Below are 53,071 nucleotides of genomic sequence, written 5' to 3'. Positions count from 1 at the left end.
GAACGGGGAGTAGATGCTGATGTTGGGCGACAACATCAGCATCTACTCCCCGTTCGGCAGGCGGGGCGGGGCGGGACGTGGGGTGCAGGCTACTTGTGCAGGCCCTCGAACGCCATGGAGATGACGTCGTCGGCCAGCTTCTTCGCCGTCAGGGGACCCCCGGGCTTGTACCACTCCACGATGGAATTGATGGTGCCAAAAAGAAGCCGGGTGATGGTGCCGGGGTCAATGTCGCTGCGCACCGAGCCATCCCTTTGGGCGGCGGAGACCAAGCCGGTGATGGTCTTGTCGAAGGTGCGGCGGCGGGACAGTGCCAGGCGCTCCATCTCCGTGTTGCCGCGCAGGCGCAGCAGCAGGGTCACGAACGGCAGCCTGTCCACGAGCACGGAAACGGTGCCCCGGAGCACGAACTCAAGGCGGGCCTGGGCGCTTCCGGAGGTGGCGCGCTCGAGCGTCAGGATCTCCTCCAGCCCACCCAGGGCCTCATCCAGGGCCAGCCGGAGCAGATCCTCCTTGGATGGGACGTGGTGGTAGATGGCCGACTTGGAAATGCCCAAATTTTCCGCCAGGATGCCCATGGACGTGGCCTCGTAGCCGTGCTTGTTGAAGACGTCCACGGCAATGCGCAGCACCGATTGCTGGTCGTATCCGGGGCGTCCGCGTTTGCTGGCGGGAGGCTGGGCGGCTGCGGTGGGGAGGATGGCGGGCATGGTTCCTAGTTTCTCACGGGGTTTTGACGGCGTCGGCCGCCGGAATGGCTCAGGCCTTGGGCCGGTTGTCGTAGATCCGCCTGAGCTTTCCGTTCGAGCGCTCCAAGGTGCCCGGGGTGACAATGTCGACGGTGCAGGAGGAGCCGATGTGGATCTTGATCTGGGACTTCAGCAGCAGCCCCGCAGCGGCGCGTTCGGAGGCCGTGGTGTTTTCCCGCGGCTCGATGTGGATTGTCATCTCATCCATCCTGCCCGCGCGGGTTAGCTCCAGTTGGAAGTGTGGGCTCAGGGCCGGGATGCGCAGGGCAATTTCCTCGACCTGTGACGGGAACAGGTTCACCCCGCGCAAAATGATCATGTCGTCGCTGCGGCCGGTGATCCGCGCCATCCTACGCATGGCGGGGCGGGCCGTGCCGGGCAGCAGCTTGGACAGGTCCTTGGTGCGGTACCGGATGATCGGCAAGGCTTCCTTGCTCAGCGAGGTAAAGACCAACTCACCCTCCTCGCCGTCGGGCAGCACGGTTGAGTGGTCAAAGGGGTCGATGATTTCCGGACGAAAGTGGTCCTCCCAGATGTGGTTGCCGTCCTTGGTTTCCACGCATTCACCGGCCACTCCCGGACCCATGACTTCGGAGAGTCCATAGATGTCGCAGGCCTGCAGGTCAAGTCCCGTTTCCAGTTCGCGGCGCATCTCCTCGGTCCACGGTTCGGCGCCGCAGACAGCAATTTTTAGCGAGGTACTGCGCGGGTCGATGCCGCGGTGGAGCATGGCGTCCATGATGGTCAGCAGGTAGGTGGGGGTGCACATGATGGCGTCCGGCTCAAAGTCGGTGATGAGCTGGATCTGCTTTTCCGTCTGCCCGCCGGACATGGGGATGACGGTGGTGCCCAGCGCCTCGGCGCCGTAGTGTGCGCCCAGCCCGCCGGTGAACAGGCCGTAGCCGTAGGCGTTATGGACCAACATGCCCGGCCTGACTCCGGAGGCGCGCAGGGAGCGGGCCACCAGCGAAGCCCACACCCTGATGTCGTTGGCCGTATAGCCCACCACCGTGGGCCGGCCTGTGGTCCCGGAACTGGCATGGATGCGCACCACCTCGCTTTGCGGCACGGCGAACATGCCGAAGGGGTATTCCTGGCGCAGGTCCTCCTTGGTGGTGTACGGAAACTTGGCAAGATCGGCCAGCTCCAACAAATCGGACGGGTGCACCCCTGCCTCATCGAATTTCCGCTTGTAGAGGGGCACGCGGGCGTAGGCGTAGGCAAGGGTGTGTTTCAGCCGGGCCAGCTGCAGTGCCTCCAACTCGTCCCGGCCCAGGAGCTCGGCCGCGTCCAATTGGGAAGGATCGCCCTGGGTGGTGTCAGTCATCATTGGCCGGCTTCTCCTTCGGGGGTTTGTTCGGGATGGTCCGGCTGCGGCCGCGGAATTCTGCAACCACCGTGGTGCCGTCGCTGTCCAGGACCTGGACGTCGTACAGGCCGCTGCGGCCCTGCTGCTGGCGCCGGTTGGCAACGGCAAGGATCCGCTGCCCTGCGTGCGTGGGGGCCAGGAAATTGACGTCGACGCCGGATGCCACAGTCACGGTGTCCGCGTCACCATCGGCCGGGTTGCAGGCCAGGGCGAAGGCAGAATCCGCAAAGGCGAAGATCATGCCGCCGTGCGTGATACCGAAACCGTTCATCATTTCTGCACGCAGGGTCATGGCGATCGTGGCATGTCCATCATCTATGCGCAGCACCTCGATCCCCAGCCAGGCGGAGGCGGCGTCGTCCTTTAACAACGGATGGCCAACTCGCGACTCGATTGCCGCCATACATGCTCCCTGTTTTTTCTTACTGAATGTTCATTAGGTAATACCCTTCGCGAGTGCCTTGTCAATGCCTCCGGCCCGCTGCCCGGAATGGTTGACGCACTCAAGGCGGGGATATATTCTGAACGAACGGTCGGTAATTAATTCTTGGGTGATTCGAGGAGCAGTCGTGGCACACAGTGAGCATTCCGGCAGTCGGCCCGCCCAGGTTGCAGCGGAGTGGGACGCCGCCGGGCAGGAAAACTTTGATGCGATCATCGCCAAGGACTCCCGGATAGAACCGCGCGACTGGATGCCCGAGGCCTACCGCCGCACACTGGTGCGGCAAATCTCCCAGCACGCGCATTCGGAGATCATTGGTATGCAGCCCGAGGCCAACTGGATTACGCGGGCGCCCAGCCTCAAACGCAAATCCATCCTCATGGCCAAGGTCCAGGACGAGGCCGGACACGGCCTGTACCTGTACTCGGCCGCCGAAACCCTGGGGACCACGCGCGACGAGATGATGGACGCGCTGGTTGCCGGCAAGGCCCGCTATTCCTCCATCTTCAACTACCCCGCCGTCACCTGGGCGGACATGGGAGCCATCGGCTGGATGGTGGACGGCGCCGCGATCTGCAACCAGGTGCCGCTGTGCCGGGCATCGTATGGGCCCTACGGCCGGGCCATGGTGCGCGTCTGCAAGGAGGAATCCTTCCACCAGCGGCAGGGCTTTGAGATCCTCTTGGAGCTGGCCAACGGCACACCCGCACAACGCAGCATGGCCCAGGACGCGGTGAACCGCTGGTACGCCCCGTCGTTGATGATGTTTGGGCCGCCGGATGACGATTCGCCCAATTCCCGGCAGTCCATGGCCTGGAACATCAAGCGCTTCAGCAATGACGAGCTCCGCTCACGCTTTGTGGGCATGCTGGTGGAACAAGTCAAGGTGTTGGGCCTGGGCCTGCCGGATGAGAACATCCGCTTCGACGCGGAAACCAACAAGTGGGAGCATGGTCCGCTGGACTGGGAGGAATTCAAGGAAGTCCTGGCCGGCCGCGGCCCCTGCAACGCCCAACGCCTGGAGCGCCGCCGTTCCGCGCACGACGACGGCGCCTGGGTTCGTGAAGCCGCAGCGGTCTATGCCGAAAAGCAGGCCGCCAAGCACGCGCAGAAAGCAGCAGCCTGAGCATGAGCGCCCAAGAATCCACTGAAAGTTCCGCGCCGGCGCCCGGAGTGGGTGCCCACCGTTGGCCCCTGTGGGAAGTGTTTGTCCGTTCCAGCCGTGGCCTCAGCCACGTCCACGCCGGTTCGCTCCATGCACCCGACGCGGCCATGGCCCTGCGCAACGCCCGCGACCTGTACACCCGCCGCAACGAGGGTGTGTCCATCTGGGTGGTTCCGGCCGACGCCATTGCCGCCTCCGACCCCGATGCCAAGGGTTCCTTCTTCGAATCGCCGCAGGGCAAGGACTACCGGCATGCCACGTACTACACGAAGAGCGAAGGGGTGAAGCATTTATGAAACAGTCACTGGGCGACGCGTCCGCGTCCGCCACCCGCATAACCCCCAACAGCTCCCCTCGCTCGCAAGCTCGCGACGGGGCCCTCGCTGGCGGGGCCCCACCCGGCCACGCCCTGCGCCCCGAAGATATTGCCCTCGGAGCCCGGCAGGGCGCCGAGAAGCCCGGCGAGGAGGTGGCAGAGTATGCGCTGCGTCTGGGCGACGACGCCCTAGTGTTGGCGCAAAGGCTGGGCCACTGGATTTCCCGCGCCCCGGAACTGGAGGAAGACGTGGCGCTGGGCAACATTGCCCTGGACCAACTGGGCCACGCCCGCTCCTTCCTGACGTACGCAGGAAGCGCGTGGGGCAAGTCCGAGGATGACCTGGCCTACTTCCGCCGTGAAGCGGAATTCCGGTCGGCTCACTTGTTCGAGCAGCCCAACGGAGATTTTGCCGCCACCATCGCCCGGCAATTCATTGCGGCCAACTATCAGTTCCCGCTCTACCGGGAGCTGAGCCACTCAAGTGATCCCATGCTGGCAGCAATTGCCGCCAAGGCCGTCAAGGAAGTTGACTACCACCTGGACCACAGCACGCAGTGGGTGCTGCGCCTGGCCGGCGGCACTGACGAATCCCGCCGCCGCATGATCAATGGACTGGATTCGATGTGGCCCTTTGTGGGGGAACTGTTCCACGACGATGCGCTGACGGTGCTGCTGGGCGATGCCGGCGTGGTGCCCTCAAGTCTGCGCTCGGAGTTTGACCGCGCCACCGGAGAAGTCCTGGCCGAAGCGGAACTGGAGGTCCCTGCGCAACCCATGGCCACCGGAGGAGGCCGGCAGGGACGCCACTCCGAACATCTGGGCTACCTGCTGGCCGAGATGCAGGTGCTGGCGCGCGAGTACCCCGGGGCAAGCTGGTGAGCGCCGTGGACACGCTTCACAAGACCTCCCGGCAGCTGGCCTGGGGCATCGCCGCCAGCGTCTGCGACCCCGAGATCCCTGTCCTCACCATCGAGGACCTGGGCATCCTGCGCGCCGTCGAGGTGGACGACGGCGGCCGGCGGGGTGCCGCGTCCGCCAAGCCAGCCGTGCGCATCACCATCACGCCCACCTATTCGGGCTGCCCCGCCATGGATGCCATCCGCGAGGACCTTCTGAGCGTGTTTGCCGCCGAAGGCTACCCACAGGTGGACATAGTGACGGTGCTGGCACCGGCATGGACCACCGACTGGATGACGGACGCAGGCAAGGCGAAACTGCAGGAATACGGGATCGCCGCCCCCAGCGGGCAGGCCAGCGCCGGCGGGCACAGCGGCCGAGTCCGGCTGTTGCTGGCGGTCAAATGCCCGCAATGCCAGTCACTGAACACCAAGGAAATCACCCGCTTCGGTTCCACCTCCTGCAAGGCACTGTACGTCTGCCAGGACTGCAAGGAACCCTTTGACTACTTCAAGGTGCTCTGATGAGCGTCCCCGCCAACGCCGCCGCCCGGCGTCGTGCGGCCTTCCACACGCTGACAGTGGCACAGGTTCGGCGCCTCACCGAGGACGCCATCGAGGTCACCTTCGCCGTCCCGCCCGGGCTGTCCGGCTACTACGACTACCTCCCCGGCCAGTACGTTGCTCTGCGCCTGCAGATGCCGGACGATTCCGGCGTACCCCGGGAAGTGCGGCGCAGCTACTCCATCTGCGCCGCCCCGGTCCAGTTCGGCGACGGCAGCTCCGAGATCAAGGTTGCCATCAAGCGCGACCTTGGTGGACAGTTCTCCACCTGGGCAAACGCCGAGCTGAGTGTCGGAGCCACCCTGGACGTCATGAGCCCCATGGGCGCGTTCATCTCCAAACACGGCGATATCTCCAACGTGCTCACCGGTATGAACCACCCCGAGGACCTGATCCGCGGCGCGGGCACGTTTGTGGCCATCGCCGCGGGCTCCGGCATCACCCCCGTCATCGCCATTGCCCGGACACTGCTGGCCGCCAATGCCGAAACCCGCTTCGACCTGGTGTACGCCAACAAGGCCTCCATGGACGTCATGTTCCTTGAGGAGCTCGCGGATCTCAAGGACAGGTACCCGGCCCGGCTGGCCCTGCACCATGTGCTCTCCCGGGAACAGCGCATTGCGCCCCTGATGAGCGGCCGGCTCGACGCCGACAAGCTCGAGGCGCTGCTGGGCACGGCCATCCACAGTGACGACGTGGACGAATGGTTCCTGTGCGGCCCCTTTGAACTCGTCCAGCTGTGCCGCGACGTGCTCGCCGCCCGGGGTGTGCCCAAGGACAGGATCCGCTTTGAGCTGTTCACCACCGGCACGCCCAGCCGCCCCGAAGGCCAGGCCGGCCGCCGCGTCATCGTGGACGAATCGGAGGAGAACTACAAGATCACCTTCACCCTCGACGGGCTCAAGACCGACATCCTGAGCCCCACCCACGCCCGCGAATCCATCCTCAACGCCGCCCTGCGCGTGCGCCCCGACGTCCCCTTCGCCTGTGCCGGCGGCGTGTGCGGGACCTGCCGGGCCAAGCTCGTGTCCGGGCACGTGGACATGGAGGAGAATTACGCCCTGGAGCCGGACGAGCTCGCCAACGGTTACGTCCTCACGTGCCAGTCCCGGCCCACCACGCCGGAGGTCACAGTTGACTACGACGTCTAGTTTCGCGCCGGCCGTCGCTGCACGAATTTGGCGGCTGGTGCCCGGCTCCGCCGCCTTGGTTCTCGTCTCACCAGTCCTTGAGGAGTCACCATGATTGAGCTTTCCATTGCTGACGGCGTGGCAGAGGTTGTGCTTAATGCCCCGCACAAGCTCAACGCACTCAACGAGGATGGTCTGCGCGAGCTCAGCGCCGTCTATGACGAGGCGGGTGATGCCGTGGCTGCGGGCCATGTTCGGGCCTTGCTGCTGCGCGGGGAGGGTCGGGCGTTTTGTTCCGGCCGGGACATTGCCGGGGTGGACGGGGCCAACGACGATGCCCGGGGCTATCTCGAGGACTTGCTAGCCCCGCTGCTGCAGAAGATGGCCGCATTCCCCGCACCCACGTTTGCCGCGGCCCAAGGCGCCTGCCTCGGCGTGGGCTTGGGGCTGCTCATCGCCACGGACGTGGTCTATCTGGCCAACAATGCCAAGATCGGTTCTCCCTTCGGCAACCTCGGGGCCACACTGGACTCCGGCGGCCATTGGCTGTTTGCCGAACGTCTAGGCATGCACCGCACGCTCGATTTGATTTACACCTCCGAACTCATGAGCGGGGAGGAAGCCGTCAAGGGCGGCTTGTTCAGCAGGGCCCTGCCGGCTGAGGAGCTGCTCGACTTCACCCGGGCCGCCGTTGCAAAAACGGCAACAGGCCCCACCAGGGCCTTCAACGCCAGCAAGGAACTCGTGGCAGCGATCCGGGACCGGCGGCTGGGACTGTGGGACGCCGTCGTACTGGAAAACTCGGCGCAAGTGGAACTTTCCCGCACCGCCGACTACGCCGAAGGGTTTGCCGCCTTCACCGCCAAACGGAAAGCAAAATTCACGGGGCACTAGTTTCTCGCCCGGCCCACGCCCCAGGGTCCCCTCGCCGAGTGCGCAGGAGGACCCCACACCGCTACCGGGTGTCCAAATCCTCGAAGATCAGGAACGTTTGGGTGTCCAGGACTCCCGGCATGGACTGGAGCCGGTCAAAGATGACCTTGCGGAGGCCCTGGTTGTCTTCCGCACGGACCAACAGGATGACATCGAAATCGCCGCCCACCAAGGCAATGTGTGCCACCTCGGGGATGGCCCGCAATTCCTCCCGCAGTTCCCGCCAGGAATGCTGACTCACCTTCAGAGTGACGTAGGCGGAGGACTTCAAGCCCGCCTTAATGGGGTCCACTAGGGCGGTGAACTTGGTCAGGACGCCGTCGGCAGTCAGGCGGGAAATGCGCGAATACGCGTGGGCGCGGGAGATGTGGACGTTCTCCGCCACGGTGCTGACGGACATGCGGCCATCCCGGGTGAGCTCAGCCAGAATCTTTTTGTCCACGGCGTCGAGCGGGGTTGGGGAATTCTCGGTCACGGCACTCCTGGATCGGCTGGGACGGGACAAGGACACTCCACAAAAAGGTGGAACTGTGGTGCCGCTCACATGTCATTCTGTCTTTCAGACTACGGCTGTTGATCGGCAAATTCCAGAGAATTACAAAACTATGGATACAAAACGGGGTCAATTACATACTGAAGGGGACAGAACATCTTCACCCGTGCACCCCGGCTGTCCTGCGGGCGAGCCGACCACCCAAAGGAGGGCGGAGTTCAATGACGACCCACCCGGAATTCCTCGAGAGCCAGAGTTACCTGCTGCCCTCGGCCGAACCCGTCCAGCTCATCACCGCCGATGGCACCGCGGCGCCAACCAGGCAGTACAAGGAGCCTTACGAACTCCCCGACATGTCCACGCTGCTCGAGGGCTACGAACGCCTGGTGGTGGGCCGGCGCGTCAATGATCAGGCGGGTGCCCTGGTGCGGCAGGGGCGCATGGCGGTGTATCCGTCGTCGCACGGGCAGGAGGCCTGTCAGGTGGCAGCTGTCATGTCCCTGCGGCGCAGTGATTGGCTCTTCCCCACCTACCGCGACACCGTGGCCGTGCTGGGCCGCGGGGTGTCTCCCGCTGAAGCCTTCGAGGGTTTGCGCGGTGACTGGCACTCCGGTTTCAACCCCCACGACTACAACACGGGAAACCCCACCACACCGTTGGCCACCCAGCTGCTGCATGCGGTGGGGGTGGCGCACGCGGCCAAGCTGCGCGGCGAGGACACAGTGGCCCTGGCCCTGTGCGGGGACGGCGCCAGCAGCGAGGGCGACTTTCATGAGGCGCTGAACTTTGCCGCCGTCTTCCACGTCCCGGTGGTTTTCCTCATCCAAAACAATCAATACGCCATCTCCGTCCCGCTCATCCGGCAGAGCGTTGCCCCATCCTTGGCCCACAAAGCCGTGGGCTATGGGATGCCCGGCGAGCGCGTGGACGGCAATGACCTGGCCGCCCTGCTCGCCGTCCTGGGCCACGCGGTGCACCGGGCCCGCAACGGTGGCGGGCCCGCCCTGGTCGAAGCACACACGTACCGGATGCAGGCGCACACCAACGCCGACGATTCCACCCGCTACCGCAGCGACGCCGAGGTAGCCCAGTGGGTGCCGAAGGATCCGCTGCTCCGGGTGGAGAAATACTTGCACGACGCCGGGGCGCTGGCTGACGCCGAGAGCGAACGCATCGCAGTGGCCGCGGAAGCGACGGCCAAGACGCTGCGGGACGGGCTCAACGCGGAGACCGCTGTGGACCCCTTGGATCTCTTCCGGTTCGTCTACAGCGCGCCAACACCCCAATTGCGTGAACAAAGCACCCTGCTTGCGGCGGAACTTGCCGCCTCATCAGCCACCGTGGGAGCCTCATCATGACCACCATTGCCCAGACGCCCCAGACGCCCCAGACGCCCCAGCCCTCCGGGCCAGCCGCCCAGCCAGGGGAACTCCTGTCAGGTGTCCAAACCATCACCTTTGCCAAGGCCCTCACCTTGGCCATGGCCGACGCCATGGCCGCAGATCCCGCCGTCGTGGTGTTTGGGGAAGACGTGGGCACCCTGGGAGGGGTGTTCCGGGTGACCGACGGGCTCACCAAACAATTTGGTGAGGAACGGTGCTTTGACACGCCGCTGGCCGAATCCGGCATCATCGGCATGGCCACCGGGATGGCCATCAATGGGATGAAGCCCGTGGTGGAGATGCAGTTCGACGCTTTCGCCTACCCCGCCTTTGAGCAGATCACCAGCCACGTTGCCAAACTGGGCAACCGCACCCGGGGGCAGGTGCGCCTGCCGCTGGTCATCAGGATCCCCTACGCCGGCGGGATTGGCGGGGTGGAACACCACTGCGACTCCTCCGAGGCCTATTACGTCCACACGCCGGGGCTGACTGTGCTCACACCCTCCACCGTGGCCGACGCCTACATCATGCTGCGCGACGCAATCGCCTCCCCGGACCCTGTGGTGTTCCTGGAACCCAAAAAGTTGTACTTCAGCAAGGACACGGTTGACCTGGATGCCCTGCGCGCCCGGTATGCAGACAGCGACGCACGCGGGGGTGCTGCCACGCCGTCCACCATTGGCCACGCCGCCATTGCCCGGCACGGCACCGACGCCACCTTGATCGCCTACGGCCCATCCGTGGCGGTGGCGCTCGCCGCCGCCGAGACGGCTGCTGCCGAGGGCCGTTCCCTGCAAGTCATTGATGTGCGCTCGCTGGTGCCGTTCGACGACGAAACCGTCACCGCCGCCGTCAAATCCACTGGACGGGCAGTCGTCATCGCAGAAGCACCTGGCTTTGCGTCCATGGCATCGGAGATTGTGGCCCGCATCCAGGAACGCTGCTTCCACTCGCTGGCCGCACCCGTCCTGCGTGTCACCGGCTTCGACACCCCCTACCCGGCGCCCAAGCTCGAAAAGTATTACCTTCCCGGCGTGGACCGCATCCTCGACGCCGTCGACAACCTTCAGTGGGAGATCTCATGAGCATGCAAGTATTCCTTCTTCCCGACCTAGGCGAGGGCCTGGTTGAAGCCGAGCTGGTCACGTGGTTGGTCAATGTGGGCGACCCCGTCCATGTGGACCAACCCATCGCCGAGGTGGAAACCGCCAAGTCCGTCGTGGAAGTTCCCTCGCCCTTTGAAGGCGTGGTGGAAACCCTGCACGGTGCCGAAGGCGACACCCTGACGGTTGGCGAGCCGCTGATCTCGGTTGCTTCTACGGTGCAGGCGGCTCCCACTTCCGTTCTGGACGCCGCCGCGGTGCCCACGGAAGTGGGGGCACACACCCCCTCCGGCTCCGGGAACGTACTCATTGGCTACGGGACGTCGGGCCACGGCGCTGCGGGGCGGACCAGGCCGGCGCTGCGCCAACATCTTCATGCCACCGCCACGGGAGCAGCCACCGGAACCACGGCGGCTCCGCACCGATCCCATCTGGTGGTTTCGCCCCTAGTGCGGAAATTGGCACACGACCACGGATTGGCGCTCGCTGACATTGACGGCTCCGGCAGTGACGGACTCATCCTGCGCCAAGATGTTGAACAGGCCATGGCAGCCTCGGCCGGGCCAGCCGCCGTCGTCGATCAACGGACCGGCCTTGAAGTAGCCAGCAGGACCCCGCTCGCTGGCGTGAAGAAGGCAGCTGCCGTGGCGCTGACCCGCAGCCGGGCTGAAATTCCTGACGCCACGGTGTGGGTTGACGTTGACGCCACGGCGCTCATGGAGTTGCGGCGGGAGTTGAAGGTCAAAGACGGTGGCGCGCCCAGCGTGCTGGCATTTGTGGCGCGCTTTGTTGCCGCGGCTCTGGGCCGTTTCCCGGCCCTGAACATGCAGGTGGGTCACAACGGGCAGGAACAGGAGCTCGTGGAGTTTGCCGGCATCAACCTTGGCATCGCGGCTCAGACGGATCGTGGACTCATGGTGCCCGTGGTCCGCAACGTTCAGGGCCTCAGCGCCCGCGCGCTGGATGGGCGTATTCGTGCCGTCACAGAGCAGGTGCGCGGCGGCAAGGCAGGACCGGAGACCTTGCGCGGGGGCACGTTCACCATCAACAACTACGGTGTGTTCGGGGTGGATGGTTCGGCCGCCATCATCAACCACCCGGAGGTGGCCATGCTGGGGATTGGACGCATCATGGACAAGCCGTGGGTGGTCAACGGGGAGTTGTGCGTGCGCCAGCTGACCGAGTTGACCCTGGCGTTCGACCACCGGGTGTGCGACGGCGCCGTGGCAGCCGGCTTCCTGCGCTTCGTGGCGGATGCCATGGAGAGCCCTGGCTCCGTGGTGGCTGATCTCTAGCGCCACTAGGGTGGTGACATGACGGCTTCATGGCAGCAACTCGGCAGCGGAATCTACCTGATGCCCAGTTCCCCAGAAAGGGCCCTGGTTAACATTGGGCTGGTTGTTGGCACCGACCGCGCACTGTTGATCGACACCGGTTGCGGTCCGCGGCACGCGCGTGAAATCCTGCTCGCCGTCCGGACACTGACTGGGCTGCCGCTGCTTGTGGCCGTCACCCATGCCCATTGGGACCACTTCTTTGGAAACGCCGTCTTTATGCGCGACGGCGCCACGGAGTTTTGGGCGCACGCCAACGCTGCGCGGAGCATCGCCGGGACGGGGGAGGCACAACGGGCCGCCGTGGCCGCTACGGAACCGGAAATGGCTGCCGGAAAGGGGCCGGATACTGAAATGGTGGTTCCCACTCACTTGGTTTGCCATGCACCAGTCACCCTGGATCTGGGTGGGATCAGCGTTGACTTGTTCACGCTGGGCCGTGGGCACACGGACGGCGACTTGATGGTGGGGGCGCGCAGTGTCCTGTTCACCGGTGACGTGGTGGAGGAGGGTGCGCAGCCACAATATGAGGATGCGTTTGTGCGCGAATGGGTGCACGTTCTGCGCAAACTGGCAGACATGGGGCACAGGTATCCCATCATGGTGCCGGGCCACGGCCGGCCCGTGACCGCCGGTTTCGCCGCCTGGATGGCTGGTCGGCTGGAAGCTGACGCTCCGCCAAACTAATCCCGCCACTCAAAACCAGGCAGGGGGCCGTTGCAGACATTCGCTTGAGGGCCGACCACGGGCGAATGTCTGCAACGGCCCCCGAACCTCGCCGTGTGTCCACAGCGGCCCCCGGGCTGGCGGAGATGCGGGGCGGGTCTACAGTGGGGATAGTGAACAAGAGCGCAAACCCCGGTGACTTTAGCCTGTGGTCCATCGCCGTCCCGGCGTTTGGGCCATCATTGCTGTTTGGCATTGGCGAAGGCGCCATCCTGCCCATCATTCCGCTCAGCGCCCGCGACCTGGGCTCCTCCCTGGCAGGGGCGGCCTTGGTGGTGGCCCTGATCGGGCTTGGGTCGCTGGTGAGCAACATTCCGGCCTCGCTCTTGACAGCTAGGTTCGGGGAGCGCCTGAGCATGATGGGGGCCGCGGGGCTCAGCCTGATCGCCCTGATGCTGTGCGGTTTTTCACCCAACCTGGTGGTGTTTGGGGCCGGCGTGTTCCTCATCGGTGCCGCGGCCGCCGTCTTCAATCTGGCCCGGCAAAGCTACCTCACCGAGGCCGTGCCGCCGCTCATGCGGGCACGTGCCATGTCCACCTTGGGCGGCGTGGGGCGCATCGGCCTGTTTGCCGGACCGTTCATTGGTGCGCTGGTCATCCACCTTGTGGGCCTGCAGGGCGCCTACTGGGTTGCCGCGGTGGCCATCGGTGCCGCCGGCGTCCTGGCTTGGTGGTTGCCGGACTTGGTCAGTGGCAACGGTCCTGCACCCAAGGGGCCCATGCCTACCGTCCGCTCCTTGATCATCGCCAACCGCAGGCTGTTTCTCACCATCGGCATCGGCGTCATTCTGGTCAGCGCGGTGAGGTCGGCCCGCCAGGTGGTGGTGCCGCTGTGGGCAGACAACCTTGGCCTGGAACCGGCTGCCACATCGCTGATTTATGGGCTGTCTGGCGCCATCGACATGCTGGTCTTCTATCCCGCCGGGAAGGTCATGGATAAAAAGGGGCGCAACTGGGTTGCCGTGCCGTCCATGACCTTGATGGGCGTCTCCTTGCTGCTCATGCCGTTCACCACAGGGGCTGGATCCCTGCTGCTGGTAGCGCTCCTGATTGGTTTTGGCAACGGGATCGGCTCCGGAATGATCATGACGCTGGGGGCCGACTACTCACCCCGCCACGGCCGGGCCCAATTCCTGGGCATCTGGCGATTCCTTTCCGACTGTGGCGGCTCCAGCGGCCCCGCCATTCTCGCCGGCCTCACGGCCGTGGTGTCCCTGTCCTTTGGCATTGCCGCCACCGGCATGTTGGGCCTGGCTGCGGCAGCGGTGCTCGGCTACTGGGTGCCGCGCAGCAGGCCCGCCACACCGGGACACTAGGGACTAAGGCTGGGAACGGCGTCGAACGGGCAACGTGAGCAGCAACGTGGCGGCAAAGGTCAGCCCAAAGCCCACGGCCACAATTTGGCCCACTCCGGCAAAGAAATAGTTGATGCTGCTAACGGTGCCGGCAGCATAGGCGGCACGCAAGTTCAGGAGCGTGAGCGTCACGGCAATGGCTGCAAAGACCGCCGTGCAGGCCGTCCACTTGCGCGAGGAGGCCCAGTGCATCCCCGAGCCCAGCCACACATTCCATTGGGTACCGCCCCGCATGACAAAAAGGGCCGCCAAGGCAGTCCAAAACGCCACCACAAAGAACGCCGCGAGCACGTCGGCGGGTCGGTGCCACTGGTTGATGAGGGTGGAAATCCCGGCCAGAATGGCGTAGCCGCCGCCCACAAAGGCCACCGCGGGTCGCCACCGAGGCGAGACCACCAGGAACACGGCGGCCGCAGCGCTGGCGGCCAAGGTGCTGTGCCCGGACGGCAGCGAATTTAGCGCCAAGGTGGACACCCCAACATCGGGACGGTCAGGCAATCCGGCCTTGATCAACTGTGTGGAGAGGTTCGCCGCGGCCATGGCGGCAATGGCAATGCCTGCAGCCTTCCAGCGGCGCCGGGCAATGGTGACAAACAGGACCACCACGGCAGCAATGACCACAGAAGTGGCCGGAAGGAGGTCCAGCAGCTGTGCTGTTTGGTCGCCGATGCGGTCCCGGACCAGTGCCGCCTCCACCAAAGCGGACTCGTCAATGAACTGGCCCGTGGTGGTGATGACGAAGAATCTGTACGTCAGAATCAACCCGGCCAAACTAATTAACGCTGCCAGAAGAAAAGGCCACGCAAAAATTTTGGGCGCGCGTGCTCCGCGAGGGCCTGTGCGTCGAGATGCGGCGTGGGTGTTCATCGCCTCTAGGTTCCCACAGTTTCATGGGAACACCCTGACGTTGGCGCTACAGTGGGGGGCATGTTCTCGCTCCCATCGCTGGATGAAGTCCTGGCCAGCGCCCACGTCGTTTCGCTCCCCATGCGCGTGAAGTTCAGGGGTGTCCAGACCCGCGAAGTGATGGTTTTCAAGGGACCTGCCGGGTGGGGCGAGTTTGGCCCGTTTTTGGAGTACGACGACGAGGAGTCGGCCCGCTGGTTGGCGTCGGCCTTGGAGGCTGCTTGGCTTGGGCAGCCTGAGCGAGTGCGCGACTGGGTGCCCGTCAACGCCACTGTCCCGGCTGTTGCCCCGGAACAGGTACCCTCCGTTTTGGCGGCCTTTGACGCCGTTCACACCGTAAAAATCAAGGTAGCCGAGGCAGGGCAGTCCCTGTCCGAGGACGCCGCACGTGTGGCAGCCGTGCGGCACTTACTGCCTGAGGCCAAGATCAGGGTGGATGCCAACGGCGGTTGGGACGTTGAGCAGGCCGTGCGGGCGCTGCGGATGCTCTCCGTCTTTGGGCTGGAGTATGCCGAGCAGCCGGTTGCTTCCATTGCGGAGCTGGCAGCAGTACGAAAGGCAATGCGCGGAACGGTGCTGATTGCCGCCGACGAGAGTGTCCGCAAGGCCTCGGATCCCCTTGCCGTGGCCCGCGCAGGGGCAGCAGATCTCCTCGTGGTGAAGGCGGCGCCGCTGGGCGGTGTGCGGCGTGCCTTGGAGATTGTGGCTGAAGCCGGGCTGCCGGCGGTGGTGAGCTCGGCCCTAGATTCGTCCGTGGGAATCAGCTCCGGATTGGCGCTGGCGGCCGCGCTCCCGGAACTGCCTTACGCCTGCGGTCTGGGCACCGTGTCCCTCATGGCGGCTGACATTGCCGCACCCAGCCTGGTGGCGGTTGCCGGCGGCATGGAGGTGCGTGAGGTGGTCGCAGACCCGGTGCTGTTGGAGCAATGCGCCGCACCGGCGGAACGCCGCGATTGGTGGCTGGAACGGCTGCGCCGCTGCTACGCACTGCTCTGACAGCTCCCTGTGAACCCAAGCTGGGCTCATGATGATTAGATGGGGCTGTGACTTTTCTTAGCTCAATGGACTCCGCCCGCTATGTAGTAGACGCGCTGGAGCGCGCAGGGGTGGCGCATGTTGTGCTGGCGCCGGGATCGCGCAGCGCACCCCTGGTGTATGCCCTGGCCGAGGCGGAAGCCGACGGCAGGCTGAGCACCTATGTGCGCATTGACGAGCGTGTGGCCGGATTTACCGCGCTGGGGCTTGCCTTGGGAGCTGACGCCGCCGTGGCCGTGGTGACAACCTCCGGAACCGCCGTGGGCAATCTGCTGCCCGCCGTGATGGAGGCAAACCATGCCGGGCTTCCGTTGGTGGTGCTGTCCGCCGACAGGCCCGATGAACTGCGCGGCACGGGGGCCAACCAGACAACCAACCAGCTGGATCTCTTTGGCGAACACGTGCGCTTCGCCACTGACGTTGCGGCCGGCATTGACCCCACCTCCGCGATCTCCACGGCCCTCAGTGCCGCCCGCGGACGGCTCGAGGGCATCCCTGGCGGGCCTGTTCAGGTTAATTTGGCGTTCCGGGACCCGCTGACGCCCGCTCTGGACGGCTCCGAATGGGAACGGCTGCTGCCGGTTGTTGATGCGCCGGGTGCGGATGGTGTCTTAGTGGGGGCCGTCGAAGCGCCCGAACTCGCCATGGTGTTGCCTTCCACCAGCCACCGGACGGTTGTGGTGGCCGGGCACGGCGCCGGCCCCGAGGCCGAGTACTTTGCCCGCATGCTGGGGTTGCCGCTGCTGGCGGAACCATCCTCCAATGCCCGCTTTGGGCCCAACGCCATTGGCCCCTACCGCCTCCTGCTTGAGCGGTTTGGGCCCGAAAGTGCCAATCCGATCCAGCGGGTGGTGCTCTTTGGCCGCCCCACACTATCCCGGGAAATCAGCCAATTGATGGCCACTGCGGGACTGGAACGGGCACTGTACCTGCCAAGCCCCGTGACGTGGTTTGAGCCCGGCCGGCGGCCTGAGCTGGTCCTGACCCAGTGGGACCAGCTGATTGGCTTTGCCGGGTGCGGACCCGAAGGCTGGCAACAGGCCTGGCAGGATGCAGCCGCAAAAGCTGAAGCTGCACTCGACGCTGTGTTGGCAAAAACGCCGGAGCCCGGCACGCTGGCTGGCCAGCTGGTGGCCCGCAAGGTGTGGGCCAGGGCCCAGCAGGATCCGGGCAGCAACCTGGTACTGGGTTCCTCCAATCCCGTGCGCGACGTCGACCTGGCCGGAAAGCCCACTGAAGGAAGTAACGCTAGGGTCTTCGCCAACCGCGGCCTGGCGGGCATCGACGGCACTGTGGCCACGGCCACGGGGGTGGCTCTGGCCACCCACAAACCAACCCGTGTCCTGGTCGGAGATTTGACCTTTTTGCATGACTCCGGTGCGCTGAACATCGGTTCCAGTGAGCAGGCGCCCCCGTTGGAGATCATCGTCCTGAATGATTCCGGAGGCGGCATCTTCTCGGTCTTGGAACACGGTGAGCTCGCTGCGGCACCCGACTACGCGGCCGCCGTCGAACGTTTCTTTGGCACGCCGCACACGGTGAATATCGCGGCTCTTGCCGCTGCCTACGGGTTCAGCCACACCTTGGTCAGTTCCGCCGCTGAACTGGATGCCGCGCTGGCCGGGCCGGTGGACGGACGGCGCATCATCGAGGTTGCGGCCACGCGGGCGGGCCTGCGCGAACTCCACGCCCGCATCGCCGCCGCCCTCAAAACCAACTAGCCCGCAGAAAACGCCGAAAAAACACGTCAAACCTTGAATTTTCGCCGTTTTCTGCGGGCCAGTTGGGAAGGCGGCGTTTGCGCCGGGGGCTGGTTGCAAGCTTCCAAGCTCAGTACAGTGGAATCACAGTTGATGCATAGCAAGCCTTGATGGAGTGGATGCCATGAACAACTCACCGCACCCCGACCACGACAGGGGCCTGGAATTTGATCTGGGCACCATGTTCACCCGCCGCCGCACCTTGGGCCTCATGCTCGGTGCCGGCGCCATAGCGGGCCTGGCGGCCTGCACGCCAGCTCCCGGTGGCACCGCCTCAACGTCGGGTGCCACGTCGGCCACTGCGTCTGCAACTGCTGCCACCTCCAGCACTGCGCCCGTTGCCACTGCGCAAGTCACCCGTGCCCTGGCCGAATGCACCGCCAACAGCCCGGACACCCCTGAAGAAACTGGTGGCCCGTACCCGGCCGACGGCTCCAACGGACCAGACGTCCTCACGGCATCCGGGGTGGTCCGCCGGGACATTGTGGCCAGTTTTGGCACCTCCACTACCAAGGCCCAGGGCGTGCCGCTGACAGTCACCTTGACGCTTCTGGACAATGCGCAAGGCTGCAAACCGCTCGCCGGTGCTGCCGTGTACCTGTGGCACGCCACCCGGGAAGGCCAATATTCCCTGTATGACCAGGGGCTGGAGGATGAGAACTTCCTGCGCGGTGTCCAGGAGGCCGACGCCAACGGCCAGCTCACGTTCACAACGATCTTCCCGGGCGCCTACAACGGCCGCTGGCCGCACATCCACTTTGAGGTGTTTGAGAGCATGTCCAACGCCACCTCGGCGGGGCAGATCCTGCGCACCTCCCAAGTCGCCATGACGGAAGCCTCCTGCAATGAGGTGTACGCGTCAGCCGGCTACGAAACCAGCCAGCAGAATTTCCCCAATACTCCGCTTGCGCGCGACATGGTTTTTGGGGACGACGGCGGCATCCACCAATTGGCGTCAACCACCGGTTCCGTCGCGGCCGGGTACGCGGCCGCCCTGAACGTCATCATCTAGCAAAAAACCAACTGGCCCGCAGAAAACGCCGAAAATCACGGTAAAACCGTGTATTTTCGGCGTTTTCTGCGGGCCAGTTGCGGGGGTTAGAGGACCCGGCTGAGGAACTCCTTGGTCCTGTGATGTTGGGGGTTGGCGATGATGTCGCGCGGGTTTCCGCTCTCCACCACCACGCCGCCGTCCATGAACGTCAGGGTGTCGCCCACTTCGCGGGCAAAACCGATCTCGTGGGTCACCACAATCATGGTCATGCCCGACTTTGCCAGCTTCTTCATCACTTCAAGGACATCGCCCACCAGCTCGGGGTCCAGGGCTGACGTGGGCTCATCAAAGAGCATCAACTCCGGTTCCATGGCAAGCGCACGGGCGATGGCAACACGCTGCTGCTGACCGCCTGAGAGCTGTGACGGATAGAAGTTGGCGCGGTCGGAAAGTCCCACCATCTCCAACAGTTCATGCGCCTTCAATTTGGCGGCTGCCTTGGATTGTCGCTTCACCTGGGTGGGCGCCTCAATCACGTTTTGCAGGGCTGTCTTGTGCGGGAACAGGTTGAAGCGCTGGAACACCATGCCGATCTCTCGCCGTTGCGCGGCGATTTGCTTGGTGTTGAGGTCGTGCAACTTGCCGCCGACGTCCTTGAAACCAATCAGATCGTCGTGGACATAGATCCGGCCGGCACTGATTGTTTCCAAGAGGTTGATGCAGCGCAGGAGCGTGGATTTTCCCGAACCTGACGGGCCGATGATCACAGAGACCTCGCCGGGCTTAACCGTCATGTCGATGCCCTTGAGCACATGGTGCTCGCCGAAGAATTTGTGCACTCCCTGGATTTCCACCAGCGGCTTGACCCCGGCAGGTGCCGGTGCGGGCGTTGAAGTCGAGTGGGTCATAGCTTTCCACCTTCTGTGGTTCCATCGGCGGGATCCGCCGGCTTCGCATGGGCGGAAGCAACAGCTTCAGTGGCCTTGACAGGGGCCTTCATGACGTTGTCCACGCCCTTGCCAAAGTGCCGCTCAATGTAGAACTGGCCCACCATGAACACTGACGTGATCACCAGGTACCAGAACGCGGCGACCATCAACAAGGGGATGGGCAGGAACGTGCGGCTGGCCAAGGCATTCGTCACGAAGGTCAGGTCCAGGGTGAAAGGCACGGCCAACACCAAGGAGGTGGTCTTGAGCATGCCGATCGTTTCATTTCCCGTGGGGGGAATGATCACGCGCATGGCCTGGGGCAGGATGATCCGCCACATGACCTTTGACCTGCGCATGCCCAGCGCCTCGGCGGCTTCCATCTGGCCGTTGTCCACGGACTTCAGTCCGGCGCGGAAGATCTCAGCCAGGTATGCGGATTCGTTCAGGCCAAGGCCCACGATGGCCGCGACGGTGGCGTTGATGACAGTGGCCGTGTCCCAGGAAAACAGTTCGGGGCCGAACGGGACACCCACAATGATCTTGGGGTACAAAGCACCAATGGATCCCCAGAACAGCAGCTGCGTGTACACAGGGGTGCCACGGAAGAACCAGACCCACACCCAGGAAACGTACCGGAACAGTGGGTTGTCCGACTGGCGCATGAACGCCAGCAGGATGGCCAGCACAATGGCGATGACCATGGAGCTGGCGGTCAGGATCAGCGTCCAGCCCACGCCCTGGATGACGAGAACGTCAAAGACATAGGTCCGGAAGGTTCCCCAATAGAACTTGGGGTTGGTGGTCATTGATTGGATGACCAGGATCAGTGCCAGGAGGATGGCAGCGGCGCCCACCCACCGCCACGGGTGGCGGACTGGAACCGCGTTAATCAGTTCCAGACCATCACCGGTGCTAGGGGAGGAGCTGCGGGAAGCTAGGCGGCTCAACGGCTAGCCAGCCGTCGGGTTCAGGACTGCCTTGGGCAGTGCACCGTCCGTGTTGTTCCAGGTTTCGAGGATCTTGGTGTAGCTGCCGTCCGCGATCAACTTGTTCACGACCTTCTCGATCACGCCGGCAAACACGAGGTCGTCCTTGGCAATCGCAATGCCCTGCTGGGCTGAGTCGTATACGTCGCCCAGGGTTTCCAGCTGTCCGTTGGTCTTGGCCAGGGCATTCTTGATGATGGGGGAGTCGGCGCTCATGGCGTCGATAGTGCCGCCAACCAGACGGGTGGTGACATCAGTCTGGTTCTTCAACGAGATGATTTCGATGGCCGGCTTGCCTGCTGCAACACAAGCCGCAGAACGGCCTGAAACGTCGGGATCCTCTTCGACAGTGCCCGTCTGGACGCCAATCTTCTTCCCGCACAGGTCATCCATGGTGATGCCCTTCGGGTTGCCCTTCTGCACAGCCCACAAAACACCGGCGTTGAAGTAGCTGACAAAATTCACAGCCTTGGAGCGTTCCGGGTTGATCGTGAAGGAGGAAATGCCCAGGTCATAGACCGTGCCAAGCTTGGGCAGGATGCTCGAGAAGTCAGCTGTCTGAACCTTGGCCTTCTTGCCCAGCGTGGCCGCGATTGCCTTGGCAAAGTCAACGTCGTAGCCGATGGGGGTCTGACCGTCCTTGTCCAGGAACTCGGCTGGTTCGTAGGAGGTGTCGGAGCCTACAGTGATCTCCGCTTTGTCCTTCAGCGATGCCGGAAGGAGCGCAATCAGTGCGTCGTCCTTGGCCACCGTGGTGGGATCGAAAGCCGCTGCCTGCGAAGGCCCTCCGCTGCTTTCAGTGCCGCCATCTTGAGACGCTGTGGTGCAGCCCGTCAGTGCCAATGCTGCTACTGCCGCTACGGCGGCGAGACGAACTGTCAGCGTGGATGAAATTTGCATTTTTGACCCTTTGTTTCATGGAGCACTGTGTCGATGAAATATAGTGTAGCCCCGAGTGATTTGCATCACGGTAAACGACATTTCACTATTGAACAACTTTTTGCGCAGGCTCGCAAGCCTTGAGTGGCGCCTTGTGTCTGACATTCCAGACAAAGTGCCCCACTTTAAGGGTTCTGTGGAAGGTTCAGGGCTTGCAGCATGGGCCGGAACTTGGCCCATGTCTCGGCCAGCTCGGCCTCCGGGTCCGAGGCCTCCACAATTCCGGCGCCGGCGTAGAGGCGCACGTTGTGAGGGTCTTCCAGGACAGCCCCGCGGAGGGCAATGCCCCATTCGCCGTTGCCGCCACCGTCAAGCCAGCCCACGGGCCCGGCGTAGGGTCCGCGGTCCATTTTCTCGAGCTCCAGGATCAGCTTTCCGGCTTCCTCCCGGGGGGTCCCGCACACGGCTGCGGTGGGGTGCAAAGCCTCAACTAGGGCCAAGGAACTGGGCAAATGCCCGTTGGAGCTGGCCAGTTCGGCCGTGACATCCGAGGCCAGGTGCCACACATTGGGCAGCTCCAGGATGAAGGGTTCGGCAGGGAATGCCAGATCGCTGGCGAACGGCGCCAGCTGCCGGACCAAGGACCGGACAGCAAAGTCGTGTTCCTGGCGCTGCTTGAGGGACCCGCCCAAAACGCTAGTGGCAAAGCCGGTGGAGCCAGCGGGTTCGTCCTCCCTGTCCAGCGTTCCGGCAAGAACCCGGGCCTGCGCCACCGAGCCGTCAATCTTGATCAAAATCTCCGGTGTTGCGCCCACCAGGCCATGCACACCGTAGGTCCAACATTCGCCATAAAGACGCACCAATCGTTGCAGAATTGAAACTCTCTGCACCGGATCGGCGAATGTTGCCACCACATCCCTGGCCAAAACCACCTTTTCCAGGCCTCCGCGAGCAATAGCCGCCACCCCAGCGGTGACTGAATCCCTCCACTGGGCCTCGGTGAGTGCCCCGGAACGCACGGTGCCGGCGGGAGTGGGCTCCGGCGTCGAACTTTCAGAAGGTGACACGCCGGCCAGCACCGAGCGCAGCAGCTGCAGGGCGGATTCGGCTGTAGGGTCTGTGCCGTCCACGCTCATGTGGGTCAGCCAGGTTGTGCCGCCGGAGAAACCCACCACCAGTTCCGGGACAATCAGCACCGATTCGTAGCTGCTGGTTTTGGAGAAGGCAAAGGAGCCAAAGGCCATGGCGCCGGTGCCTGGCAGGAGCAGGGGGTTGGTGACCCGGGCATCGGCCATCAGGGTTTTCCACCATTGTTCCGCGTCGGCAAAACGACCCGACCCGGTGCCGGTGAATGCGGCGACCTCGCCAAAGCCCAGGAATCCCTCGCCTCGCCGCAGCCAACACAGCGGTTCGTTGCCACCCAGGGCGCCCAGCAGACTGGCGGAGTTGCTCACGCCGAGCTCACCCAGCGTGGCCGGATCCAGGGCCGTAGTCAGGGTGCGGAGGGTTTGGATGCCCAGGGAAGCAGTCATGATGAGTCCAGATTACTCGCCCGTAGACCCAACTTCGGTGCAATCACGGTGTGATGGCCCACAAGTGGCGTCCTACACCGCTCTGCTTTGCACGAACCGCTGCAAAGTTTGAGAGACTAAGGGAGTGAACCGTGCATCCTTGGAGAAGCGTCCGGAAGAAATGGCCGCCATGTTTGACGACGTGGCCCCAAAATACGACATCGTCAATGACATTCTGTCCCTGGGGCAGACGCGCCGGTGGCGCCGCATTGTGGTGGACGCAGTTGGCGCTGTGCCCGGCCAAAGGGTCCTTGACCTGGCCGCCGGTACCGGCACCTCCAGCGAGCCCTTTGCCGATGCCGGCGTTGACGTTGTGGCCTGTGACTTCTCAGTGGGCATGTTGAAGGTGGGCAAACGCCGCCGCCCCGACATCGACTTCATTGCCGGGGACGCCACCAACCTGCCCTTCGCGGACAACTCCTTTGACGCCTCCACCATCTCTTTTGGGCTGCGCAACGTCATGGACCCGAAGAAGGCGCTGCGGGAGATGCTGCGCGTTACCAAGCCCGGCGGCAAGCTGGTGGTGGCCGAGTTCTCGCACCCCACCTTTTCCCCCTTCCGCACTGTGTACACCGAGTATTTGATGCGGGCGCTGCCTCCCATCGCCAAAAAAGTTGCCTCCAACCCGGACGCTTACGTGTATCTGGCTGAATCCATCAGGGTCTGGCCCAACCAGGACAACCTGTCAGCCTGGCTCACCGAGTCCGGCTGGCACAACGTTGCCTACCGGAATTTGAGTGGCGGCATTGTGGCAGTCCACCGCGCCGTCAAGCCACTGCAGACGCCCGAATCTTCCCCCGCCAACTAGCCAACTAAAGGAACTCCACCCACCGTGAAGGTACTGATAGTCGGGGCTGGTCCCGCCGGATCCACAGCGGCCTACCACCTGGCCACCGCCGGGATTGATGTGACGGTGCTGGAAAAGACCCGTTTCCCGCGCGAAAAAGTGTGCGGTGACGGCCTGACCCCGCGTGCGGTGCGCGAAATGCAGCTCATGGGCCTGCCGCATGACCCCGCCGAGGGATGGCGCCGGAACAAGGGCCTGCGCCTCATTGCTGGCGGGCGGCAGGTGGAGGTTCCCTGGCCGGAACTGAGCAACTTCCCTGACTACGGACTGATCCGGACCCGGCTGGGCTTCGATGAATCCCTGGCCGCCCATGCCCGTGCCGCTGGCGCGCGGATCCTTGAGGGTCACTCGGTCTCCACAGCATTGACGGACGACGCCGGCACTGTGGTGGGTGCCCGCGCGTCGCTCCTGGATGACTCGGGTAAGAAGACGGGCGAAACCAAGGACTTCTTCGCCGATCTGGTGCTTGCCGCGGACGGCAACTCCACCCGCACGGCCGTCTCCCTGGGTCACGAAAAGCGTGACGACAGGCCCATGGGTGTTGCATACAGGACCTACTTCACCTCCCCACGTCATGATGACGACTGGATGGAGGGGTGGCTGGAACTCCCCGACAAGCAGGGCAACCCGCTGCCCGGCTACGGCTGGGTGTTTGGGGTTGGCGACGGCACGTCCAACGTGGGTCTCGGCATCCTCAATTCCTCCAAGGCGTTTGGGAAACTCGATTACCGTCAGGTGCTGCGCGACTGGACGGGTGCCATGCCGTCCGAATGGGGCTTCACCGAGGAAAACCAGGTGGGCCCCATCCGTGGCGCGGCCCTGCCCATGGGGTTCAACAGGACTCCGCACTACTCACCCGGCCTGATGCTGCTGGGCGATTCCGGCGGCATGGTCAGCCCCTTCAATGGAGAGGGCATTTCCTACGCCATGGAATCGGCCCGCTTCGCCGCGGAGTTCATTCAACGCGCGGCCGGGACCAATTCCGCACTGGCGGCCAACCATGCCCTGTCCGGTTACGGCGACTATGTCCGCGAGCAGTGGGGCAGCCACTTCACTCTGGGCCGGGTCTTTGCCCAATTGATCGGCAAGCCTTCCATTATGAAACTGGCGCTGCGAACCGGCATGCCCATCCCCGTGCTGATGCGTTTTGTGGTTCGCATGATGGCGAACCTCACCGACGCCGGGGAACGCGGTTTTGAGGATAGAGTGATTCATCTACTGGAGAAGCTGGTACCAGCCACCAGTAATCAAGACTTTCCCCGCACGCCCACGCAACAATCCCTACCAATAGTTAGTGTTAAGCAGTGACTACTTCCGCGAAACATAGCTGGACCCACGCCGGACACGGGCTGCCCGAGTCGCAGGACGCCAACCCCAGCACCATGGCCATTGCCACAGGTTTGCAATTGCCGTCAGGCTTCTCCGCAGTCGCTGATGACCCGGAGCTTGGCCCGTCCATCGCCATGAGCATGGCCAAGGTGGAGAAGGTGCTGCGCGAAGCCATTGCCAACTCCGATCCCTTGGCCGATGCCACGAGCCGCCACCTGGTGGAAGCTGGCGGAAAGCGCATCCGCCCCTTGCTGGTGCTGCTGGCCGCCCATTTGGGCGACCCGAGCCGCAAAGAAGTGGTGCAGGCCGCCGTGGTTGTTGAGCTGACGCACCTGGCCACGCTCTATCACGATGACGTCATGGACTCCGCGCCCTTCCGCCGCGGCGCCCCCACAGCCCATGAGGTCTGGGGCAACACGGTTGCCATCCTCACGGGCGATTTGATCTTTGCCCGCGCCTCCATCCTGGTTTCCGAACTGGGCGGCCGGGCGCTGGGTATCCAGGCCCGCACCTTTGAGCGGCTGTGCCTGGGGCAGCTGCATGAGACGGTTGGACCGCGCGAGGACGAAGATCCCGTGGAGCACTACCTCTCAGTCATTGCGGACAAGACGGGCTCCCTGGTTGCCGCATCCGGCCAGTTGGGCGCCATCTTTGCCGGTGTTGACGAGGACCTGCAGGACGTTTTGCTTGAATACGGCGAAAAAGTTGGGGTGGCTTTCCAGCTGGCCGACGACGTCATCGACGTCACGGGCCTGAAACAGGTTTCCGGGAAGTCACCGGGAACTGATCTGCGTGAAGGAGTGCCCACGCTGCCTGTTTTGTTGCTGCGCAAGGCGGCCGCTGCCGGTGACGCATCCGCTGTGTCGGTGCTGGCACTGGTTGACGGCGACCTGAGCAGTGATGAGGCCCTAGCCGAGGCTGTTGCCGCACTGCGTGAGCACCCCGTCACGGCCGAGTCGTGGGTGGTTGCCCGCGAGTGGTCCGCCGACGCGATTGCCGCACTGGCACCCCTGCCCGAGGGCATGGTCAAGACTGCTCTTGCCTCTTTTGCCGAAGCAGTGGTTTCCCGCGACGTCTGATCCCCGCCAAAGCCAACTGACCCGCAGAAAACGCCGAAAATCTCGGTAAAACCGTGTATTTTCGGCGTTTTCTGCGGGTCAGTTGGCCGGCTAGACGCGGCCACCCAGCCTCGGCAGCACGAACGGGCTGACTGCCTCTTCACTGTTGTTCCAATGCGTGGGCACGCTCAACCGCTTGGCCTCCGCGGCAGCGGCCACCGCCAGCCCCGCATCCTCCACGCTGAGCATCATGCCGCTGTGCTGCAGGTTGAAGAAGCGGATCACCACGCGGCGGCCATTGACGTTCCAGACGCAGGCCGGCACAACGGGGTCATGCCACGGATTGGCCGGCTCGCCATAGTGCACCGTGAGCTGGGCCCGAATGGCCTCATAACCCGCACGGGTGGAGGGGTCATTGGTGGTCATGGAGGTATAGGGCTGCATGCTGATGCCCAGGAACTTCCCGTTGTACTGCGTCCACGAGCTGAAAAGCTCCCCCTCAAGAGGGGTTTGCAGGGCAAAGTGCGTGGTGGCCGAGACGGTGGAGGCCTCATCCCACTTGGCCCCTGAAGTGAAACCCAGCGCTTGGAAGAAGGCTTTTCGGTCGAAGTCGGAGCGGGGCCACATGCCCACAACCAACTTCTCAACAAGCCCCACAATGGCGGCCGGGTCCGGAATCAAAGCTGGCGAATGCTCCTGTGCGTCCATATCGCTACGGTACATCCAGCGAGGGAATATTCCCATAGCTTTGGCAGGGCAGATGAGGGCCTATTCGGAGTCGGTAAAAACCCAGTCGAGCATGTCAAAGACGAACTCGCTGAAAGTTCCCTCTTCATTGATCCACTGGCCCGTAGCATTGTTGCGACGCCACACGATGGGGTCAGGAACGTCAGCCTGATCGGCCAGCATGCCCCACGTGTAGGCCTCATCCTCATCCTCGAGGAACAGCAGGTAGCCGTCCTGGACCTCCAGTTCTTCGGGATCCCAGAAGTAGTAGTAGGCTTCCATGATTTCCTCGCAGTTGCCCAAGGCATGCAGGAATTCGCGCAGGGCCAGCGGCACCGAAATCTTCAATTCCGCAAAGACGTCATCCAGGTCCGCCACGGTGATGCCGTCAGCCTCCTGCCACGGCTCCTGAAGGTACAGGGGCACCAGGCCGCGGAACTTCTCTACGAACATGTCAGACATTCAAATCTCCGAAAAATTGGCGGTTGCGTTGCCTACAATTCTAGCCGGGACAAGCCGCCGGGGGCGCCCGCGATCATGCCACCAACGCCACGGGCCGCAAATGTGACTACGCTGACTAAATGAACGCTGCAGAGCCTCTGATTCATATCCACGACTTCCACATGCACTTTGGTGCGAAGAAAGTCATCGACGGGCTTTCCTTTGACGTTGCGCGAGGGGAAACGTTTGGGTTTCTGGGCAGCAACGGCAGTGGAAAGACGACGACGATCCGGGCTTTGCTGGGCATCTACAGGCCCACCGCGGGAACCTTGGAGATCAACGGCAAGGTCTTCAACGACGACTTTGGTTCCCGCCTTGGCTATCTGCCGGAGGAGCGCGGCCTGTACAAAAAAGAGTCCGTGCTGGATGTGATGACGTATTTTGGCAGGCTTAAGGGCCTGAGCAAGCAGGATTCCCAGAAATTCTCCCGGCAATACCTGGACCGAGTGGATCTGGCCGACAAGGCCGATCTGCGGGTGGACAAGCTTTCCGGCGGTGAGCAACAAAAGATTCAACTGGGCGTCACCATCATGAATGAACCGGAACTGCTGATTCTGGACGAGCCAACCAAGGGTTTTGACCCCGTCAACAGGCGGTTGCTGCTGGACATCATTGAGGAACGCAAGGACGCCGGCGCCACCGTCATGATGGTGACCCACCAAATGGAGGAGGTGGAGCGCCTGTGCGAGAGGATCATCCTGCTCAAGGACGGCCACGCCGAGGCCTACGGCACCGTCGATGAGGTGAAAAACCAATTTGGCGGCCGCACCATCAAGCTCAAATACTCCGGCACCATCGGCGAATCACCCAACTACAAGATCACCCTGCATGAAACCAACTATGCAGAACTCTCCCTGACCCAGACTGCCGACGAGGCCCAGGTGTTGAGAGAGCTGGTTGCCTCCGGCCTGGCCGTCAGTGGATTTGTGGCCGCCAAACGCAGTCTCGATGACATTTTCATACAGGTTTACGGTGACGCATCCGCCGCCCAAAACCAGCATGCAACAGGGCAGGCGAACTGAGATGGCCCGCCATAACCTGGGCACAGTGGTGCAGTTTGAATTCACCAGGACTGTGAAGAAGCGCCGCTTCTGGATGGCTACCCTTGCCATTCCCATATTGTTAGGCCTGGTTTTTGCCCTGGTCTTCGCCAGCAGCTCCTCCACCCAGTCCAGGACGGAGGAGCAAAAGTCCCAGACACTGGATTTCAGTTACACAGACGCATCTGCCTTGATTGACCCGGCCATAGCCAAGGCCATGGGCGGGAGCGTGGAGACAGACCCGGGCACCGCCGTCGAACGTGTCATGGCAGGCGCCCTCAACGCCTACTTCAGCTTCCCGGCCAGCCTGGTCGCGGACCCGGTACTGGTTTTCGGCATGGACCAGGGCATTTTCCAGAATGGCACGTACGACGCCGTGGCCAAACAGCTGGTGGTCCTGTCGGCCCAGGAGAAAGTGGGCTCGGCCGAACTGAGCCGGGCTGTGCAGGGAAATTTCGCCACTGAGTCGCAGACGTTCAAGAATGGCGAGCCGTCGGGTGGCCTGGACACCGTGGTTCCGCCGCTGATGTTCCTGGTGCTGTTTTATGTGGTGATCATCTTGCTGGCCAACCAAATGCTTGCCTCCACCCTGGAGGAAAAGGAGAACCGGGTCACCGAGATGATCCTGACAACCCTGAACCCCACCACCTTGGTGGTGGGTAAAGTGATTTCGCTGTTCATGGTGGGTGCCGTGCAGGCCATTGTGTTTGCATCCCCCATGGCGGTTGGCTACATATTTTTCCACGATCAGCTGGCCATGCCCGACTTTGACCTCTCCAATTTGCAGTTCCAATTCCTGCCCATGCTGGTGGGTGCGCTGCTATTCATTGGCGGTTTCATCCTCTTCACCGGTGTCCTGGTGGGCATCGGCGCCGTCATGCCCACGGCCAAGGACGCCAGCACAGTCTTTGCCCCCGTCATGATCATGATGTTCATCCCGTTTTACATTGTGACAATGGTGGTCAGCGATCCCGGCTCCGTCATTGTCCAAATCTTCACGTTTTTCCCCTTCACAGCACCCATCACGGCCATGCTCCGCAATGCATTTGGATCGCTCGACGGCGCCTCCGCGGCCATTGTGATTGCCGAACTTTTCGTTTTCGGCGTGGTTGCCTTGCGGGTGGCCGTGCACCTTTTCCGCTACGGATCCATTGAGTATTCCCGGAAACTCTCGCTCCGAACCGCGTTCTTCAAGAAGCCGTGACAGGCACCGCGCAGCGTGTCCTGTGGGTGGCCATCCTGGCCTCCTTTGTGGCGTTCCTGGACGGGGCCATTGTCAACGTTGCCCTGCCAGCCGTGACCAAAGACTTAGGTGGTGGCATCACCACACAGCAATGGGTGGTGGATGCGTATTTGCTGGCGCTGGGGTCCTTGATCTTGATGGCCGGATCGCTCTCCGACACTTTTGGGCGGGTGCGGATTCTGCGCGCGGGACTGATCATTTTTGGGCTGGCATCGCTGGCCTGTGCCGTGGCGCCAAGCGCAACGCTGCTGATCGTGGCCCGCGCCGTGCAGGGGGCGGGTGCTGCGCTGCTGGTGCCAAGTTCATTGGCCTTGATTACCTCCACCTTCAGCGGGGCGGCCCAGGCCAAAGCCATTGGCAGCTGGACGGCGTGGACCGGAACGGCGTTCCTGGCCGGTCCGCTGGTGGGCGGGCTGATGGTGGACTATGCCAGCTGGCGGCTCATCTTTGCCATCAACGTTGTGCCCATTGCCGGCACGCTGTGGTTGCTAAGGGGGCTGGCGCTGCCGGATTTCACACCTTTGATGCCGTCCTCCGACCCCACAGCGAAGGTTCGCCGGGTTGACGTTGTGGGGGCAGTGCTGGCTGCTGCAGGCCTTGCCGGAACAGTGTTCGCCCTCATTGAACAAGGCCGCCTGGGCTGGGGGCATCCCGCTGTCTACCTCCCTTTTGGGGCCGGGCTGCTGGCCCTGGCGGGTTTCCTGTGGTGGGAAAGTCGCGTGGGCGCCCCCATGATGCCCCTGGGCCTGTTCCGGATCCGCAACTTTGGCATGGGCAACATAGCCACCACTTTCATCTATGCTGCCCTGTCCTTGGGGCAACTGATGGTGGTGCTGTTTCTTCAGGAGGTTGCGGGATTCTCCGCCGCTCAGGCCGGTTTGGCAGCCATGCCCGTCGCCGTCATTTCGCTGTTTTTGGCGGGGCGGTTTGGGACGCTGGCCGGCAAGTACGGGCCACGCTGGTTCATGGCGGCAGGTCCTATGGTGGCGGGGGCGGGGTACTTGCTCATGACGGCGGCGGCCATGCCTTTCAACTTTTGGTGGCAGATCCTGCCCGGCCAAATCGTCTTCGCGGTGGGTCTGTCCATGACCGTTGCACCCTTGACGGCGGCCATTCTGGGGGCCGTACCCCCGGGACAAAGCGGCATTGGATCGGCCATCAACAATGCAGTGTCGCGGGTGGCCGGCCTTTTGGCGGTGGCCCTGGCGGCTGTTTTGTTGGGCGGAGCACTGGACGTTGAATCCTTCCGGCGCGTCATGTTGATTACAGCAGGCCTTTTTGTTGCGGGCGGGATTGTCTCGGCCCTGGGGATCAGCAACAAGGCAGTGGCCCGGCCGGCTGTGGATGCTGCCGGGGACCCCTGACGCAACACAGTATTGACCCAATCATTTTCTGACGTACATTGGCTGGAAACAGTCATTGAAAGGACACCATCATGGGGCAAGAGACGCTGATGATTGCCTGCGCCCACGGCACCAACCATGCGCAGGGCCAGGCTCGCATTAATGAACTCAGGGCAGAAATTGCCGCACTGCGCCCGGGCCTGAGCGTGCTGGAGGCGTACGTGGATGTCCAGGAGCCTGCGTTGCCGGATGTGGTGGCCGGATTGGCGCCGGGCGTGCGGGCGGTGGTGGTGCCCTTGCTGCTGACCGTTGGATTTCACGTGCAGGTGGATATTGCCCAAGCAGTGGAAAGCCGTCCAGGGTCCCTTGCCGCCAAGCCGTTGGGGCCGGATCCGCGCCTGGCCGGATTGTTGCACAAGCGTCTTGGCGACTTGCCCGCGGACTGGGGAATTGTACTGGCCGCTGCTGGCTCGTCGAGGCCTGAAGCGGCCGAACAAATTGAGGTGTTGGCTGCTGATTTGGCGGTTCTGCGCCCACAACGCATTGTGGCGGCCTATGGTGCCAGCGCCCGTCCCTCGGTGCCAGAGGCAGTGGCGCAACTGCGGGCCGCAGGAGCCGCCGGGGTGGTCATTGCCTCTTACTTGCTGGCACCAGGATACTTCCACGATCAGCTGTCCCAGGCCGGGGCTGATCTGGTGACCGATCCGCTACTGCCCGCAGATCTGCTGGCCCAACTTGCCTTGGAGCACTTTGACTCTGCCCTTGCCGCACAGGGCCGGGGCACCGAAGACTAGCTGCCTTGGTGCCCGCCAGCGGCCGGGAAAGTGCCCGACCACGGTGCGGCAAAGGCCGCAGTCCGGGCTGTCGCTGGGATGATGGGAGGGAAGTTCAGCTAGCGAAAGGCAAAATCGTGGGGGAAAACCCGGTGCAAGGTCCGCAAGATCCGCAAATTCCGCCGGGATGGCAGCCGCCCCAGTACGGCCAGCCCCCCGCGCAGCCGCCCCAACAGCCGCAGTACGGCCAGCCTCCCGCCGGACAGCAGCAGTATCAGCAGCCGCAGTTCCAGCAACAGCCCTATGGCCAATCACAGCCGCCGTATGGCCAGCCGCCGTACCCTCCCATGTACGTCTCCGGAGGTAAGCGCGGCACCAACACCCTGGCCATTGTTTCCCTGGTCTCCTCCTTCTTTGTGGGCCTGGCCGGAATTGTTACGGGGCACGTGGCCTTGAGTCAGATCAAGCGAACGGGGGAGGACGGGAAGGGGCTGGCCATCGCCGGACTCGTCATTGGTTACGTCATGACCCTGGCCACCGTTGTGTGGGCGGTTGCACTGTTCGCATCGCTCTTCCTGATCGGTGTTTCGGGTGATAGTGCCGCGGGTAGCCCGGACGGATCCAGCCAAAAGGGTGGCGTGGCCAGCACGGGCAAGGTCCCGGCCAATGCCAACGCATTCGGCGGCATCACCTTTGGCAAGGGCGGCGCCCTGGTACCGCCTACCACCACCGACCCCAGTGTGGACCTCACCCAGGTGCCCGAGCAGGGCGGGCAGGCGTTGGACCCGGGAGAGATTGGCATTGCGGCATCAGCCAACGGCGAACCCGTGCAAATGGTGGTGTTCATCGATTTCATGTGCCCGCATTGCGCAGCATTTGAGCAAACCCAAGGTCCGGTAATCCAGGCGTTGCAGGAGCAGGGCAAGATCACCGTGGAATACCGTCCCATTGCCTACTTGGACAGGTTCTCCACGGGCACCAACTACTCCTCGCGCTCGGCAGCAGCAGCCGCGTGTGTGGCCGGCGAATCCCCGCAGAACTACAAGAAGTTCTTGGATTCGCTGTTCGCTAACCAGCCAGCCGAGAACAGTGAAGGCCTCGACAACACGGCGCTGGGAGCCATGGCCAAGGAGGCCGGGGCGTCCGACATTGCCGAGTGCATGGACAACAAGACGTTCAGGCCCTACGTTGCTTTTGCCACCGGATTGGCCTCCACTCACGGTGTGCAGGGCACCCCCACGGTGTTCATGGACGGTGTGCGGTGGAAAGACGGTTCGTTCACCGACTTTGCCGCCGCTGCCCTGGCTGCGAAAAAATAGCTGACCCAAATCTGCTGACCTAGGCACGACGCCGGTCCCACCCAAGGCGGGCGGGACCGGCGTCGTACTTCTTTAAATGCGGCGAAGGGCAAGCACAAGTGAGGCAGAAATGGGGCGTATGACGAAATGTTGCCCAAGGTGAAGCAGCATTTCATTCGTGATTGGTGGGCACGCCACGGCACCCTACGCTCGTTCTATGACACAGACAGCTCTAGCCGGAGCGACCGCCCAGGCGCCCTCCGCATCCGAAACAGCGCCGGCACGTCCCGTTCGGGCCCGGCCTGCGGCGAAACCGCACGGCCAGTGGAAGGTGGACGGCACGGCGCCGTTGAACGCCAACGAGGTCTGGAAGCAGGAAGACGGCGGGCTGAGCGTCCGTGAGCGGATCGAGACCATCTATGCCGCCGGCGGCTTCGACAGCATCGAAAAGACCGATCTGCACGGCCGTTTCCGCTGGTGGGGGCTGTACACCCAGCGGAAGCAGGGGATCGATGGCGGCAAGACCGCCACCCTGGAACCCCACGAGCTGGAAGACAAGTACTTCATGCTCCGCGTCCGTATTGACGGCGGCGCCCTGACCACCGAGCAGCTGCGCGTCATCGGGCAGATTTCCACCGACTTTGGCCGCGACACGGCCGACCTCACGGACCGCCAGAACGTCCAGCTGCACTGGGTGCGCGTTGAGGACGTGCCGGAGATTTGGAACCGGCTCGAGGCGGCAGGCCTGTCCACCACAGAGGCGTGCGGCGACGTGCCCCGCGTGATCCTCGGATCGCCCGTGGCCGGCATTGCCAAGGATGAGATCATCGATCCCACCCCGTTGATCAAGGAGGTCAGCGCCCGTTTCATCGGTGATCCGGAACTGGCCAACCTGCCCCGCAAGTTCAAGACAGCCATCACGGGCCACCCATCGCAGGACGTGGTGCATGAGATCAACGACTTTGCCCTGGTGGGTGTCATTCACCCTGAACTGGGTACCGGCTACGATCTCTGGGTGGGTGGCGGGTTGTCCACCAACCCGCGCCTGGCTGAGCGTCTCGGCGTGTTCGTCAGCCCCGAGGTTGCCGCCGAGGTGTGGCTGGGCGTCACCAGCATCTTCCGCGACTACGGCTACCGCCGCATGCGCACCAAGGCCCGCCTGAAGTTCCTGCTGGCGGACTGGGGCCCGGCTAAGTTCCGCCAAATCCTGGAGGACGAGTACCTGGGCCACAAGCTGCCCGACGGCGAGCCCGCCCCCAAGCCCACATCCCCCGGGGACCACATTGGTGTCCACGAGCAAAAGGACGGCAAGTTCTTCATTGGCGTCGCCCCCACCGTGGGCCGGGTGTCCGGCACTATCTTGACGGCCGTGGCTGATGCCCTGGAAGCCCACGGCTCGTTCCGCCTGCGCACCACCCCGCACCAGAAGCTCGTCATCCTCGACGTGCCCAAGGAGCAGGTGGAACCGCTCATCGCCGTGCTGGACGGCCTGGGCCTGTCCGCCCGCCCGTCCCTGTTCCGCCGCTCCACCATCGCCTGCACCGGCATCGAGTACTGCAAGCTGGCCATCGTGAACACCAAGGACACGGCGGCCACGGCCATCAGTGCCTTGGAAACACGCCTGGCCGATCTGGTGGACAGCAAGGTTCTGACCCAGCCGATCGCCCTGAATATCAACGGCTGCCCCAACTCCTGCGCCCGCATTCAGACGGCGGACATCGGCCTGAAGGGCATGATGCTTCCCACGGACGACGGCGGCACAGCCCCCGGCTTCCAGGTCCACTTGGGTGGCGGGCTGGCCACCGACAACCGTGTTGAGGCAGGCCTGGGCCGCACCATCCGCGGCCTGAAGGTCACCGCCGCCGAGCTGCCCGACTACGTGGAACGCGTGGTGCGCCAGTATGTTGGCGCCCGCACCGAGGGTGAGACGTTCGCCGAGTTCGCCCACCGCGCCGATGAGGAGCTGCTGAAATGACAATTTCCACGCTTCGCAGCCACGACGAGCTGAAGGCCATCGCCGAGGCCGGCGCCGCCGAACTGCCGTGGGACGCGTCGGCACAGGACGTCATCGCCTGGGTGTCGCGCAACTTCGAAACCGGGGCGGCCGCCGTCGCCTGTTCCATGGCAGACGCCGTGCTGCCGGCCCTCGTCGCCGACCAGCTGCCCGGCGTCGACGTGCTGTTCTTGGACACGGGCTACCACTTCCCCGAAACCTACGCCACACGCAACGAGGTGGCGGAGAACCTGCGGGTCAACGTGGTGGACGTGCTGCCGTTGAACACGGTAGCCGAGCAGGATTCGCTGCTGGGCAAGGACCTTTTTGCCCGCGATCCAGCCCAGTGCTGCGCCTTGCGGAAAGTTGAACCGCTGAGCCGTTCACTGAGTGGCTACGAGCTGTGGTTTACGGGTGTGCGTCGCGACGAGGCACCCACCCGAACCGACACACCGCTGGTGGTGTGGGATGAAAAGAACGGCCTGGTCAAGGTCAATCCCGTTGCTACCTGGACGTATGAGGAGCTCATCAGCTACTCGGATGACAACCTTTTGCCGGTGAACCCCCTGCTCAGCCAGGGCTACCCGTCCATCGGCTGCGCACCCTGCACCAAGAAAGTGGCCCCCGGCGCCGACCCCAGGTCCGGACGCTGGGCCGGAACCTCCAAGACAGAATGCGGACTACACGTATGAGCACCCAAATTATTGAAACCCCGCTCGAGATTGCCGAGCTGAACTCCTTGGACCTGCTCGAATCCGAGGCCATCCACATCATCCGTGAAGTGGTGGCCGAGTTTGAGCGCCCGGCGCTGCTGTTCTCCGGCGGCAAGGACTCCGTGGTCATGCTGCACCTGGCCACGAAGGCGTTCTGGCCGGGCAAGGTCCCGTTCCCCGTGCTGCACGTGGACACGGGCCACAACTTCCCCGAGGTCATTGACTTCCGCGACAGGACTGTAGAGCGTCTGGGCCTGCGCCTTGAGGTGGGTTCCGTTCAAGAGTTCATCGATTCCGGCGAGCTGGCCGAGCGTGCCGACGGCACCCGCAACCCGCTGCAGACGGTGCCGCTGCTGGATGCCATTTCCAAGAACAAGTTCGACGCCGTCTTTGGTGGCGGCCGCCGCGATGAGGACAAGGCCCGCGCCAAGGAGCGCATCCTGTCCCTGCGTGACGAGTTTGGCCAGTGGGATCCGCGCAACCAGCGCCCCGAACTGTGGAACCTGTACAACGGCCGCCACACGGTGGGCCAACACGTGCGGGCGTTCCCCATCAGCAACTGGACCGAGCTGGACATCTGGCGCTACATTGCCCGCGAGAACATTGAGCTGCCGGGCCTGTACTACGCCCACGACCGTGAAGTCTATGAGCGCGACGGCATGTGGCGTGCCGTGGGCCCGGTGTCCGAACCTCGCCCCGATGAGGAAGTTGTCATCAAGCAGGTCCGCTACAGGACCGTGGGAGACATGTCCTGCACGGGCGCCGTGGCCTCCAGCGCAACAACCGTCCACGACGTAGTACGCGAAGTTGCCGCCTCCACCCTGACAGAACGTGGCGCCACCCGGGCAGATGACCGCATCTCCGAGGCAGCCATGGAAGACCGCAAGAAAGACGGCTACTTCTAATGAGCACTGTTACTGAAACCAACGAAAATTTGGGCCCACGCCGGCAGGGTTCCCTGGCCGAACGAAGCGAGGTTAGGGAGCCGGTGGGGACCCTGTTCCGCTTCGCCACGGCTGGCTCCGTGGATGACGGCAAGTCAACCCTGGTGGGTCGCCTGCTGCACGATTCCAAGGCCATCCTGGCTGACACGCTGGACGCGGTCACCCGCACCTCGGCGGACCGCGGCTTTGGCGGCGAGAATGGCAGCACCCAGAAGATCGACCTGGCACTGCTGACGGACGGCCTGCGTGCCGAGCGCGAGCAGGGGATCACCATTGACGTGGCGTACCGCTACTTCGCCACCGACCGCCGCAGCTTCATCCTGGCGGACTGCCCCGGGCACGTGCAGTACACCAAGAACACGGTGACGGGCGCGTCCACGGCGGATGCCGTCGTCGTCCTGATCGATGCCCGCAAGGGTGTCCTGGAGCAGACCCGGCGCCACCTCTCCGTGCTGAAGCTGCTGCGCGTTCCCAACGTGCTGGTGGCCGTGAACAAGATTGACCTTGTCGATTTCAGCGAGGACGTGTTCCGCACCATCGAGGCTGACTTGCAGTCCGTGGCCGGCGAGATTGGCTTGAGCGACGTCGTCGTGGTTCCCGTCTCCGCACTGGAAGGCGACAACGTGGTGGACCGCTCGGCCCACACACCCTGGTACACGGGCCCCAGCCTGCTGGACATCCTGGAAACGCTGCCCACCACGGACGAGCTGGAGCGTGGGCTGGAACCCTTCCGCTTCCCCGTGCAGCTGGTCATCCGCCCGCAGGGTGCGCTTGCTCCCGAGCTGGCCTTGGCGGACGACGCCGGCGCCTCCTTCCGCGATTACCGCGCCTATGCGGGTCAAGTTGCCTCGGGAGCGGTATCTGTGGGGGAGCAGATCACCGTGCTCCCGGCTGGTCGTACGGCCACGGTGGTGGGCATTGACTTTGCCGGCGCGTCTCTTGACCGCGCCGTTGCGCCTCAATCGGTGTCACTGCGGTTGAGCGAAGAGATCGACATTGCCCGGGGCGACGTCATTGCCGCCACAGGCACCTTTGGCGAGGTCAGCCAGGACGTCTATGCCGAGCTGTGCTGGCTGTCCACCAAGCCGCTGCGTGAGGGATCAAAGGTCCTCATCAAACACGGCAGTAAGACTGTCCAGGGCCTGGTCCGTGCCGTGACAGGCAAGCTGAACCTTGACTCCTTCGAGCTGGAAGCTGCCTCAGGGCTGGAGCTCAACGACATTGGGGCTGCCCAGATCCGCCTGTCATCGCCGCTGCCGGTGGAATCCTACGCCCGCCACCGCCGCACCGGTGCGTTCCTGGTGATCGATCCGCAGGACGGCAACACGCTCGCGGCTGGCCTGGTCAAGGACCACCCGGGCGATCATGAGGACGAGCGCTACGTGATCTAGCGGCGCGTTCACGAAGATTGCCGCCGTTCCCGCATTTTGCCGCCGCTATACCGTCGGCATTTTGCGGGACCGGCGGCATTTTTCGTCCGAAAGTCCATTGACACCGCAACAATGCTTCGGAAGCATGAAACTATCCGCACCATTGTTGGGCCGAGATGGCCTTGTTGAGGGAGAAGTCATGCCAACACAAGTATTCGTCAACCTACCTACCCGCGATCTGGACCGCTCAAAGGAATTCTTCCAAGGGCTCGGCTGGAAGATTGAGCCCTACTTCACCGACGAGAACGCCGCCTGCGTTGTCATTGACGAGAACATCTACCTCATGATGCTGACGTACGACTTCTTCGCCACGTTCACCGACAAGCCCATCATGGATCCCGCCAAGCAGCTCCAGGTCCAGACAGCCCTGAGCCGGGACAGTCGTGAAGAGGTGGACGCGCTGCTTGAGAAGGCCCTTGCCGCCGGTGGCACCGAGCCCCGAACAGGCCAGGACATGGGTTTCATGTACTCCCGCGATTTTGAGGACCCGGACGGCAACTGGTTCAGCATCCTGTGGATGGACCCGAAGGCAGTGGAGCAGGGGCCGGAGGCGTTCATGGCGGGGCAGGTCGACGGCGCCTGACAGCCCGTGGGGATTGCGCCGAGTACACAGAAAAACGGTGCTGGACAAGCTCAGCAGAGGTGAGAGAATTTGAGAAAGACCGGCATTGCGTTCCGGTCACGGAGTTTCAGGTTTTTGCTGTGGCAAGGGGGCGCGTCATTGAAATTCAGGCGGTGAAGGACACGGAATTGCGCGAGGATCACCGGCGATTCCGCGAACAAACGTTGCTGAACGCGGCTCAGGCCATTCGCAACACCATTGTGGGCAGGCTTCACGACGACGGATTGAACCACCACGACGTGCAGTTCAGGGTCAAGTCCGCCGATTCGGCCACCGAGAAGCTGTCCCGCCGGGACAAGGCGGGCGGGCTGAAGTACCCGGGCGGGCTGGAAAAACTCGACGACTTGATCGGCGTGCGGGTCATCTTGTTTGTGGAATCTGACATTGACGCCGTGGCCATTGCCCTCACCAGTCAGTTCATCTGCCACGACGACGAGGACAAGACAGCCATGATGCGCAAGAACGGCGGCATTGGCTACGCCGGGCGGCATCTGACCCTGGAGGTCCCCGCGGACAACCCGCCCACGGCCTGCGCCGAGTATCCGGGCCAGCGCTTCGAAGTGCAGATCCGCACTGTGCTCCAGCACGCGTGGGCCGAGTTTGAACACGACATCCGCTTCAAGGGCTCCAGCGGCGCCAATGCGGAGATCAGCCGTGCGTTCACCATGGCCTCCACCTTGATCGAGCTCGCCGACCAGCAGTTCGTGAACATCAACAGCATCCTCAAGCGCCTGCAGGCGGAGGGCGCCCTTGAAGCCCCAGAACAGTCCCAACTGCTCGACGCCGGGTCCCTTCAGGGTGTGCTGACCCGGGCATTCCCGGGTTACCGCAGCAGCAAGGCGAACCAGTACGACTGGATGGTCAATGTTCTTGCCGCCAACGGCATCGCAACCGTCAGCGCGGCCGAGGAATGGTTGGCCTCCGTGGACCCGGACGAGGTGGCCAAGCTTATGGGCTACAGGTTCCCTCCCGGCCAGGTCCGGGTGGCGGATGACCTGCTTTTGCAATCTCTGGGGGAGTCCCATGTGGCCGCCACCAAGTCGGTGGGCAGCGACACCAACCGCGAAGGCAAGCTGCGCTCCCGGCTGCGCAAGCTCCACTCCGACAGGGCGCGGCAGTAGTCTGCACCGGCGGCTGGAAACACAATAAAATTGGGGACGTTTTGACGGGCAAAAAGGGCAAAAAGGGCAGCAAAAAAGGCGGCACGAGCGCTCCGGTGCAACACCGCCGCGGCTCGGCAGCCTCCACACTGAAGGCTATCAAGTGGGGCGCCATGGCGATTCTGGTGGTCGGCGTCCTCGGGGCCATTCTTGGCTTCGCGGGTGTTCCGCTTCCGGGGGAGCCGGACAACATCAGGATGGAGGATGTGTCCGTCGGGCTGCTCATGGCAGGCTTGTTCACACCCCTGGGGTTCATGGCGCTCTGGGCCACGGTCTCCCAAATTTGGGTTGACGAATCCGGCGACTGGATCAGAGGGGAAAACCGTACGGAGGTGCTGCTTGCCGCAGGGCTCAGCGTGCCATTGGGCGCCCTGGGGCTTGGCATTGTGCTGTTGGGGCTGTCGCCGCTGCTCATGTTGACCCCCGGGTACGGGGATGAGCTCGTAGACAACTTCGGCATGGTTATTGTGGCGTTGTTCCTTGCCTCGGTGTTTCTCGCCGCCACGGCCGCCGCCATGGTCATGGGAGGCTGGAAGGCCGGCGTGGTTGGTGTGGTGTTTGGGCTTGGCTTCGTGTCATTGGTTTTGGGTGAGACCAACCAGGGGGGACTTTGGCAGTGGATGGGCTGGTGCGCCCTGGCATTGGGAACCGCGGGGTTTTACTTTTTGGGGTCCATGTCCGGGCGCCTGCCACTGAGTTTTGCCAAAAACTACGGCAGCTGGTTCAGCATCGCGGGCGGCGCCGCACTGACCGTCTGGGGCATTGCCACAGGTGGCTGGGCCATGGCCGCCGCCGGACTGTTCACGATTGCTGCAGGGCTTGGCCTCTGGTTCGCGGGCAGGGTTGCCAGAAAGAAGGGGCGTGGCACATCTTCCGTCCCTGCAGGCAACAAGGGGGCGGCGCCGCTTTTGTGACGCGGCATGAATTTGCGTGAACCAGTGCGTCAGTGCTGTTGAGTTGGCAGCGGCGGAATCCTTACCGTTGACCCATGATGAAATTCGCCCCTGCCGGAACAGGCCGGCTCCACGCCCGGTCGTTGATGGCCAGCCGTGTGGGCACCCGCCGCAGGCCGACCCGGAATGGGTGGTTGATGCCGCGATGTTGCCCGCTCCGCCCCGCCCAGTGCCCATCACTTGATCACCCACAGAGGATTTCCCATGTCTGAAAAAACTCCCGAATCCAACGAAGTAAAAACCACCCGCATAGTGGCCGGTGCCAAAACCCGGCGCAAGATCCGCGGCATTGAAATCGTGGCCATCGCCGCCCTGGTGGCCCTGATTGGTGCCGGGGCCGCGGTGGCCACGGTTGCCGCGAACAACAAGGATTCCAGTGTGCCTGTTGTGGCCGGCACCCCTGCCGCCGCCCTCAAACTGGGCTACTTCCCCAACGTCACCCACGCTCCGGCCCTGATTGGTGTCAGCGAGGGCATCTTTGCCAAGAATTTAGGCGCCACACAACTCTCCACCCAGGTATTCAATGCCGGACCTTCAGCGATTGAGGCGCTCAATGCCGGGGCCATCGACGCCGCCTACCTCGGCCCCAACCCGGCCATCAACTCGTTTGTGAAAAGTGGGGGTGAATCCATCCGCATCATCGCCGGCGCCACCAGCGGCGGTGCCCAGCTCGTGGTGAAACCGGAAATCACCTCGGCCGCTCAGCTCAAGGGCAAGGTCCTGGCCACACCGCAACTGGGCGGCACTCAGGACGTGGCGCTGCGCTCATGGCTGTCCGAACAAGGCTTTGCCACCACACCCAATGGGGGCGGGGATGTCACCATCAATCCCACCGACAATGCTGGCACCTTGAAACTTTTCAAGGATGGAAAGCTCGACGGCGCCTGGCTGCCCGAGCCGTGGGCCTCCCGTTTGGTGCTCGAGGCCGGGGCCAAGGTTCTGGTCAACGAGGCTGACCTGTGGGACGGTGGCAAGTTCAGCACCACCATTCTGGTGGTCAACAAGTCCTTCCTTGAACAGCATCCCCAAACTGTTGAAGCGCTCCTGGCCGGGCACGTGGAGTCAATCGACTGGCTCAACGCGCACAAGGGCAAGGAAGCCGATGCCGTGAACAAGGCCCTGCTCACGGCGGCTGGAAAGGAATTGCCCGCCAAGGTCATTGACAGGTCTCTGGCCAATCTGACGTTCTCGGCAGATCCCCTCGCCGCAACGTTCCCCAAACTGCTGGAACACGGGGTCACTGCTGGGGTGGGCAAACAGGCAGACCTCTCCGGCATCTTCGATCTGCGTGAATTGAACAAGGCCCTGGCCAAGGCGGGGCAGAGCCCTGTTTCGGCCGCGGGATTAGGCAGCGAGTAGCCAGCGGGGCGGTTCATGTGGCGTCACTCTATGTGACGCCACATGAACTACCGTGACCCCGGGTGTCAGCTTCATTGAACCGGCGTCCACGCATTCTCTACCGTTTAGTTATGAGTACAAGGGGAACCCCCGCCCACCCGGAGCAGGCGCCGCAAGCACCAGGACACCCTGCGCTGAAAACCATCCGCATTGTGGCCGGCCAAAAGCCCAAGCGCAGGTGGCGCGGCCTGGAAGTCATTGCCATTGCTGCCCTTATCGCCCTGATTGGCACGGGGGCCGCCGTGGCTTCTTCCAACGCAAAGGGCAACGGCACTGCGCAGTCCCAAGCCGCCCCCGCCGCCGCGCTCAAGCTTGGCTACTTTGGCAACATCACGCACGGCCCGGCACTGGCAGGGGTTGAAAAGCGGATCTTCGCGGAAAATCTCGGCGAAACCACTTTGCAGACCCAGGTGTTCACCACTGGGCCAGCCACCGTTGAAGCCCTCAACGCCGGTGCCATCGATGCGGCCTATCTTGGCCCCAACCCGGCCCTGAACTCTTTTGTGCAAAGCGGTGGCGATTCTATCCGCATCATTGCCGGTGCGGCCTCCGGCGGTGCCCAGTTTGTGGTGCGGCCCGGCATCACCAGCGCCGAACAGCTTCGCGGGAAAACCATCGCCACCCCACAGCTGGGAGGCACGCAGGATGTTGCCTTGCGGAAGTGGCTTGCGGACAGGGGCTTGAAGACTAATGCAAGCGGCGGTGGCGATGTCACCATCAACCCCACCACCAACGCCCAAACCCTTCGCCTGTTCCAGGATGGGAAGATCGACGGCGCCTGGGTGGCCGAGCCGTGGACCTCACGGCTGGTACTCCAAGCCGGGGCAAGAGTGTTGGTCAATGAGGCGGATCTTTGGGACAAGGGCGAGTTCAGCACCACCGTCCTGGCCGTCAACAAGAGCTTCCTAGATAAGCACCCGCAAACCGTTGAGGCGCTCTTGAACGGGCACGTTGCCTCGGTGCAATGGCTCAACGAGAACCCGGACAAGGCCGGGGCGGCCATCAACCAGGCCCTGGTCACAGCGATTGGCCAGCCTTTGGAAGCTGCTGTCATTGCCCGGGCCTTGACGGAACTGAAATTTACCGCTGACCCATTAGCTGGCACGTTCCCCACACTGCTGGAGCACGGTGTCGGCGTGGGCGTCTCCAAGCCAGCCCAGCTGGACGGGCTCTTTGAACTGACACTGCTAAATAAGGTACTAAAAGCTGCCGGCGAACAACCCGTCACGGCGGCAGGATTGGGTACGCAATGACCGAACTACTGACACCGGCCCCCACCGCGGCAACAACGGGCGATGGTGCCGCGATCCAGCAAGGGCGGGCACCCGCCGTCGTACTGGAGAATTTGGGCAAGCGATTCGGGGACGGCGCACCAGTGCTGGATGACGTCAGCGCCACCGTCTACCAGGGGGAGTTTGTGGCATTGCTCGGAGCCTCCGGCTGCGGAAAATCCACGCTGCTGAACATCATTTCCGGCCTGGACGTGCCCAGCTCCGGGGCCCTGGAGGTCCCGGAGGACGGCGCCGCCTTCATGTTCCAGGACTCGGCACTGTTCCCGTGGCTCACGGCGCAGGGCAATGTGGAGCTGGCGTTGAAACTGCGTGGCGTGGGCAAGGCCGAACGCAAGGTTCGTGCCGGGGAGCTGCTGGACCTGGTGAATTTGGGGCATTCGGTCAACAAACGCCCACACGAACTCTCCGGCGGCATGCGCCAGCGCGTGGCCCTGGCCAGATCGCTGGCGCAGGACAAGCCGCTGCTGCTCATGGATGAGCCCTTTGCGGCCCTCGATGCCATCACCCGCGACCTGCTGCACAACGAGCTGGAACGCATCTGGAAGGAAACGGGCCGCACCATTATTTTTGTCACCCACAATGTGCGCGAGGCCGTACGGCTGGGCCAGCGCGTCCTGCTCCTGTCCTCACGGCCGGGGCGCGTTGTGGCGGAATGGCAGGTCTCCGAGGAGCACCGGACAGATGCCGGCGCCGCTGGAGTTCTGACGCAGGACATCACCACCCGATTGCGCGAGGAGATCCGCAAGCATGCCTGAGACAGTAACCTCACCGCTGATCAAAAGCGGAAGTGCCGAAGAAATGCGGTCACTGGAAGCCGGCCTGGACTCGCTGCAGTCCGAATCACTGGAACGCCGCAGCTTTGACGTCTCCCGGGTGCTGCTCCCGCTAGCGGCCTTTATTGTGGTGCTGCTCGCCTGGCAGTTCTACGTCTCGCTGGGCCTGCGCCGGCGCGACCTAGTCCCCGGTCCGCTCGACGTGCTGGGCTCGCTCGGTGGTTTGTGGCATGACGGCACGGCCCAACAAGCCGTCTGGACGTCCCTGCAACGCGGCATTATGGGCTTCGCCATCAGCATTGTGGTGGCCACCCCTATCGGTCTGCTGCTCTCCCAGGTGAGGGTGCTCCGCCGCGCCTTTGGGCCGCTGATATCCGGGCTCCAAGTGCTGCCGTCCGTGGCCTGGGTACCCGCCGCCATCATCTGGTTCGGGCTCACGGACGCCACCGTCTACTTCGTCATGTTCATGGGCGCCATCCCCTCCATCATCAACGGCCTCATTGCCGGCGTGGACCAGATCCCGCCGCAGTACCGCCGCATGGGCACCATCCTTGGCGCCTCCCGCTGGGAAATGGCCGTCCATGTGGTGCTCCCGGCAGCGCTGCCCGGCTACGTGGGCGGGCTCAAGCAGGGCTGGGCCTTCTCCTGGCGCTCCCTGATGGCCGCCGAAATCATCGCGATGGGCGGAACGCTCGGCTTCGGCCTGGGCTCACTGCTGGAGCAGGGACGCCAGCTGGCGGACATGGGCATTGTGATGTCCGCAATCCTCATCATCTTGTTCGTGGGCATCCTGGTGGAACTTGTGGTCTTTGCCCCGGTGGAAAAGCGGCTCCTGCGCGGACGCGGCCTGCTCGCCGGCAGCACCCGCTGATGCGGTTTGATTGTGTCCTCACGTGACGCCACGTTAACGGGTGTAACGCGCCCCTTGTGTCCAAATATTGCACTTCTCTAAGGTCATTTCATGGCAATTGTGGATCTTTACCCAACCTCGCTCCGGCTCCTGGGCCGCCCCGTCCTTGTGGTGGGCGGCGGCACAGTGGCTGCCCGGCGTGCCAAGGCATTGCTCGACGCCGGAGCCCAAGTCACGCTGGTGGCTCCCGTTCTCAGCGCTCCGGCCCAGCAGTTGGCCGATGCCAGCCTGATCACGTGGCACCCCCGCGGATATGAAAGCGCCGACATGGCCAACGCCTGGTATGCGGTGACAGCCACCAACAACGTGGCCGTCGACGCCCAAGTGGCTGGCGATGCCGAAGCCAACCGGGTGTGGTGTGTTAACCACTCCAACGCACAGGATTCAGCGGCCTGGACCCCGGCAGTTGCCACGGTCCAGGACATCAAGGTGGCAGTCAACGCCGGGGGAGACCCCCTGCGTGCCGTGGCCATCCGCAACGCCATCGCGGCTGCCCTGGAAAGCGGTGACCTGCCGCTGCGCCGCTACCGTGGCACCGGAAACGGGCCGGCTCCGGGTGGTACCCCCCGGATCGGATCGGTTGCCCTGGTGGGTGGCGGACCGGGTGCCGAAGACCTCATCACTGTTCGCGGCCGCCGGCTGCTGGCCGAGGCCGACGTCGTGGTGGCCGACCGGCTCGGCCCGCGCGGCCTGCTGGAAACCCTCGGCGGGGACGTCACCATCATCGAGGTGGGCAAGACTCCGGGCCACCATCCCGTGCCACAGACCGAAATTAACGCCATCCTTGTCCGCGAGGCCAAGAAGGGAAACCGGGTTGTCCGGCTCAAAGGCGGTGACCCCTACGTGCTGGGTCGCGGCGGGGAGGAAGCCATTGCCTGCCGCGAAAATGGTGTGGACGTGGAAGTAGTCCCCGGCGTCACCAGCGCTGTCAGTGTTCCGGCAGCCGCCGGCATCCCCGTCACACACCGCGGCCTAGCCAAGGCCTTCACCATGATCAGCGGGCACGAGGAACTCGAAAACGTCCCCCGCGGAAGCGACCACACAGTGGTGCTGCTCATGGGCGTTGGCACACTCAACCGGTCCATGCCCATCCTCGAAGCTGCCGGCCGGGACAAGGACTGCCCGGTGGCCATCATCGAGAACGGGTTCGCCAAGGATCAGCGCGTCACCATCGGCACCCTGGGCACCATCGTGGCCCTCGCCCAGGCGGGCAAGGTCCGCAACCCGGCCGTCGTCGTCGTCGGCGATGTGGTGCGTGTCAGCCCGCTGGCACCGGCCGAACTCGCCACCGCCTACTACGGCACGCGGGAAACTATCAGAACTCTCTCTTAGACTTATCCATAAGCCCTTTGATACATATAGAAATGAGCACAGCCGTGTCATCAAACACTTCAGCAGCGCCCGGCACCGAAGAGCGCCCGCTGCGCATCGCCGTCATCGGCTCCGGCCCGGCCGGCGTCTATGCGGCGGACATGATTACCAAGAGCGCCGAAGTGCGCGATGGTTTGGTCGTCAGCATTGACCTTTTTGACCGCTACCCGGCACCCTACGGCCTGATCCGCTACGGCGTGGCACCCGACCACCCGCGTATCAAGGGCATTGTCAACGCGCTCCACAAGGTCCTGGACCGCGGCGACATCCGCTTCTTCGGCAACGTTGAATACGGCACGGACCTGTCGCTGGAAGACCTCCAGACCCACTACGACGCTGTCATCTTCGCCACCGGCGCCATCAAGGATGCGGACCTGAACATCCCCGGGATCGAGCTGGACGGCTCCTACGGCGGTGCCGACTTTGTGTCCTGGTACGACGGTCACCCGGACGTTTCCCGCGAATGGCCCTTGAACGCCAAGGAAATTGCGGTCATTGGCAACGGCAATGTGGCTTTGGATGTTGCCCGCGTGCTGTCCAAGCACGCCGATGACCTGCTCGTCACCGAAATCCCGGACAACGTATATGCCGGCCTGAAGGAATCGCCCGTCACCGACGTGCACATCTTCGGCCGCCGCGGCCCGGCCCAGGTGAAGTTCACCCCGCTGGAGCTGCGCGAACTCAGTCACTCCCGCGACGTGGACATTGTCCTGTACGAGGAGGACTTCGACTTTGACGAGGCTTCCGATGCCGCGGTCAAGAGCAACAACCAGATCAAGACCATGGTGGGCACGCTGACCAACTGGCTCGTGGAGCAGGACGACGACGCCGCCGACCCCGCCACGGGTGCCTCACGCCGCCTGCACCTGCACTTCCTGCACAGCCCGGTGGAGATCACCGGTACGGATGGCAAGGTTTCCGGCATCAAGTTTGAGCGCACCGAGCTCGACGGCACGGGCAACGCCCGCGGCACCGGCGAGTTCCTCGACTACCCGGTCCAGGCCGTCTACCGCTCCGTGGGCTACTTCGGCTCTGCCCTGCCGGACGTGGAGTTTGACCACCAGCGCGGCGTTGTCACGAACGACGGCGGACGTGTCCTGGGCGTTGACGGCACCCAGGTGCCCGGCATCTACGCAACGGGTTGGATCAAGCGTGGGCCGGTTGGCCTGATTGGCCACACCAAGGGCGATGCCCTGGAGACCATCACGCACTTGCTGGCAGACCGTGCGGAACTGCCCCTCGCGGCTGTCCCCGCCATTGAGGCAGTCACCGAACTGCTGGATTCCCGCGGCGTGAAGTTCACCTCCTGGGAGGGTTGGAACGAACTCGACGCCCATGAAAAGGCACTGGGTGCAGCAGCCTCGGAGACCGGCCCCGTGCAGCGCGAGCGCATCAAGGTTGTTTCCCGCGACGAGATGGTTGACGTCTCCCGCGGCGCCTCAGTGGTTGGCTAACTTCCCGGTCAGAACCAGAAATGCCGCCGTTCCCGCAAAATGCCGCCGCTATAGCGGTGGCATTTTGCGGGAACGGCGGCATTTCTCATGGCATTGCAAGGTGCCTCAGGAATTTAGATGTGACCTGACGGTCTCCATCGCGGCGTCCGGGTCGCTGGCTTCGATGGCCGCCAGAAGGTCTTCGTGGCCTGCATGCGGACAGTTGGCGCCCAGACCATTGGTATCCGGTACGAGCGTGCTGCGGAGGGCATCCCCAAGAGATGCATACAGTTCCGCGAGCAGCGGGTTCGCCGAAGCCTGGGCCACGGCAAGGTGAAACTCCCAGTCGCGAGCCACCCACTCATCTAGGGCTTGCCTGTCCCAGGCGTCACGCCTTGCGGACAACAAAGCCCGCATATGGTCCACTTGCTCCGCTGAGGAATGGATTGCTGCCAGGTGTGCCGCCTGGGTATCAAGTCCGAGCCTGACTTCAATGACATGGTGGGCACCGTGCCTGCCGATCAGCTTCTGCGTTGCGCCGGCAATCTCGCTGGTGGCCCGCACAAACGTGCCGTCGCCACGGCGAACGTCCAGCATGCCCACGTGGGCTAGGGACTTGATGGCCTCCCGCAAGGTTCCGCGGGATACCCCGAGTTCCTGCATCAGGGCCTGTTCGGACGGGATGCGCCCGTCGATGGGCCACAGCCCCGAGCTGATGGCCGCCCGGAGTTTGCCGGTGACTTCCTGGGCCAGCGGTTCGCGGTGCGAGGGTGAGAGCGTCACGCCGGGATTTCCTCCATGGTGGGGGCTTTCTCGGGAGCCGTACTGACCGTTTCATCTCCCGCTGCGTCCTTGTCTACGCGCGTTGCCGTGAGCAACCATGCCAGAACCACTTGCACGGCGGCCACGCCAACCAGCATCATGAGTGGCAGTGTCCAACCGCCGCTAAGTGTGTGCGCCAGGCCCATCCCGAACGGACCAAGTGTCCCCAGTAGGTAGCCCACGGACTGGGCCAGGGTGGACATGGCGGTGGCCTCCGCCGTGGTGCTGCCGCTGCGGCTGATGACCACAAGAACCAGAGCGAAAACGCCAAACCCCAGACCCAACAGAAGGGAAGTCACGACGGCGGCACTGGCAGGCAGTACCAGCAGGGCCACGGCGCCGAACAAATATGAAACGCTGGCCACCATGAATGCGCGGCGCAGGCCGCCCGCCCTGCCAGCCAAGGCCAGCAGGGCCACGTTGCCAAAGACGGAGACCACCTGCGCTAGACCAAGCAGCAACCCAGCCCCGGCAGGATCCAGCCCGGCCGCGATGAAAATGGTGGGCAGCCAGCTGATGATCGAGTAGGCGGCGATGGCTTGGATGGTGAAGAACGCCGTGATGATCAGGCCGGTGCGGGTTTTCAGCAGCGACCAAGGGGAAATTGAGGATGCCGCAGCGGCGGCCGGGCGGCGGTGTGCCGCCAGGGCAATGGGCGCAAAGGCGACCAAGGTAATCACTGACAGAATGGCCCAGGCAGCCAAGCCGAGGGATGGTGAGTCCAGCTGGAGGGCCAGTGGAACACTAACGGCGGCGGACATGGTTGCGCCCAGCGACATGGTGATTGTGTACACGCCCGTCATGGCGGCCGTCTTGTCCGAGTAGTGTTCGCGGATGAACGACGGCATGGCCACATTGCACACAGCAAGCCCGGACATGCTGACCACAGTACCCAGCAACAACATGCCAACACTCGGCACCGCCCGCAAGGCCAAGCCAGCCGTCAGCGCCAGCAGGGCAATGGCTATTGCCTTCTCCACACCCACCCGGCGGACCAGCCAGGATGTGCCCGCACCCGCCACCGCAAAGCACAGGGTGGGGATAGAGGGCAGCAAGGATGCCGTCAATGCGCCGTATCCCAGCACCTGTTGGAGATCGTGGAAGAGTGCTGAGGCGCTGGAGATTCCAGCCCGAAGGTTCAAACCAATCAGAACCACGGCGAGGATTCCGGCAGCCGCCACCAAACGCCTCTTGACTCGCGGAGCGGGGTTTGGGTTGCCGATTCCTGCGGAAAAAGGGTGTTCGGGGGTTTTATTCACTAGCAAAATAATAAGACGTTAGACGTTTGATGTCTAAGCGAAAATAGGAGGACGAGCTGACGGGTGCCCAGAGAATTTCCAAACATTCCCATAGTAAAAGTCGAATTTCGGCTCCAGCGCTGGAAGTTTATGCGCGTGGGCCGTAGAGTAGCCGAAAGTGCATGTGACCGAAAACGCTTTTTTGCGCGGCCGGTTGGATGCAGGTCTCTAGCCATTCAGTTTTGGGGTGAATGCTGTGGGTCGTGACTCAAAGTCACTGCTGTTCCACACCTCCCTCTTGCGCGCCCTCAGGCTCACCTTCGGGGCGGCCCTATTCGCCGCTCTGTTCATGGTTTTGAGCTCATCAGGAGCCTTCGCCGCATCTGATTCGGAGCACGGTGCCAAATCCAGCTCCAAGCAAACTTCTACCAAGGGCCTCCTCTCGGGCGTTTTGAGCCCGATTGTCAACACTGTGGACAAAACCGTTTCCCAAGTTCCCGGGGTCCGGGACATCACCTCCAACACGGTTGGCACAGTGCTGGCCCCAGTGCTGACATTGACTGACCGGGTGGAAACCACTGTAAATTCGGTGCCCGTGGTGGGGCAGGTGATCGCTCCAGTCCGCGATGCAAGCAACTCCATTGTGCCGCCGGTGGTCAACACTATTGGCAAGGTCACCACGCCAATTCTCAACACCGTTGACCAGGTAACGGCTCCAGTTCAAGAGATTGTGGCGCCAGCTGTGGACCCTGTCACCGGTGCCGTGAAACCAGTTGTCGACGGAGTTACCGGCGGCGTTTCCAATGTTGTGGAACAGGTGCTGCCTCCTGTGACGTCAGGACTGCCGAGTGTTCCGGGCGTGCCCGGCAATCCAGGCACGCCGGGTAACCCAGGAACCGGCGTTCCCGAGCTTCCCGGCACTGACACGGAGCCGGGCATCGATGTCCCGGATCTGTCCGGATCGGTCGACTCAGCCACGCCTAGCCAGAACGGGACCGGACAGGCCACAGGGACGAACGGCACGCCAAGCGAAAACCTCGGAAGGGCCTTGCTAGGCGGTCAAGCCGCCCCCGGTTCAGGCCATGTTGGAACGTTGGCCGAGTACTTGGCCATGGGAACAAGCACCTATGCTGCCGGTGAGGTTCCCTATTCGACTTCTGGAGTACCTGCACCACGAGGTGGCGCAGGCCACTCTGCTTGTGGATCGGATGCCAACGGTTCTGCCGTTGGGCCGTGTGCACCAGCCGTAACCTCCAGCCCCGCCCCAGGGGCCTCGTCCAGCGGTGGGTTCGGCGGCTCAGCAGGAGCCGGTGGCTCCGCGGCCGCACATGAAAATTTTTCTGACTACTTCAGCATCGCGTTGTCAGGATCTGTCTTGAGCAGTGGCAATTGGCCTCTGCCCGCCTCCTTGTCCTCCGACCACGGATCCACACCTGACTAGATAACCGTTGAGCACTTTCCTGTGTATAGGAAAGGCAACGGTATTTCCTTGAATTGCATTCGCAAACAGGGTCAAAGAATCTTAGTCAGGAGTTGGACATCATGCATGTCAATATTCGTCGATCGCTCTGTGCAGCGGTCTTTGCCGGCGGCCTTCTTGCCCTCGGCGCAGGTGCGGCCAACGCCGCCGACCAGCCCAATGTTGAAGCAATACCAGCAGCAACGAGCGGGCTTTCCCAGGGCACAGTTGCCCAGCCCATCCCAAACACGAACAAGGGCCTTCTGGGAGGCCTGGTGGGTGATGTTTTGGGTCATGTTCAGGTGGCTGCTCCGATCACGGTGCCGGTGAATGTTTCCGGCAATGCTGTGGGTGTTTTGGGCAATGCCGTTTCCAATGGCTCGCACGCCACGAACACCACCACGGTTCCGGCCGTGAAGCAGGACTCAAGCCAGAACACCAATCAGGGTTCGGGCCAGGGTGGATCGCACAATGGTGGCGGCCTGCTCGGTGGTGCGGTGGGTGATGTTTTGGGTAATGTTCAGGTGGCTGCTCCGATCACGGTGCCGGTGAATGTTTCCGGCAACGCTGTGGGTGTTTTAGGCAACGCCGTTTCCAACGGCTCGCACGCCACGAACGCCACCACGGTTCCGGCCGTGAAGCAGGACTCAAGCCACAACGCTAAGCAGGGTTCGGGTCAGGGTGGATCGCAGATTGGTGGCGGCCTGCTCGGTGACGTCCTGGGTAATGTTCAGGTGGCTGCTCCGATCACGGTGCCGGTGAGTGTTTCCGGCAACGCTGTGGGTGTTTTGGGCAACGCCGTTTCCAATGGCTCGCACGCCACGAACACCACTGTGGTTCCGGCCGTGAATCAGAACTCCAGCCAGGGTTCCGGTCAGGGTGGATCGCACAATGGTGGCGGCCTGCTCGGTGACGTCCTGGGCGATGTCCAGGTGGCTTTGCCAAGCACGGTGCCGGTGAATGTTTCCGGCAATGCTGTGGGTGTTTTGGGGAACGCCGTTTCCAATGGCTCGCACGCCACGAACACCACCACGGTTCCGGCCGTGAAGCAGGACTCAAGCCAGGGTTCCGGTCAGGGTGGATCGCAGATTGGTGGCGGTTTGCTCGGCGGTGCGGTGGGTGATGTTTTGGGTAATGTTCAGGTGGCTGCTCCGATCACGGTGCCGGTGAATGTTTCCGGCAACGCTGTGGGTGTTTTGGGCAATGCCGTTTCCAATGGCTCGCACGCCACGAACACCACCACGGTTCCGGCCGTGAATCAGAACTCCAGCCAGGGTTCCGGTCAGGGTGGATCGCAGATTGGTGGCGGTTTGCTCGGCGGTGCGGTGGGTGATGTTTTGGGTAATGTTCAGGTGGCTGCTCCGATCACGGTGCCGGTG

The 53,071-nt window shown here is 63.4% G+C and carries 49 protein-coding genes and 1 pseudogene; 37 read left to right on the top strand and 13 right to left on the bottom strand.

What is annotated here, in order from left to right:
• Positions 1–89: 89 nt before the first annotated feature.
• The 3 genes from ACX80Q_RS13705 to paaI are packed head-to-tail and all read right to left on the bottom strand — an operon-like array spanning position 90 to position 2,521.
• Positions 90–710, bottom strand: coding sequence for a TetR/AcrR family transcriptional regulator (locus ACX80Q_RS13705; protein WP_459331084.1), 621 nt, complete (start codon positions 708–710; stop codon positions 90–92).
• 49 nt (positions 711–759) lie between these two features.
• On the bottom strand, positions 760–2,076 hold the full coding sequence (gene paaK / locus ACX80Q_RS13700; RefSeq protein WP_459331087.1) for a phenylacetate--CoA ligase PaaK: 1,317 nt from the start codon (positions 2,074–2,076) through the stop codon (positions 760–762).
• The gene (gene paaI / locus ACX80Q_RS13695) at positions 2,069–2,521 is read right to left on the bottom strand and encodes a hydroxyphenylacetyl-CoA thioesterase PaaI (protein ID WP_459331083.1); all 453 of its coding nucleotides are present in this window, start codon (positions 2,519–2,521) and stop codon (positions 2,069–2,071) included. Before paaI ends, paaK begins: the two co-directional genes overlap by 8 nt.
• 166 nt (positions 2,522–2,687) lie before the next feature.
• On the opposite strand from paaI, the gene paaA reads away from it, so the two are divergent.
• From paaA to ACX80Q_RS13665, 6 genes are all read left to right on the top strand, one after another.
• On the top strand, positions 2,688–3,686 hold the full coding sequence (paaA, locus tag ACX80Q_RS13690) for a 1,2-phenylacetyl-CoA epoxidase subunit PaaA (protein WP_459331082.1): 999 nt from the start codon (positions 2,688–2,690) through the stop codon (positions 3,684–3,686).
• A gap of 2 nt (positions 3,687–3,688) precedes the next feature.
• Positions 3,689–4,021 carry a 1,2-phenylacetyl-CoA epoxidase subunit PaaB gene (gene paaB / locus ACX80Q_RS13685; RefSeq protein WP_459331081.1) on the top strand — a complete coding sequence of 111 codons (333 nt, stop codon included), beginning with the start codon at positions 3,689–3,691 and terminating at the stop codon, positions 4,019–4,021.
• Positions 4,018–4,923, top strand: coding sequence for a 1,2-phenylacetyl-CoA epoxidase subunit PaaC (gene paaC / locus ACX80Q_RS13680; RefSeq protein WP_459331080.1), 906 nt, complete (start codon positions 4,018–4,020; stop codon positions 4,921–4,923). Before paaB ends, paaC begins: the two co-directional genes overlap by 4 nt.
• Positions 4,920–5,465: a 1,2-phenylacetyl-CoA epoxidase subunit PaaD gene (paaD, locus tag ACX80Q_RS13675; RefSeq protein WP_459331079.1), complete on the top strand. Its 546-nt coding sequence runs from the start codon at positions 4,920–4,922 to the stop codon at positions 5,463–5,465. The genes paaC and paaD overlap by 4 nt, the downstream gene beginning before the upstream one ends.
• Complete coding sequence (gene paaE / locus ACX80Q_RS13670; RefSeq protein ID WP_459331078.1) at positions 5,465–6,655, top strand: 1,2-phenylacetyl-CoA epoxidase subunit PaaE; 1,191 nt, start codon at positions 5,465–5,467, stop codon at positions 6,653–6,655. Before paaD ends, paaE begins: the two co-directional genes overlap by 1 nt.
• Before the next feature lie 90 nt (positions 6,656–6,745).
• Positions 6,746–7,528: an enoyl-CoA hydratase/isomerase family protein gene (locus ACX80Q_RS13665; protein WP_459331077.1), complete on the top strand. Its 783-nt coding sequence runs from the start codon at positions 6,746–6,748 to the stop codon at positions 7,526–7,528.
• A 61-nt stretch (positions 7,529–7,589) separates the two neighbouring features.
• On the opposite strand, the gene ACX80Q_RS13660 is transcribed toward ACX80Q_RS13665, so the two are convergent.
• Positions 7,590–8,042, bottom strand: coding sequence for an Lrp/AsnC family transcriptional regulator (locus ACX80Q_RS13660; RefSeq protein ID WP_459331076.1), 453 nt, complete (start codon positions 8,040–8,042; stop codon positions 7,590–7,592).
• Between the two features lie 239 nt (positions 8,043–8,281).
• On the opposite strand from ACX80Q_RS13660, the gene ACX80Q_RS13655 reads away from it, so the two are divergent.
• The 5 genes from ACX80Q_RS13655 to ACX80Q_RS13635 all read left to right on the top strand — a co-directional run bounded on the left by ACX80Q_RS13655 (position 8,282) and on the right by ACX80Q_RS13635 (position 13,921).
• The gene (locus ACX80Q_RS13655) at positions 8,282–9,418 is read left to right on the top strand and encodes a thiamine pyrophosphate-dependent enzyme (protein WP_459331075.1); all 1,137 of its coding nucleotides are present in this window, start codon (positions 8,282–8,284) and stop codon (positions 9,416–9,418) included.
• Positions 9,415–10,527 carry an alpha-ketoacid dehydrogenase subunit beta gene (locus ACX80Q_RS13650; protein WP_459331074.1) on the top strand — a complete coding sequence of 371 codons (1,113 nt, stop codon included), beginning with the start codon at positions 9,415–9,417 and terminating at the stop codon, positions 10,525–10,527. Before ACX80Q_RS13655 ends, ACX80Q_RS13650 begins: the two co-directional genes overlap by 4 nt.
• Positions 10,524–11,840, top strand: coding sequence for a dihydrolipoamide acetyltransferase family protein (locus ACX80Q_RS13645; protein ID WP_459331073.1), 1,317 nt, complete (start codon positions 10,524–10,526; stop codon positions 11,838–11,840). The genes ACX80Q_RS13650 and ACX80Q_RS13645 overlap by 4 nt, the downstream gene beginning before the upstream one ends.
• Before the next feature lie 18 nt (positions 11,841–11,858).
• On the top strand, positions 11,859–12,566 hold the full coding sequence (locus ACX80Q_RS13640) for an MBL fold metallo-hydrolase (protein ID WP_459331072.1): 708 nt from the start codon (positions 11,859–11,861) through the stop codon (positions 12,564–12,566).
• Between the two features lie 125 nt (positions 12,567–12,691).
• Entirely contained in the window at positions 12,692–13,921 is a 1,230-nt protein-coding gene (locus tag ACX80Q_RS13635; RefSeq protein ID WP_459331086.1) for an MFS transporter, read from the top strand.
• Positions 13,922–13,924: 3 nt separating this feature from the next.
• On the opposite strand, the gene ACX80Q_RS13630 is transcribed toward ACX80Q_RS13635, so the two are convergent.
• Entirely contained in the window at positions 13,925–14,731 is an 807-nt protein-coding gene (locus ACX80Q_RS13630; protein WP_459331071.1) for a phosphatase PAP2 family protein, read from the bottom strand.
• A gap of 156 nt (positions 14,732–14,887) precedes the next feature.
• On the opposite strand from ACX80Q_RS13630, the gene ACX80Q_RS13625 reads away from it, so the two are divergent.
• The 3 genes from ACX80Q_RS13625 to ACX80Q_RS13615 all read left to right on the top strand — a co-directional run bounded on the left by ACX80Q_RS13625 (position 14,888) and on the right by ACX80Q_RS13615 (position 18,673).
• On the top strand, positions 14,888–15,862 hold the full coding sequence (locus ACX80Q_RS13625) for an o-succinylbenzoate synthase (protein WP_459331070.1): 975 nt from the start codon (positions 14,888–14,890) through the stop codon (positions 15,860–15,862).
• A 65-nt stretch (positions 15,863–15,927) separates the two neighbouring features.
• On the top strand, positions 15,928–17,622 hold the full coding sequence (menD, locus tag ACX80Q_RS13620) for a 2-succinyl-5-enolpyruvyl-6-hydroxy-3-cyclohexene-1-carboxylic-acid synthase (RefSeq protein ID WP_459331085.1): 1,695 nt from the start codon (positions 15,928–15,930) through the stop codon (positions 17,620–17,622).
• A 163-nt stretch (positions 17,623–17,785) separates the two neighbouring features.
• Positions 17,786–18,673 (top strand): intradiol ring-cleavage dioxygenase, encoded by an 888-nt coding sequence (locus tag ACX80Q_RS13615; protein ID WP_459331069.1) that lies wholly within the window; start codon positions 17,786–17,788, stop codon positions 18,671–18,673.
• Positions 18,674–18,759: 86 nt separating this feature from the next.
• On the opposite strand, the gene ACX80Q_RS13610 is transcribed toward ACX80Q_RS13615, so the two are convergent.
• The 4 genes from ACX80Q_RS13610 to ACX80Q_RS13595 all read right to left on the bottom strand — a co-directional run bounded on the left by ACX80Q_RS13610 (position 18,760) and on the right by ACX80Q_RS13595 (position 22,984).
• A complete protein-coding gene (locus tag ACX80Q_RS13610; RefSeq protein WP_459331068.1) occupies positions 18,760–19,563 on the bottom strand; it encodes an amino acid ABC transporter ATP-binding protein in 804 nt (267 codons plus the stop codon).
• A complete protein-coding gene (locus tag ACX80Q_RS13605; protein WP_459331067.1) occupies positions 19,560–20,534 on the bottom strand; it encodes an amino acid ABC transporter permease in 975 nt (324 codons plus the stop codon). Before ACX80Q_RS13605 ends, ACX80Q_RS13610 begins: the two co-directional genes overlap by 4 nt.
• 3 nt (positions 20,535–20,537) lie before the next feature.
• Positions 20,538–21,473 carry an ABC transporter substrate-binding protein gene (locus ACX80Q_RS13600; RefSeq protein ID WP_459331066.1) on the bottom strand — a complete coding sequence of 312 codons (936 nt, stop codon included), beginning with the start codon at positions 21,471–21,473 and terminating at the stop codon, positions 20,538–20,540.
• Positions 21,474–21,637: 164 nt separating this feature from the next.
• Positions 21,638–22,984, bottom strand: coding sequence for an isochorismate synthase (locus ACX80Q_RS13595; RefSeq protein ID WP_459331065.1), 1,347 nt, complete (start codon positions 22,982–22,984; stop codon positions 21,638–21,640).
• 124 nt (positions 22,985–23,108) lie between these two features.
• Here ACX80Q_RS13595 and ACX80Q_RS13590 point away from each other — a divergent pair, with 124 nt between their 5' ends.
• Genes ACX80Q_RS13590 through ACX80Q_RS13580 form a run of 3 tightly spaced genes read left to right on the top strand, consistent with a single transcriptional unit; the run spans position 23,109 to position 26,278 of the window.
• Positions 23,109–23,831: a demethylmenaquinone methyltransferase gene (locus ACX80Q_RS13590; protein WP_459331064.1), complete on the top strand. Its 723-nt coding sequence runs from the start codon at positions 23,109–23,111 to the stop codon at positions 23,829–23,831.
• A gap of 24 nt (positions 23,832–23,855) precedes the next feature.
• Positions 23,856–25,178, top strand: a complete 1,323-nt coding sequence (locus ACX80Q_RS13585) for a geranylgeranyl reductase family protein (protein WP_459331063.1) — start codon at positions 23,856–23,858, stop codon at positions 25,176–25,178.
• Positions 25,175–26,278 (top strand): polyprenyl synthetase family protein, encoded by a 1,104-nt coding sequence (locus tag ACX80Q_RS13580; RefSeq protein WP_459331062.1) that lies wholly within the window; start codon positions 25,175–25,177, stop codon positions 26,276–26,278. Before ACX80Q_RS13585 ends, ACX80Q_RS13580 begins: the two co-directional genes overlap by 4 nt.
• 90 nt (positions 26,279–26,368) lie before the next feature.
• Here the strand turns inward: ACX80Q_RS13580 and ACX80Q_RS13575 are convergent, their stop codons facing one another.
• Both ACX80Q_RS13575 and ACX80Q_RS13570 read right to left on the bottom strand, forming a co-directional pair.
• Complete coding sequence (locus tag ACX80Q_RS13575) at positions 26,369–26,965, bottom strand: hypothetical protein (RefSeq protein WP_459331061.1); 597 nt, start codon at positions 26,963–26,965, stop codon at positions 26,369–26,371.
• Positions 26,966–27,025: 60 nt separating this feature from the next.
• Positions 27,026–27,445: a hypothetical protein gene (locus tag ACX80Q_RS13570; protein ID WP_459331060.1), complete on the bottom strand. Its 420-nt coding sequence runs from the start codon at positions 27,443–27,445 to the stop codon at positions 27,026–27,028.
• Positions 27,446–27,564: 119 nt separating this feature from the next.
• Between ACX80Q_RS13570 and ACX80Q_RS13565 the strand changes: the two genes are divergently transcribed.
• The 18 genes from ACX80Q_RS13565 (at position 27,565) to ACX80Q_RS13480 (ending at position 48,194) form a co-directional block, all read left to right on the top strand.
• A complete protein-coding gene (locus tag ACX80Q_RS13565; RefSeq protein ID WP_459331059.1) occupies positions 27,565–28,506 on the top strand; it encodes an ABC transporter ATP-binding protein in 942 nt (313 codons plus the stop codon).
• A 1-nt stretch (position 28,507) separates the two neighbouring features.
• On the top strand, positions 28,508–29,728 hold the full coding sequence (locus ACX80Q_RS13560) for an ABC transporter permease (protein WP_459331058.1): 1,221 nt from the start codon (positions 28,508–28,510) through the stop codon (positions 29,726–29,728).
• Positions 29,725–31,131, top strand: coding sequence for an MFS transporter (locus ACX80Q_RS13555; protein WP_459331057.1), 1,407 nt, complete (start codon positions 29,725–29,727; stop codon positions 31,129–31,131). Before ACX80Q_RS13560 ends, ACX80Q_RS13555 begins: the two co-directional genes overlap by 4 nt.
• Before the next feature lie 71 nt (positions 31,132–31,202).
• Positions 31,203–31,904, top strand: a complete 702-nt coding sequence (locus ACX80Q_RS13550) for a sirohydrochlorin chelatase (RefSeq protein WP_459331056.1) — start codon at positions 31,203–31,205, stop codon at positions 31,902–31,904.
• Between the two features lie 326 nt (positions 31,905–32,230).
• Positions 32,231–33,202, top strand: a complete 972-nt coding sequence (locus ACX80Q_RS13545) for a thioredoxin domain-containing protein (protein WP_459331055.1) — start codon at positions 32,231–32,233, stop codon at positions 33,200–33,202.
• 196 nt (positions 33,203–33,398) lie between these two features.
• The gene (locus ACX80Q_RS13540; RefSeq protein WP_459331054.1) at positions 33,399–35,156 is read left to right on the top strand and encodes a nitrite/sulfite reductase; all 1,758 of its coding nucleotides are present in this window, start codon (positions 33,399–33,401) and stop codon (positions 35,154–35,156) included.
• Positions 35,153–35,866, top strand: a complete 714-nt coding sequence (locus tag ACX80Q_RS13535) for a phosphoadenylyl-sulfate reductase (RefSeq protein WP_459331053.1) — start codon at positions 35,153–35,155, stop codon at positions 35,864–35,866. The genes ACX80Q_RS13540 and ACX80Q_RS13535 overlap by 4 nt, the downstream gene beginning before the upstream one ends.
• Positions 35,863–36,792: a sulfate adenylyltransferase subunit CysD gene (gene cysD / locus ACX80Q_RS13530; RefSeq protein ID WP_459331052.1), complete on the top strand. Its 930-nt coding sequence runs from the start codon at positions 35,863–35,865 to the stop codon at positions 36,790–36,792. The genes ACX80Q_RS13535 and cysD overlap by 4 nt, the downstream gene beginning before the upstream one ends.
• Positions 36,792–38,222, top strand: coding sequence for a sulfate adenylyltransferase subunit 1 (locus ACX80Q_RS13525; RefSeq protein ID WP_459331051.1), 1,431 nt, complete (start codon positions 36,792–36,794; stop codon positions 38,220–38,222). The genes cysD and ACX80Q_RS13525 overlap by 1 nt, the downstream gene beginning before the upstream one ends.
• A 178-nt stretch (positions 38,223–38,400) precedes the next feature.
• Positions 38,401–38,844: a VOC family protein gene (locus ACX80Q_RS13520; RefSeq protein WP_459331050.1), complete on the top strand. Its 444-nt coding sequence runs from the start codon at positions 38,401–38,403 to the stop codon at positions 38,842–38,844.
• A 119-nt stretch (positions 38,845–38,963) separates the two neighbouring features.
• Positions 38,964–40,004, top strand: coding sequence for a GTP pyrophosphokinase (locus tag ACX80Q_RS13515; protein WP_459331049.1), 1,041 nt, complete (start codon positions 38,964–38,966; stop codon positions 40,002–40,004).
• Between the two features lie 41 nt (positions 40,005–40,045).
• Entirely contained in the window at positions 40,046–40,957 is a 912-nt protein-coding gene (locus ACX80Q_RS13510) for a hypothetical protein (protein WP_459331048.1), read from the top strand.
• 243 nt (positions 40,958–41,200) lie between these two features.
• On the top strand, positions 41,201–42,355 hold the full coding sequence (locus ACX80Q_RS13505; protein ID WP_459331047.1) for an ABC transporter substrate-binding protein: 1,155 nt from the start codon (positions 41,201–41,203) through the stop codon (positions 42,353–42,355).
• 110 nt (positions 42,356–42,465) lie between these two features.
• A complete protein-coding gene (locus ACX80Q_RS13500) occupies positions 42,466–43,647 on the top strand; it encodes an ABC transporter substrate-binding protein (RefSeq protein ID WP_459331046.1) in 1,182 nt (393 codons plus the stop codon).
• Positions 43,644–44,441: an ABC transporter ATP-binding protein gene (locus ACX80Q_RS13495; protein ID WP_459331045.1), complete on the top strand. Its 798-nt coding sequence runs from the start codon at positions 43,644–43,646 to the stop codon at positions 44,439–44,441. Before ACX80Q_RS13500 ends, ACX80Q_RS13495 begins: the two co-directional genes overlap by 4 nt.
• Positions 44,434–45,330, top strand: a complete 897-nt coding sequence (locus ACX80Q_RS13490) for an ABC transporter permease (RefSeq protein ID WP_459331044.1) — start codon at positions 44,434–44,436, stop codon at positions 45,328–45,330. Before ACX80Q_RS13495 ends, ACX80Q_RS13490 begins: the two co-directional genes overlap by 8 nt.
• A gap of 90 nt (positions 45,331–45,420) precedes the next feature.
• Positions 45,421–46,701, top strand: coding sequence for a uroporphyrinogen-III C-methyltransferase (cobA, locus tag ACX80Q_RS13485; RefSeq protein WP_459331043.1), 1,281 nt, complete (start codon positions 45,421–45,423; stop codon positions 46,699–46,701).
• A gap of 32 nt (positions 46,702–46,733) precedes the next feature.
• A complete protein-coding gene (locus tag ACX80Q_RS13480; RefSeq protein WP_459331042.1) occupies positions 46,734–48,194 on the top strand; it encodes an FAD-dependent oxidoreductase in 1,461 nt (486 codons plus the stop codon).
• 105 nt (positions 48,195–48,299) lie between these two features.
• On the opposite strand, the gene ACX80Q_RS13475 is transcribed toward ACX80Q_RS13480, so the two are convergent.
• Positions 48,300–48,956 (bottom strand): FadR/GntR family transcriptional regulator, encoded by a 657-nt coding sequence (locus ACX80Q_RS13475; protein WP_459331041.1) that lies wholly within the window; start codon positions 48,954–48,956, stop codon positions 48,300–48,302.
• Positions 48,953–50,254 carry an MFS transporter gene (locus ACX80Q_RS13470; protein WP_459331040.1) on the bottom strand — a complete coding sequence of 434 codons (1,302 nt, stop codon included), beginning with the start codon at positions 50,252–50,254 and terminating at the stop codon, positions 48,953–48,955. The genes ACX80Q_RS13475 and ACX80Q_RS13470 overlap by 4 nt, the downstream gene beginning before the upstream one ends.
• A gap of 226 nt (positions 50,255–50,480) precedes the next feature.
• On the opposite strand from ACX80Q_RS13470, the gene ACX80Q_RS13465 reads away from it, so the two are divergent.
• Together ACX80Q_RS13465 and ACX80Q_RS13460 are read left to right on the top strand one after the other, a co-directional pair.
• The gene (locus ACX80Q_RS13465) at positions 50,481–51,674 is read left to right on the top strand and encodes a hypothetical protein (protein ID WP_459331039.1); all 1,194 of its coding nucleotides are present in this window, start codon (positions 50,481–50,483) and stop codon (positions 51,672–51,674) included.
• 101 nt (positions 51,675–51,775) lie between these two features.
• A pseudogene (locus ACX80Q_RS13460) lies at positions 51,776–53,071 on the top strand (hypothetical protein); the annotation flags it as partial.

The sequence above is a fragment of the Arthrobacter sp. HLT1-20 genome, from assembly GCF_054510895.1.
Note: the sequence above shows the minus strand (reverse complement) of the source record. Positions and strands in the feature narration are given on the sequence as shown.

Excerpts from the sequence above, each read along its gene's own strand:
- ACX80Q_RS13575 (WP_459331061.1), bottom strand. The coding sequence starts at position 26,965 with ATGGACGCACAGGAGCATTCGCCAGCTTTGATTCCGGACCCGGCCGCC.
- ACX80Q_RS13635 (WP_459331086.1), top strand. The coding sequence starts at position 12,692 with ATGCGGGGCGGGTCTACAGTGGGGATAGTGAACAAGAGCGCAAACCCC.
- paaC (WP_459331080.1), top strand. The coding sequence starts at position 4,018 with ATGAAACAGTCACTGGGCGACGCGTCCGCGTCCGCCACCCGCATAACC.
- ACX80Q_RS13625 (WP_459331070.1), top strand. The coding sequence starts at position 14,888 with ATGTTCTCGCTCCCATCGCTGGATGAAGTCCTGGCCAGCGCCCACGTC.
- ACX80Q_RS13615 (WP_459331069.1), top strand. The coding sequence starts at position 17,786 with ATGAACAACTCACCGCACCCCGACCACGACAGGGGCCTGGAATTTGAT.
- ACX80Q_RS13550 (WP_459331056.1), top strand. The coding sequence starts at position 31,203 with ATGGGGCAAGAGACGCTGATGATTGCCTGCGCCCACGGCACCAACCAT.
- ACX80Q_RS13610 (WP_459331068.1), bottom strand. The coding sequence starts at position 19,563 with ATGACCCACTCGACTTCAACGCCCGCACCGGCACCTGCCGGGGTCAAG.
- paaI (WP_459331083.1), bottom strand. The coding sequence starts at position 2,521 with ATGGCGGCAATCGAGTCGCGAGTTGGCCATCCGTTGTTAAAGGACGAC.
- paaK (WP_459331087.1), bottom strand. The coding sequence starts at position 2,076 with ATGACTGACACCACCCAGGGCGATCCTTCCCAATTGGACGCGGCCGAG.
- ACX80Q_RS13600 (WP_459331066.1), bottom strand. The coding sequence starts at position 21,473 with ATGCAAATTTCATCCACGCTGACAGTTCGTCTCGCCGCCGTAGCGGCA.
- ACX80Q_RS13595 (WP_459331065.1), bottom strand. The coding sequence starts at position 22,984 with ATGACTGCTTCCCTGGGCATCCAAACCCTCCGCACCCTGACTACGGCC.
- ACX80Q_RS13655 (WP_459331075.1), top strand. The coding sequence starts at position 8,282 with ATGACGACCCACCCGGAATTCCTCGAGAGCCAGAGTTACCTGCTGCCC.
- menD (WP_459331085.1), top strand. The coding sequence starts at position 15,928 with ATGGACTCCGCCCGCTATGTAGTAGACGCGCTGGAGCGCGCAGGGGTG.
- ACX80Q_RS13545 (WP_459331055.1), top strand. The coding sequence starts at position 32,231 with ATGTACGTCTCCGGAGGTAAGCGCGGCACCAACACCCTGGCCATTGTT.
- paaE (WP_459331078.1), top strand. The coding sequence starts at position 5,465 with ATGAGCGTCCCCGCCAACGCCGCCGCCCGGCGTCGTGCGGCCTTCCAC.
- paaB (WP_459331081.1), top strand. The coding sequence starts at position 3,689 with ATGAGCGCCCAAGAATCCACTGAAAGTTCCGCGCCGGCGCCCGGAGTG.
- ACX80Q_RS13570 (WP_459331060.1), bottom strand. The coding sequence starts at position 27,445 with ATGTCTGACATGTTCGTAGAGAAGTTCCGCGGCCTGGTGCCCCTGTAC.
- ACX80Q_RS13505 (WP_459331047.1), top strand. The coding sequence starts at position 41,201 with ATGTCTGAAAAAACTCCCGAATCCAACGAAGTAAAAACCACCCGCATA.
- ACX80Q_RS13490 (WP_459331044.1), top strand. The coding sequence starts at position 44,434 with ATGCCTGAGACAGTAACCTCACCGCTGATCAAAAGCGGAAGTGCCGAA.
- ACX80Q_RS13650 (WP_459331074.1), top strand. The coding sequence starts at position 9,415 with ATGACCACCATTGCCCAGACGCCCCAGACGCCCCAGACGCCCCAGCCC.
- ACX80Q_RS13535 (WP_459331053.1), top strand. The coding sequence starts at position 35,153 with ATGACAATTTCCACGCTTCGCAGCCACGACGAGCTGAAGGCCATCGCC.
- cobA (WP_459331043.1), top strand. The coding sequence starts at position 45,421 with ATGGCAATTGTGGATCTTTACCCAACCTCGCTCCGGCTCCTGGGCCGC.
- ACX80Q_RS13495 (WP_459331045.1), top strand. The coding sequence starts at position 43,644 with ATGACCGAACTACTGACACCGGCCCCCACCGCGGCAACAACGGGCGAT.
- ACX80Q_RS13560 (WP_459331058.1), top strand. The coding sequence starts at position 28,508 with ATGGCCCGCCATAACCTGGGCACAGTGGTGCAGTTTGAATTCACCAGG.
- ACX80Q_RS13665 (WP_459331077.1), top strand. The coding sequence starts at position 6,746 with ATGATTGAGCTTTCCATTGCTGACGGCGTGGCAGAGGTTGTGCTTAAT.
- ACX80Q_RS13540 (WP_459331054.1), top strand. The coding sequence starts at position 33,399 with ATGACACAGACAGCTCTAGCCGGAGCGACCGCCCAGGCGCCCTCCGCA.
- ACX80Q_RS13565 (WP_459331059.1), top strand. The coding sequence starts at position 27,565 with ATGAACGCTGCAGAGCCTCTGATTCATATCCACGACTTCCACATGCAC.
- ACX80Q_RS13525 (WP_459331051.1), top strand. The coding sequence starts at position 36,792 with ATGAGCACTGTTACTGAAACCAACGAAAATTTGGGCCCACGCCGGCAG.
- ACX80Q_RS13705 (WP_459331084.1), bottom strand. The coding sequence starts at position 710 with ATGCCCGCCATCCTCCCCACCGCAGCCGCCCAGCCTCCCGCCAGCAAA.
- ACX80Q_RS13640 (WP_459331072.1), top strand. The coding sequence starts at position 11,859 with ATGACGGCTTCATGGCAGCAACTCGGCAGCGGAATCTACCTGATGCCC.
- ACX80Q_RS13500 (WP_459331046.1), top strand. The coding sequence starts at position 42,466 with ATGAGTACAAGGGGAACCCCCGCCCACCCGGAGCAGGCGCCGCAAGCA.
- ACX80Q_RS13520 (WP_459331050.1), top strand. The coding sequence starts at position 38,401 with ATGCCAACACAAGTATTCGTCAACCTACCTACCCGCGATCTGGACCGC.
- ACX80Q_RS13480 (WP_459331042.1), top strand. The coding sequence starts at position 46,734 with ATGAGCACAGCCGTGTCATCAAACACTTCAGCAGCGCCCGGCACCGAA.
- ACX80Q_RS13645 (WP_459331073.1), top strand. The coding sequence starts at position 10,524 with ATGAGCATGCAAGTATTCCTTCTTCCCGACCTAGGCGAGGGCCTGGTT.
- cysD (WP_459331052.1), top strand. The coding sequence starts at position 35,863 with ATGAGCACCCAAATTATTGAAACCCCGCTCGAGATTGCCGAGCTGAAC.